This window comes from Streptomyces sp. NPDC060028 (assembly GCF_042736725.1).
Classification (GTDB): Bacteria; Actinomycetota; Actinomycetes; order Streptomycetales; family Streptomycetaceae; genus Streptomyces.
In genome coordinates, this window is sequence record NZ_JBHWVJ010000034.1 from 2,906 (window position 1) to 58,250 (window position 55,345).

At 69.6% G+C, this 55,345-nt stretch carries 56 protein-coding genes, 2 tRNA genes and 1 pseudogene (1 of these 59 only partly in view); 14 read left to right on the plus strand and 45 right to left on the minus strand.

Annotation, left to right across the window (positions count from 1 at the left end):
• Positions 1-113: 113 nt before the first annotated feature.
• The 10 genes from ACFWBF_RS18710 to ACFWBF_RS18755 all read right to left on the minus strand — a co-directional run bounded on the left by ACFWBF_RS18710 (position 114) and on the right by ACFWBF_RS18755 (position 12,755).
• Positions 114-2,036 (minus strand): TIGR03960 family B12-binding radical SAM protein, encoded by a 1,923-nt coding sequence (locus ACFWBF_RS18710; RefSeq protein WP_385602670.1) that lies wholly within the window; start codon positions 2,034-2,036, stop codon positions 114-116.
• A gap of 75 nt (positions 2,037-2,111) precedes the next feature.
• The gene (locus ACFWBF_RS18715) at positions 2,112-3,632 is read right to left on the minus strand and encodes a CHAD domain-containing protein (protein WP_385602673.1); all 1,521 of its coding nucleotides are present in this window, start codon (positions 3,630-3,632) and stop codon (positions 2,112-2,114) included.
• A 49-nt stretch (positions 3,633-3,681) separates the two neighbouring features.
• Positions 3,682-4,881 carry a rod shape-determining protein RodA gene (gene rodA / locus ACFWBF_RS18720; protein WP_385602676.1) on the minus strand — a complete coding sequence of 400 codons (1,200 nt, stop codon included), beginning with the start codon at positions 4,879-4,881 and terminating at the stop codon, positions 3,682-3,684.
• Positions 4,882-4,894: 13 nt separating this feature from the next.
• Positions 4,895-7,129: a penicillin-binding protein 2 gene (mrdA, locus tag ACFWBF_RS18725; RefSeq protein ID WP_385602679.1), complete on the minus strand. Its 2,235-nt coding sequence runs from the start codon at positions 7,127-7,129 to the stop codon at positions 4,895-4,897.
• A gap of 12 nt (positions 7,130-7,141) precedes the next feature.
• Positions 7,142-7,846, minus strand: a complete 705-nt coding sequence (mreD, locus tag ACFWBF_RS18730) for a rod shape-determining protein MreD (protein WP_385602682.1) — start codon at positions 7,844-7,846, stop codon at positions 7,142-7,144.
• A gap of 12 nt (positions 7,847-7,858) precedes the next feature.
• Positions 7,859-8,806: a rod shape-determining protein MreC gene (mreC, locus tag ACFWBF_RS18735; RefSeq protein ID WP_385602684.1), complete on the minus strand. Its 948-nt coding sequence runs from the start codon at positions 8,804-8,806 to the stop codon at positions 7,859-7,861.
• A gap of 130 nt (positions 8,807-8,936) precedes the next feature.
• The gene (locus ACFWBF_RS18740; RefSeq protein WP_069923827.1) at positions 8,937-9,956 is read right to left on the minus strand and encodes a rod shape-determining protein; all 1,020 of its coding nucleotides are present in this window, start codon (positions 9,954-9,956) and stop codon (positions 8,937-8,939) included.
• Positions 9,957-10,252: 296 nt separating this feature from the next.
• Positions 10,253-10,663: a nucleoside-diphosphate kinase gene (gene ndk / locus ACFWBF_RS18745; protein WP_385602687.1), complete on the minus strand. Its 411-nt coding sequence runs from the start codon at positions 10,661-10,663 to the stop codon at positions 10,253-10,255.
• Between the two features lie 209 nt (positions 10,664-10,872).
• Positions 10,873-11,220 (minus strand): DUF4233 domain-containing protein, encoded by a 348-nt coding sequence (locus tag ACFWBF_RS18750; RefSeq protein ID WP_385602690.1) that lies wholly within the window; start codon positions 11,218-11,220, stop codon positions 10,873-10,875.
• Positions 11,221-11,222: 2 nt separating this feature from the next.
• Positions 11,223-12,755: a bifunctional folylpolyglutamate synthase/dihydrofolate synthase gene (locus ACFWBF_RS18755; protein ID WP_385602692.1), complete on the minus strand. Its 1,533-nt coding sequence runs from the start codon at positions 12,753-12,755 to the stop codon at positions 11,223-11,225.
• A 118-nt stretch (positions 12,756-12,873) separates the two neighbouring features.
• Here ACFWBF_RS18755 and ACFWBF_RS18760 point away from each other — a divergent pair, with 118 nt between their 5' ends.
• Positions 12,874-13,923 (plus strand): rod shape-determining protein, encoded by a 1,050-nt coding sequence (locus ACFWBF_RS18760; protein WP_385602695.1) that lies wholly within the window; start codon positions 12,874-12,876, stop codon positions 13,921-13,923.
• Between the two features lie 14 nt (positions 13,924-13,937).
• Here ACFWBF_RS18760 and ACFWBF_RS18765 read toward each other — a convergent pair whose 3' ends face one another.
• Positions 13,938-15,086, minus strand: coding sequence for a sensor histidine kinase (locus ACFWBF_RS18765; RefSeq protein ID WP_385602698.1), 1,149 nt, complete (start codon positions 15,084-15,086; stop codon positions 13,938-13,940).
• 256 nt (positions 15,087-15,342) lie between these two features.
• Positions 15,343-17,964 (minus strand): valine--tRNA ligase, encoded by a 2,622-nt coding sequence (locus tag ACFWBF_RS18770; RefSeq protein ID WP_385602701.1) that lies wholly within the window; start codon positions 17,962-17,964, stop codon positions 15,343-15,345.
• A gap of 127 nt (positions 17,965-18,091) precedes the next feature.
• Here ACFWBF_RS18770 and ACFWBF_RS18775 point away from each other — a divergent pair, with 127 nt between their 5' ends.
• Positions 18,092-19,003 (plus strand): hypothetical protein, encoded by a 912-nt coding sequence (locus tag ACFWBF_RS18775; protein ID WP_385602704.1) that lies wholly within the window; start codon positions 18,092-18,094, stop codon positions 19,001-19,003.
• Between the two features lie 69 nt (positions 19,004-19,072).
• Here ACFWBF_RS18775 and clpX read toward each other — a convergent pair whose 3' ends face one another.
• The 5 genes from clpX to ACFWBF_RS18800 form a co-directional block, all read right to left on the minus strand.
• The gene (gene clpX, locus ACFWBF_RS18780) at positions 19,073-20,359 is read right to left on the minus strand and encodes an ATP-dependent Clp protease ATP-binding subunit ClpX (protein WP_385602707.1); all 1,287 of its coding nucleotides are present in this window, start codon (positions 20,357-20,359) and stop codon (positions 19,073-19,075) included.
• Between the two features lie 153 nt (positions 20,360-20,512).
• Positions 20,513-21,184 (minus strand): ATP-dependent Clp protease proteolytic subunit, encoded by a 672-nt coding sequence (locus ACFWBF_RS18785; protein ID WP_384538811.1) that lies wholly within the window; start codon positions 21,182-21,184, stop codon positions 20,513-20,515.
• Between the two features lie 55 nt (positions 21,185-21,239).
• On the minus strand, positions 21,240-21,857 hold the full coding sequence (locus ACFWBF_RS18790; protein WP_030026957.1) for an ATP-dependent Clp protease proteolytic subunit: 618 nt from the start codon (positions 21,855-21,857) through the stop codon (positions 21,240-21,242).
• 285 nt (positions 21,858-22,142) lie between these two features.
• Positions 22,143-23,537, minus strand: coding sequence for a trigger factor (gene tig, locus ACFWBF_RS18795; RefSeq protein ID WP_385602710.1), 1,395 nt, complete (start codon positions 23,535-23,537; stop codon positions 22,143-22,145).
• Positions 23,538-23,700: 163 nt separating this feature from the next.
• Positions 23,701-23,777: transfer RNA gene (locus tag ACFWBF_RS18800), tRNA-Pro, on the minus strand.
• Positions 23,778-23,946: 169 nt separating this feature from the next.
• Between ACFWBF_RS18800 and ACFWBF_RS18805 the strand changes: the two genes are divergently transcribed.
• A tRNA-Gly gene (locus ACFWBF_RS18805) sits at positions 23,947-24,017 on the plus strand.
• Between the two features lie 71 nt (positions 24,018-24,088).
• Here the strand turns inward: ACFWBF_RS18805 and ACFWBF_RS18810 are convergent.
• The 12 genes from ACFWBF_RS18810 to ACFWBF_RS18865 all read right to left on the minus strand — a co-directional run bounded on the left by ACFWBF_RS18810 (position 24,089) and on the right by ACFWBF_RS18865 (position 31,584).
• A complete protein-coding gene (locus tag ACFWBF_RS18810) occupies positions 24,089-25,252 on the minus strand; it encodes a tyrosine-type recombinase/integrase (protein ID WP_385602713.1) in 1,164 nt (387 codons plus the stop codon).
• Entirely contained in the window at positions 25,252-25,455 is a 204-nt protein-coding gene (locus ACFWBF_RS18815) for an excisionase family DNA-binding protein (RefSeq protein WP_385602716.1), read from the minus strand. Before ACFWBF_RS18815 ends, ACFWBF_RS18810 begins: the two co-directional genes overlap by 1 nt.
• The gene (locus ACFWBF_RS18820; RefSeq protein ID WP_385602856.1) at positions 25,448-26,863 is read right to left on the minus strand and encodes a replication initiator; all 1,416 of its coding nucleotides are present in this window, start codon (positions 26,861-26,863) and stop codon (positions 25,448-25,450) included. Before ACFWBF_RS18820 ends, ACFWBF_RS18815 begins: the two co-directional genes overlap by 8 nt.
• A gap of 47 nt (positions 26,864-26,910) precedes the next feature.
• Positions 26,911-27,234 (minus strand): hypothetical protein, encoded by a 324-nt coding sequence (locus tag ACFWBF_RS18825; RefSeq protein ID WP_385602719.1) that lies wholly within the window; start codon positions 27,232-27,234, stop codon positions 26,911-26,913.
• Positions 27,235-27,239: 5 nt separating this feature from the next.
• Positions 27,240-27,425 carry a hypothetical protein gene (locus ACFWBF_RS18830; protein WP_385602721.1) on the minus strand — a complete coding sequence of 62 codons (186 nt, stop codon included), beginning with the start codon at positions 27,423-27,425 and terminating at the stop codon, positions 27,240-27,242.
• 86 nt (positions 27,426-27,511) lie between these two features.
• A complete protein-coding gene (locus ACFWBF_RS18835) occupies positions 27,512-27,832 on the minus strand; it encodes a hypothetical protein (protein ID WP_385602722.1) in 321 nt (106 codons plus the stop codon).
• 23 nt (positions 27,833-27,855) lie between these two features.
• Positions 27,856-28,014, minus strand: a complete 159-nt coding sequence (locus ACFWBF_RS18840; protein WP_266908904.1) for a hypothetical protein — start codon at positions 28,012-28,014, stop codon at positions 27,856-27,858.
• A gap of 19 nt (positions 28,015-28,033) precedes the next feature.
• Positions 28,034-28,225 (minus strand): mobile element transfer protein, encoded by a 192-nt coding sequence (locus ACFWBF_RS18845; RefSeq protein ID WP_385602726.1) that lies wholly within the window; start codon positions 28,223-28,225, stop codon positions 28,034-28,036.
• A gap of 9 nt (positions 28,226-28,234) precedes the next feature.
• Entirely contained in the window at positions 28,235-28,882 is a 648-nt protein-coding gene (locus ACFWBF_RS18850) for a DUF2637 domain-containing protein (protein WP_385602729.1), read from the minus strand.
• A 77-nt stretch (positions 28,883-28,959) separates the two neighbouring features.
• Entirely contained in the window at positions 28,960-30,318 is a 1,359-nt protein-coding gene (locus ACFWBF_RS18855) for an FtsK/SpoIIIE domain-containing protein (RefSeq protein WP_385602732.1), read from the minus strand.
• A gap of 2 nt (positions 30,319-30,320) precedes the next feature.
• Positions 30,321-30,662 (minus strand): hypothetical protein, encoded by a 342-nt coding sequence (locus ACFWBF_RS18860; protein WP_385602735.1) that lies wholly within the window; start codon positions 30,660-30,662, stop codon positions 30,321-30,323.
• 139 nt (positions 30,663-30,801) lie between these two features.
• Positions 30,802-31,584 carry a GntR family transcriptional regulator gene (locus ACFWBF_RS18865; protein WP_385602738.1) on the minus strand — a complete coding sequence of 261 codons (783 nt, stop codon included), beginning with the start codon at positions 31,582-31,584 and terminating at the stop codon, positions 30,802-30,804.
• An 18-nt stretch (positions 31,585-31,602) separates the two neighbouring features.
• On the opposite strand from ACFWBF_RS18865, the gene ACFWBF_RS18870 reads away from it, so the two are divergent.
• From ACFWBF_RS18870 to ACFWBF_RS18885, 4 genes are all read left to right on the plus strand, one after another.
• Positions 31,603-32,067: an NUDIX hydrolase gene (locus ACFWBF_RS18870; protein ID WP_385602741.1), complete on the plus strand. Its 465-nt coding sequence runs from the start codon at positions 31,603-31,605 to the stop codon at positions 32,065-32,067.
• Positions 32,068-32,102: 35 nt separating this feature from the next.
• Complete coding sequence (locus tag ACFWBF_RS18875; protein ID WP_385602744.1) at positions 32,103-32,276, plus strand: e9imm peptide; 174 nt, start codon at positions 32,103-32,105, stop codon at positions 32,274-32,276.
• A gap of 470 nt (positions 32,277-32,746) precedes the next feature.
• Positions 32,747-33,085 (plus strand): hypothetical protein, encoded by a 339-nt coding sequence (locus ACFWBF_RS18880; protein WP_385602859.1) that lies wholly within the window; start codon positions 32,747-32,749, stop codon positions 33,083-33,085.
• Positions 33,086-33,093: 8 nt separating this feature from the next.
• On the plus strand, positions 33,094-34,815 hold the full coding sequence (locus ACFWBF_RS18885; protein WP_385602747.1) for a caspase family protein: 1,722 nt from the start codon (positions 33,094-33,096) through the stop codon (positions 34,813-34,815).
• A 156-nt stretch (positions 34,816-34,971) separates the two neighbouring features.
• Here the strand turns inward: ACFWBF_RS18885 and ACFWBF_RS18890 are convergent, their stop codons facing one another.
• The 4 genes from ACFWBF_RS18890 to ACFWBF_RS18905 all read right to left on the minus strand — a co-directional run bounded on the left by ACFWBF_RS18890 (position 34,972) and on the right by ACFWBF_RS18905 (position 36,771).
• Positions 34,972-35,298, minus strand: coding sequence for a hypothetical protein (locus ACFWBF_RS18890; RefSeq protein ID WP_385602749.1), 327 nt, complete (start codon positions 35,296-35,298; stop codon positions 34,972-34,974).
• Positions 35,295-36,020 carry a GntR family transcriptional regulator gene (locus ACFWBF_RS18895; RefSeq protein ID WP_385602752.1) on the minus strand — a complete coding sequence of 242 codons (726 nt, stop codon included), beginning with the start codon at positions 36,018-36,020 and terminating at the stop codon, positions 35,295-35,297. Before ACFWBF_RS18895 ends, ACFWBF_RS18890 begins: the two co-directional genes overlap by 4 nt.
• A complete protein-coding gene (locus tag ACFWBF_RS18900) occupies positions 36,017-36,241 on the minus strand; it encodes a hypothetical protein (protein ID WP_385602755.1) in 225 nt (74 codons plus the stop codon). Before ACFWBF_RS18900 ends, ACFWBF_RS18895 begins: the two co-directional genes overlap by 4 nt.
• A gap of 251 nt (positions 36,242-36,492) precedes the next feature.
• Positions 36,493-36,771, minus strand: coding sequence for a hypothetical protein (locus ACFWBF_RS18905; protein ID WP_385602758.1), 279 nt, complete (start codon positions 36,769-36,771; stop codon positions 36,493-36,495).
• Between the two features lie 78 nt (positions 36,772-36,849).
• Here ACFWBF_RS18905 and ACFWBF_RS18910 point away from each other — a divergent pair, with 78 nt between their 5' ends.
• Positions 36,850-37,605 carry a GntR family transcriptional regulator gene (locus tag ACFWBF_RS18910; protein ID WP_385602761.1) on the plus strand — a complete coding sequence of 252 codons (756 nt, stop codon included), beginning with the start codon at positions 36,850-36,852 and terminating at the stop codon, positions 37,603-37,605.
• A 50-nt stretch (positions 37,606-37,655) separates the two neighbouring features.
• Positions 37,656-37,925: a hypothetical protein gene (locus tag ACFWBF_RS18915; protein ID WP_385602764.1), complete on the plus strand. Its 270-nt coding sequence runs from the start codon at positions 37,656-37,658 to the stop codon at positions 37,923-37,925.
• Here ACFWBF_RS18915 and ACFWBF_RS18920 read toward each other — a convergent pair.
• From ACFWBF_RS18920 to ACFWBF_RS18935, 4 genes are all read right to left on the minus strand, one after another.
• Positions 37,910-38,296: a hypothetical protein gene (locus ACFWBF_RS18920; RefSeq protein WP_385602766.1), complete on the minus strand. Its 387-nt coding sequence runs from the start codon at positions 38,294-38,296 to the stop codon at positions 37,910-37,912. The genes ACFWBF_RS18915 and ACFWBF_RS18920 overlap by 16 nt on opposite strands.
• Positions 38,297-39,044: 748 nt before the next feature.
• Positions 39,045-39,239, minus strand: coding sequence for a hypothetical protein (locus ACFWBF_RS18925; RefSeq protein ID WP_030297273.1), 195 nt, complete (start codon positions 39,237-39,239; stop codon positions 39,045-39,047).
• Between the two features lie 157 nt (positions 39,240-39,396).
• Complete coding sequence (locus ACFWBF_RS18930) at positions 39,397-39,852, minus strand: HD domain-containing protein (RefSeq protein ID WP_385602769.1); 456 nt, start codon at positions 39,850-39,852, stop codon at positions 39,397-39,399.
• Positions 39,849-41,240: a pyridoxal phosphate-dependent decarboxylase family protein gene (locus ACFWBF_RS18935; RefSeq protein ID WP_385602772.1), complete on the minus strand. Its 1,392-nt coding sequence runs from the start codon at positions 41,238-41,240 to the stop codon at positions 39,849-39,851. Before ACFWBF_RS18935 ends, ACFWBF_RS18930 begins: the two co-directional genes overlap by 4 nt.
• A gap of 262 nt (positions 41,241-41,502) precedes the next feature.
• Here ACFWBF_RS18935 and ACFWBF_RS18940 point away from each other — a divergent pair, with 262 nt between their 5' ends.
• Complete coding sequence (locus ACFWBF_RS18940; RefSeq protein ID WP_385602775.1) at positions 41,503-42,123, plus strand: DUF4232 domain-containing protein; 621 nt, start codon at positions 41,503-41,505, stop codon at positions 42,121-42,123.
• A gap of 24 nt (positions 42,124-42,147) precedes the next feature.
• Here the strand turns inward: ACFWBF_RS18940 and ACFWBF_RS18945 are convergent, their stop codons facing one another.
• The 4 genes from ACFWBF_RS18945 to ACFWBF_RS18960 all read right to left on the minus strand — a co-directional run bounded on the left by ACFWBF_RS18945 (position 42,148) and on the right by ACFWBF_RS18960 (position 47,687).
• Positions 42,148-44,511, minus strand: a complete 2,364-nt coding sequence (locus ACFWBF_RS18945; protein WP_385602778.1) for an FtsX-like permease family protein — start codon at positions 44,509-44,511, stop codon at positions 42,148-42,150.
• Entirely contained in the window at positions 44,511-45,323 is an 813-nt protein-coding gene (locus ACFWBF_RS18950) for an ABC transporter ATP-binding protein (protein WP_385602781.1), read from the minus strand. The genes ACFWBF_RS18945 and ACFWBF_RS18950 overlap by 1 nt, the downstream gene beginning before the upstream one ends.
• Positions 45,324-45,480: 157 nt before the next feature.
• On the minus strand, positions 45,481-46,392 hold the full coding sequence (locus ACFWBF_RS18955; protein WP_385602783.1) for a hypothetical protein: 912 nt from the start codon (positions 46,390-46,392) through the stop codon (positions 45,481-45,483).
• Between the two features lie 152 nt (positions 46,393-46,544).
• Positions 46,545-47,687 carry a PP2C family protein-serine/threonine phosphatase gene (locus tag ACFWBF_RS18960; RefSeq protein WP_385602786.1) on the minus strand — a complete coding sequence of 381 codons (1,143 nt, stop codon included), beginning with the start codon at positions 47,685-47,687 and terminating at the stop codon, positions 46,545-46,547.
• Between the two features lie 116 nt (positions 47,688-47,803).
• On the opposite strand from ACFWBF_RS18960, the gene ACFWBF_RS18965 reads away from it, so the two are divergent.
• The gene (locus ACFWBF_RS18965) at positions 47,804-49,039 is read left to right on the plus strand and encodes a GNAT family N-acetyltransferase (protein ID WP_385602789.1); all 1,236 of its coding nucleotides are present in this window, start codon (positions 47,804-47,806) and stop codon (positions 49,037-49,039) included.
• 47 nt (positions 49,040-49,086) lie between these two features.
• Here the strand turns inward: ACFWBF_RS18965 and ACFWBF_RS18970 are convergent.
• Positions 49,087-49,998 (minus strand): annotated as a pseudogene (locus tag ACFWBF_RS18970) (IS982 family transposase).
• Positions 49,999-50,098: 100 nt separating this feature from the next.
• On the opposite strand from ACFWBF_RS18970, the gene ACFWBF_RS18975 reads away from it, so the two are divergent.
• The gene (locus tag ACFWBF_RS18975; RefSeq protein ID WP_385602792.1) at positions 50,099-50,641 is read left to right on the plus strand and encodes a DapH/DapD/GlmU-related protein; all 543 of its coding nucleotides are present in this window, start codon (positions 50,099-50,101) and stop codon (positions 50,639-50,641) included.
• Positions 50,642-50,722: 81 nt separating this feature from the next.
• Here ACFWBF_RS18975 and ACFWBF_RS18980 read toward each other — a convergent pair whose 3' ends face one another.
• Positions 50,723-51,532: an Fpg/Nei family DNA glycosylase gene (locus ACFWBF_RS18980; protein WP_385602795.1), complete on the minus strand. Its 810-nt coding sequence runs from the start codon at positions 51,530-51,532 to the stop codon at positions 50,723-50,725.
• Between the two features lie 66 nt (positions 51,533-51,598).
• Positions 51,599-52,084 (minus strand): ribose-5-phosphate isomerase, encoded by a 486-nt coding sequence (locus ACFWBF_RS18985; RefSeq protein ID WP_385602798.1) that lies wholly within the window; start codon positions 52,082-52,084, stop codon positions 51,599-51,601.
• Between the two features lie 218 nt (positions 52,085-52,302).
• Between ACFWBF_RS18985 and ACFWBF_RS18990 the strand changes: the two genes are divergently transcribed.
• Positions 52,303-53,736 carry an amino acid permease gene (locus ACFWBF_RS18990; protein WP_385602801.1) on the plus strand — a complete coding sequence of 478 codons (1,434 nt, stop codon included), beginning with the start codon at positions 52,303-52,305 and terminating at the stop codon, positions 53,734-53,736.
• An 82-nt stretch (positions 53,737-53,818) separates the two neighbouring features.
• Here ACFWBF_RS18990 and ACFWBF_RS18995 read toward each other — a convergent pair whose 3' ends face one another.
• The gene (locus ACFWBF_RS18995; protein ID WP_385602804.1) at positions 53,819-54,403 is read right to left on the minus strand and encodes a biotin transporter BioY; all 585 of its coding nucleotides are present in this window, start codon (positions 54,401-54,403) and stop codon (positions 53,819-53,821) included.
• 284 nt (positions 54,404-54,687) lie between these two features.
• Here ACFWBF_RS18995 and ACFWBF_RS19000 point away from each other — a divergent pair, with 284 nt between their 5' ends.
• On the plus strand, positions 54,688-55,345 hold the 5' portion of the coding sequence (locus tag ACFWBF_RS19000; RefSeq protein ID WP_385602806.1) for an amino acid permease. 752 nt of this gene lie beyond the right edge of the window; the window shows 658 of its 1,410 coding nt (coding positions 1-658); the start codon lies at positions 54,688-54,690; its stop codon lies off the right edge, out of view.

The following is a 55,345-nucleotide window of genomic DNA, read 5'->3' on the forward strand; positions in this document are numbered from 1 at the left end:
TTTTTGGGGGTGGTTTGGGGGGTTTTTTTTTTTTATAACTCCAGTTTACCTGGCCTTTCCCCCGGGGGGGGGGCCCCCGGGGGTGGGGGGGGGGGCCCCTCGATACCCAGGTGTTACTTGACGACCGTCAGCGGCAGCAGCTTCTTGCCCGTCGGGCCGATCTGGATGCTGGTGTCCATCTGCGGGCAGACGCCGCAGTCGAAGCACGGGGTCCAGCGGCAGTCGTCGACCTCGGTCTCGTCGAGGGCGTCCTGCCAGTCCTCCCAGAGCCAGTCCTTGTCGAGACCTGAGTCCAGGTGGTCCCAGGGCAGGACCTCTTCGTAGGTGCGCTCGCGCGTGGTGTACCAGGCCACGTCCACGCCGTGGGCGGGCAGCGTCTTCTCGGCCGCCTCCATCCAGCGGTCGTAGCTGAAGTGCTCGCGCCAGCCGTCGAAACGGCCGCCGGACTCGTACACGGCGCGGATGACGTCGCCGACGCGGCGGTCGCCGCGCGAGAGCAGGCCCTCGACGATGCCCGGCTTGCCGTCGTGGTAGCGGAAGCCGATGGAGCGGCCGTACTTCTTGTCCCCGCGGAGCTTGTCGCGGAGCTTGCCGAGGCGCGCGTCCGTCTCCTGCGCCGACAGCTGCGGCGCCCACTGGAAGGGGGTGTGCGGCTTCGGCACGAACCCGCCGATCGACACGGTGCAGCGGATGTCGTTCTGGCCGGAGACCTCGCGGCCCTTGGCGATGACGTTGACCGCCATGTCGGCGATCTGGAGCACGTCCTCGTCGGTCTCGGTCGGCAGGCCGACCATGAAGTACAGCTTCACCTGGCGCCAGCCGTTGCCGTACGCGGTGGAGACGGTCCGGATGAGGTCCTCTTCCGAGACCATCTTGTTGATGACCTTGCGCATGCGCTCGGAGCCGCCCTCGGGGGCGAAGGTCAGGCCCGACCGGCGCCCGTTGCGGGTCAGCTCGTTGGCCAGGTCGACGTTGAAGGCGTCCACGCGGGTCGACGGGAGGGACAGGCCCACCTTGTCGTCGGTGTAGCGGTCCGCGAGGCCCTTGGCGATCTCGGCGATCTCGGTGTGGTCCGCGGAGGACAGCGAGAGGAGGCCGACCTCCTCGAAGCCGGTCGCCTTCAGGCCGCGCTCCACCATCTCGCCGATGCCGGTGATGCTTCGCTCCCGCACGGGGCGCGTGATCATGCCGGCCTGGCAGAAACGGCAGCCGCGGGTGCAGCCGCGGAAGATCTCCACGGACATGCGCTCGTGGACGGTCTCGGCGAGCGGGACCAGGGGCTGCTTGGGGTAGGGCCACTCGTCGAGGTCCATGACGGTGTGCTTGGAGACGCGCCACGGCACGCCGGAGCGGTTCGGCACGACACGGCCGATGCGGCCGTCGCGCAGGTACTCGACGTCGTAGAAGCCCGGCACGTAGATGTTGCCGGTCTTGGCGAGGCGCAGCAGGACTTCCTCGCGCCCGCCCGGCCGCCCCTCGGCCTTCCAGGTGCGGATGATCTCGGTCATGTCGAGGACGGCCTGCTCGCCGTCGCCGATGACCGCGCAGTCGATGAACTCCGCGATCGGCTCGGGGTTGAAGGCCGCGTGGCCGCCCGCGAGGACGATGGGGTGGTCGACCGTACGGTTGCGGGCCTCCAGCGGGATGCCCGCGAGGTCCAGCGCCGTGAGCATGTTGGTGTAGCCCAGCTCCGTGGAGAAGGACAGGCCGAACACGTCGAAGGCCGAGACCGGGCGGTGGCTGTCGACGGTGAACTGCGGCACCTTGTGCTCGCGCATCAGCTCTTCGAGGTCGGGCCACACGCTGTAGGTGCGCTCCGCGAGCACGCCCTCGCGCTCGTTGAGCACCTCGTACAGGATCATGACGCCCTGGTTGGGCAGCCCGACTTCGTACGCGTCCGGGTACATCAGCGCCCAGCGGACGTCGCAGCTCTCCCACGGCTTCACCGTGGAGTTGAGTTCACCGCCGACGTACTGGATGGGCTTCTGCACGTGCGGAAGCAAGGCCTCAAGCTGAGGGAAGACCGACTCGGTCATCACGCGACTTTCATGAAGCGGGCAGGGGGCAGCTCTCAAGCGTACCCCCAGGCTCAGGCGCCCCCACCCACATGATCATCCCAGGGCGGCCCTGAGTCCCGGCTCGGAGGCCTTCGCCCAGATGTCCGGAAGCTCCCGTTCCCGCCGCGCGGCCAGGGCCTCCTCGTGGGCGTAGAGCACGCCCCAGGTGAAGGCGGACTCCCCGGCGCCCGCCGCCTGGACGGCGAGGCCGAGCAGGGCGTCGCGGGCGACCACGCCGTCCTGGTGGTCTCCGAGCAGGGACTGGACCTTTTTCATGGCCTTGGCCAGGTGTTTCGCCGGTTTGCCGAGTGCGGGCGTGGCCGCCTCCGCCGCGTACCGGGCCCGTTTGGCCGCCTTGCGGGCCTCGTGCAGGGCCAGGTCGCGCTCGTGGCCCTCGGCGAGGGCGAGCGCGGCGGCGACGCGGCCGGCGAGGCGCTCGTAGTCGCGCAGGACGGCCCGGGGCAGGACGCGCTCCGCCCGTCCGCGGGCGGCCTTGCGCAGCGGGGGCTCGTCCAGCAGGGCGTCGACGGAGTCCAGCAGGGCGAGGTGGCGCGCGCTGTCGAGCGCGGCCAGGACCCGGCGGCGCGATCCGGAGCGGCGGGTGGCGTTCCACGTGCGCAGCCGGCCGCGGACCGGGCCGAGCAGCAGGGTGCGCGGCAGTTCGTCGAGGCGGGTCTGGAGCCGCTCCAGCAGGACCTCCTGGTCGCGGTCGACGCCGAGTTCGGCGGCGAGCCAGCGCAGTTCCTCGCCGAGCGGGTCGGTGACGGTCCGGTCCAGCACCTTGCGGTACGTCTTGAGGGCGCTGCGCAGGCGGCGGCTGGCGACCCTCATCTGGTGCACGGAGTCCGGCAGGTCCCGCCGTACGGCGGGATCCTGGGCGATCAGGACGTCGCGCTGTTCGCGCAGGTACGCCAGGACGTACGCGCCCGCCGTGCCGTCGGAGCCGTCGTCCGCGGGCCGGATCGGCGGGGCGGTGCCGGTCTCGGCCAGTGCCCGGGCGAGCTTCGAGGGGGCGGCGGAGACTTTGAGCCCGGCCTTGCGGAAGGTCTTCTCGACGGCGTCGAGCAGTCCGGGGTCGACCCCGTCGGCGAGTTCCACCTCGACCTCGGTCCAGGCGGCGGTGGCCTCGCCCCGCTCGGCCCGGACCGCGTCGGTGCTCAGTTCCGCGAGCAGGGCTCCGTCGGCGTCGAGGAGGTGGCTGACCCTGCGCGAGGAGAGGAGCCTGACCTGGGGCTCCAGGGCGGCGCCCCGCACCCGGGAGCGGAGCAGGGCGGCCAGCGGGCGCGGGACGGTGTCGCTGAGCGCGGCCCCGATCTCGTCCCGCACGCCCGGGGAGACGGGCAGTTTCAGGTGCCAGCCGGCGTCGGCCCCGCCGGTTCTGCGCCGCAGGGTGAGACCGTCCGCCGCGAGCCGCTGGTCGGGGGTGTCGTAGTAGACGGCGTCGAGGTCGATGGTTCCCTGGTCGCGGACGGCCGCGATCGCGGCCGTGCCGGTCAGGTCCGGCACTCCCCGCCGGGCCGACTTCGCCTGGGAGAACTCGAATTTCCGCTCGATCTCGCGCTTCGTGTCCGCCATGGACCGAATTTAGTCCTGAACGGAGCACGGCGGCAGGGTGAACGGAGCATCAGGCCGACAATGGCCGTTGCACCTTGATCGACTGCAACAGCCCGATGGCCACCCACACCGCGAACATCGACGAGCCTCCGTACGAGACGAAGGGCAGCGGGAGCCCGGCCACCGGCATGATCCCGAGGGTCATTCCGATGTTCTCGAAGGCCTGGAAGGAGAACCAGGCGATGATCCCGGCGCAGACGATCGTCCCGTACAGCTCGGTCGTCTCGCGGGCGATCATGCAGGCCCGCCAGAGCACGATGCCCAGCAGCACCAGGATCAGCCCGGCCCCGATGAAGCCGAGCTCCTCCCCCGCGACCGTGAAGACGAAGTCGGTCTGCTGCTCCGGCACGAACTGGCCGGTGGTCTGGGAGCCCTTGAAGAGTCCGGAGCCGCTCAGTCCGCCGGAACCGATCGCGATGCGCGCCTGGTTGGTGTTGTAGCCGACGCCCGCGGGGTCGAGCTCGGGGTTGGCGAAGGCCGCGAAGCGGTTGATCTGGTACTCGTCGAGGACGCCGAGCTGCCAGATCAGGACGGCTCCGGCCGTGCCCGAGGCGAGCAGGCCCAGCACCCAGCGGTTGGAGGCGCCGGAGGCCAGCAGGACGCCGAGCACGATGACGACCATGACCATGACGGAGCCGAGGTCGGGCATCAGCATCACGATGCCCATGGGGGCGGCGGCCAGGCACAGCGCCTTGACGACCGTGCGGTGGTCCGGGTGGGTGAGGTCGCCCGCGTCCACCCGGGCGGCCAGCAGCATCGCCATGCCCAGGATGATCGTGATCTTCACGAACTCGGAGGGCTGGAGCGAGAAGCCGCCGCCGATCACGATCCAGGCGTGCGCGCCGTTGATGGTGGCGCCGAGCGGGGTGAGCACGGCGAGGATGAGCAGCAGCGACAGCCCGTACAGGACCGGCACCGCGCCGCGCAGGGTGCGGTGCCCCAGCCAGATGGTGCCGATCATCAGCACGAGGCCGATGCCGGCGTTCAGGGCGTGCCGGGCCAGGAAGTAGTACGGGTCCCCCTGGTTCAGCTGGGTCCGGTTGCGGGTCGCCGACCACACCAGCAGGGCGCCGATGAACGACAGCGCGAGCGCGGACAGGAGTATCGGCCAGTCGAGCCGGCGGATCACCGAGTCGCGGGCGGTGAGCTTGGCCATCGTCCCGCGCTCGGGCGCGTACCGGGAGACGGAGAACTTGTTGGCGGTCTGCATGTCGGTTCGGTCCTCAGTCGTGCTGCGCGGGGCGCTGGGCGGGCGGGCCGGCGAGCGCGGGCGGGCCGACGAGCGCAGGCGGGGCGACGAACGCGGGCGGGCCGGCGAGCGCGGGCGGCGCCAGATCCTCCGGGGACGGCGGCACGTACGGCCGGATCTCGGGCGAGTCGATGGAGCCGTCGGGGTAGATCTTGGGCAGTTTCGCCTCCGGCTCCAGCAGCAGGCCTTTCTTCGGGTCCTGCTTCCCGTCCATGGTCAGACCGTAGATGGCGTTGTAGAGGTTGCGGACGGCCGGCCCGCAGGCTCCGGAGCCGGTGCCGCCTTGGGAGATCGTCATGACGATCGTGAAGTCCTTGGTGTAGGTCGCCAGCCAGGACGTGGTCTGCTTGCCGTAGACCTGGGCGGTGCCCGTCTTCGCGTGCATCGGGATCTTGTCCATCGGCCAGCCGATGAACCGCCAGGCGGCGGTGCCTCCCGGCTCGGCGACCGAGCGCAGGCCCTTGTCGAGGTCGCCGATGGTCTTGGCATCGACCGGCAGTTTGCCGTGGGCCTGGGGCTTGATCATCTCGACGCTCTTGCCGTCAGGGCTGACCAGGGCCTTGCCGACCGTGGGGTTGTAGAGGGTGCCCCCGTTGCTGATGGCGGAGTACACGGTGGCCATCTGGATGGGGGTGACGAGGACGTCTCCCTGGCCGATGGCGAAGTTGATGCTGTCGTAGGCCTTCAGCTGATTGCCTTCGAGGCAGCTCTCGTAGGCGATCTGCTCGACGTAGGTGCCGCCCTTCTTGCCCTGCTTGCACCAGGCGTCCTTGTTGGCCTTCCAAAAGCTCTGCTTCCACCGGCGGTCGGGGATGCGTCCGGTGACCTCGTTCGGCAGGTCGATGTGGGTCTCTGCGCCGAGTCCGAAGTCGTGGGCGGTCCGGTAGAACCAGTCGTGGGCGTCCTTCTTGGGCTTGAGGCCGCCGTCGCGCTGCCACTCCTTGTGGCCGAGGGCGTAGAAGACGGTGTTGCAGGAGAACTTGAGGGCCTCTCCGAGGGTGATCGGGCCGTGTCCCTTGGACTCGAAGTTCGCGAAGCTCCGGCCGCCCATGTTGTAGGAAGAGCTGCAGTTGTACTTGTCGTCGAAGCCGTAGCCAGCCCGCACGGCCGCGCTCGCCGAGACCACCTTGAAGATGGAGCCTGCGGGGGCCTGGCCCTGGATGGCCCGGTTGAGCAGCGGGTAGTTGGAATTCTTGCTGGTGAGGTTGGCGTAGTCCTTGCCCGAAATGCCGCCGACCCAGGCGTTGGGGTCGTAGTCGGGCTGGGAGGCCATCGCGACGACGCGGCCGGTCTTGGCCTCCATGACGACGACGGCGCCCGAGTCGGCCTCGTACTTGCGGTTGGTGATGTTGTCGGTCTCCTGACGGACGACCTTCATCGCCTGCTGGAGCTCGTACTCGGCGACGGCCTGGACCCGGGCGTCGATGCTGGTGACGAGGGTGGACCCGGCCACGCCCGGGTCGGACTTGGTCTGGCCCATGACCCGGCCGAGATTGTCGACCTCGTACGAGGTGACTTCCGCCTTGCCGCGCAGCTCCCTGTCATAGGTGCGTTCGATTCCGGAGCGGCCGACCTGATCTGAGCGCAGATGCGGCGAGTCGGTGTCCTTCGCCTTTTGGATCTCGTCGTCGGTGACCGGCGAGAGGTAGCCGAGCACCTGCGCGGTGCGGGCTCCGCCGGGGGCCGGGTAGCGCCGGACGGCAGTGGGCTCCGCGGTGATGCCGGGGAACTCCTCGGGGCGTTCGCGCAGCTGCAGCGCCTGCTGCGTGGTGGCTTCGAGGGTGACCGGAATCGGCTGGTACGGGGAGCCGTTCCAGCAGGGCGCGGGGGTCTGGGAGTCGCAGAGCCGGACCTTCTCCATGACCTCCTTGGGGGTCATGTCCAGGACGTCGGCGAGGCGGGTCATGACGGCCTTGCCCCTGTCCTTCATCTTCATCAGCGCCGTGCGGCTGGCCGATACGACCAGACGGGTCTCGTTGTCGGCGAGCGGGACCCCGCGGGCGTCGAGGACCGAGCCGCGCACGGCGGGCTGGACGACCCGCTGGACGTGGTTGCTCTTCGCCTCGTGGTAGTACTCGTCGCCGTTGCGGATCTGGAGGTACCAGAGCCGGCCGCCGAGGGTGACGAGCATCGAGAAGACGAGCACCTGGATCATGATGAGCCTGATCTGCACCCGGGAGGTGCGGCCGGTCTCCGGAACGTTGGTCACGTCCGCTCCCTCTCAGAGTTTCTTGATGCTCTTCACGCCCTTGACACCCTTGACTCCCTTTATCCGGACGGCCCGGTTGGCGCGGCTGCGCGCGGTCTTCATGCGCAGGCCGCCGCGCTGGCTGCCGATCCGTAGGCCGGTGCCGCCGGTCAGCCAGCCGGAGGCGATGTCCTTGCCCGTCGGCGGGCCGCCGTTGGCCTCGACGGCCATGGGGTCGTTCTCGGCGCGCCGGGCGAGCGCCATGATGAACGGCACCGTGAAGGGGGCGAGCAGCAGGTCGTACAGGACGGCCGTGAACAGCAGTCCGGTCAGCCCCACATGGCGGGCGGCGGTGTCGCCGACGAGCGCGCCGACCCCGGCGTAGAGCAGCGTGGAGGCGAAGGCGGCGCCCACGACGGTGAGCATCGGACCCCAGGCGGAACGGAACCGTCCGCTGTCGGGGCGGATCAGCCCCGCGGCGTAGCCGATGACGCACAGGACGAGCGCGTACCGTCCGGCGGCGTGATCGGCGGGCGGGGCCAGGTCGGCGAGGAGTCCGGCGGCGAAGCCGATGAGGGCGCCGCTGACGTGCCCGTACACGAGTGCGAGGGCGACGACGGTGAGGAGGACCAGGTCGGGCACGGCCCCGGGCAGTTGGAGCCGGCCCAGGACGGTGACCTGGACGACGAGGGCGACCACGACGAGCGTGCCCGCGAGCAGGATCCGGTTGAAGCGCATGACGGTCGGCTCCTACTCGTCGGCCGGCTTGCCGGGCACGGACGCGGACGCGGACGGGGTGACCGTGACGGTGACCGTCGGAATGGGCTTGGGCGCCTCCGGCTTGGGGGGCAGGACCGCGTCGCGCGGGTCCTCGCGCGGCGGCATCACGACGACGCCGACGATGTCGAGGCGCGAGAAGGAGACGGCCGGCTTCACCCAGACGGTGCGGGTCAGGTCTCCGCGCGAGGGGTCGACCTTGACCACCTCGCCGATCGGGACGCCGGGCACGAAGGGCTTGTTGCCGCGCGAGCCGAAGGTGACGAGCCGGTCTCCGGGGTTGATCTTGGCCTTGCCGTTGAGCATCTGGACGGACATGGCGCGGTCGCCCTGGCCGGTGGCGAAGCCGAGTTCGCCGGTCTTCTCCAGGCGGGTGCCGACGGTGAAGTCCGGGTCGTTGGCGAGCACCACGGTCGCGGTGTCGGGGCCGACGGTGGAGACCCGGCCGACGAGGCCGTCCCCGTTGAGGACGGTCATGTCGCGCTCGATGCCGTCCTTGCTGCCGGCGTCGATGGTGACCGTCCAGGAGAAGCCCTGGGCCGCTCCTATGGCGATGACCTCGGCGCCCTTGATGCCGTACTGCCCGGCGCCCGCCCGCTTGAGCATCTCGTCCAGCTCGTGGATCCGGCTGCGGGTCTGGTCGTCGCTGCCCAGCTTGGCCTTCAGGACCGCGTTCTGGCGCTCCAGCGTGGCGATGCGGTTGTGCCGCTCGCCGGAGTCCCGTACCGCCCCTATGGCATTGGCGACGGGGTCGACCGCGGTCGACACGCCCTTCTCGACCGGGCCGAAGACCGCTGCCGCGGCCTGTCGGGCACCGTCGACCGGTGACTCCTCGCCCGCCCTGATGTCCACCGTGATCAATGCGAACGCGATGGCGATCAGAAGCACCAGGAGCAGCCGGCTCTCTCGTGTGTCCCTCACGTGCGGCGGCCGTGCCTTCCTCGTCGAAATGTTCTTGCCTGTATATCAACGATCCGCCGCACGGGCCCGGTAGCACCCGTACGGCGGATCATTGTGTTCCGCATGACCCCCCGGCAGCGAGGGGGCCGTCTCAACGCCGGGGCTGGGCGTCCAGGACCTGCTGGAGCGCCTCGAACTCCTCGACGCACTTGCCGGAGCCGAGCGCGACGGAGTCGAGCGGGTCCTCGGCGATGTGGATGGGCATGCCCGTCTCGCGACGCAGCCGCTCGTCGAGGCCGCGCAGCAGGGCGCCGCCGCCGGTCAGGACGATGCCGCGGTCCATGATGTCGCCGGAGAGCTCCGGCGGGCACTTGTCCAGGGTGGTCTTGACCGCGTCGACGATGGCGTTGACGGGCTCCTCGATGGCCTTGCGCACCTCGGCCGCCGAGATGACGACGGTCTTCGGCAGCCCGGACACCAGGTCACGGCCGCGGATCTCGGTGTGCTCGTCCTTGTCGAGGTCGTAGGCCGAACCGATGGTGATCTTGATCTGCTCGGCGGTGCGCTCGCCGAGGAGGAGCGAGTACTCCTTCTTGATGTGCTGGATGATCGCGTTGTCCAGCTCGTCACCGGCCACCCGGATGGACTGGGCCGTGACGATTCCGCCGAGGGAGATGACGGCGACCTCGGTGGTGCCGCCGCCGATGTCCACGACCATGTTGCCGGTGGCCTCGTGGACGGGCAGGCCCGCGCCGATGGCGGCGGCCATGGGCTCCTCGATGATGTGCACCTGGCGGGCGCCGGCCTGCGTGGACGCCTCGATGACGGCTCGGCGCTCCACTCCCGTGATGCCGGAGGGCACGCAGACCACGACACGCGGACGGGCCAGGTAGCGGCGCTTGTGGATCTTGAGGATGAAGTACCGGAGCATCCGCTCGGTGATCTCGAAGTCGGCGATCACGCCGTCCTTGAGGGGCCGTACGGCGACGATGTTGCCGGGCGTCCGGCCGATCATCTTCTTCGCCTCGGAGCCGACCGCCAGGATGCCACCGGTGTTCGTGTTGATGGCGACCACGGACGGCTCGTTCAGGACGATTCCCCGGCCCCTCACGTACACCAGCGTGTTGGCGGTCCCGAGGTCGATCGCCATGTCACGGCCGATGAACGACATGTTGTTCCCCTTGTTCCCCATGAGGAGCGTCTGGCCTTCCAGTTGATAGCGGCTGCTGTCAGGTCGGCGAGGTGGGTGTGTGGGTGGAGGCCCCATCGTAGTGCCGCAAGTACGGACACCGCGCGACGGGACTCCGGCAATCCCGCCGGAACGGATACCCGTCCCCTTAGTGGTGACGTCGGGTCCTGCACATGCGTTCCCGCTATTGCCCCTCAATACCGAAGGGCGACCGAAATTACTTCGGTCGCCCCAGGTCATGAGCGCTATTCGGCTGATGTTGCGTCAGAAAAGAGTGATCACAGCGCCGGGAAGAACAGCTTCAGCTCACGCTCTGCGGACTCCTCGGAATCCGAGGCGTGGATCAGGTTCTCCCGGGTGACGGTGCCGAAGTCGCCGCGGATCGAACCGGGCGCCGCCGCGATCGGGTCGGTGGGTCCGGCCAACTGGCGGACACCCTCGATCACGCGTTCCCCTTCGACGACCAGGGCGACGACGGGACCGCTGGACATGAAGCCCATGAGGGGCTCGTAGAACGGGCGCCCGACGTGCTCGGCGTAGTGCTGCTCCAGGATGCTCCGGTCGAGCGTGCGCAGCTCCAGGGCCGGAATGCTCCAGCCTGCCTTGCGCTCGATGCGGCCGACGATCTCGCCCACCAGGCCACGCCTGACCGCGTCCGGCTTGAGCAGGACGAGCGTGCGCTGGGTCATGTTGTAACTCCTTGCGGCAAACGGGTGCGGTTACCCGAGGCTACAGGGCGAGGTGAGGCCGGCGCCCAGACCCCGGATCCCAGCAGGGCGGGGAGCAGGAGGCTCATTACGGCGAGCACAAGGGCAAGCCCGGGTCATCCCAGCCGAGGCCGGGAGGGCAAGCGCCGACCAGGTGCCCGTCAAACACCCAGTCGGCCCACGAAGCGAGCTCAGGCCGACGCCTCACTCTGCACGGCCGCCCAGCGGGCCTTGATCGAGTCGATCTTGCGGCCGTAGTGCACCGAGCACCACCACAGCCCCGCGAACACCGCGCCGAGGAAGAACATCATCGGTACGACCAGTCCGCTCAGGATCAGCCCGATCTGGAGCGCCCAGCCGATCTGCACGGCCCCGGGCCGCGACAGCATCCCGCACAGCAGCACCGACAGCAGCATGGCGATCCCGCAGACCGTCCACACCGTCGCCTGCGTCAGATCCGGGTTCTTCATCGCCACGAGTCCCGCGAACCCGATCACGAAGAACTCACCGATCAGCGTGCTCGCACACAGCGTGCGCATCCTCAGCCCCTCCTCAGCAGCAGGCGGGCCTCGCCCACCGTGATCACGGACCCGGTCACCAGCACACCGGCCCCGCCGTACTCCGCCTCTTCCTCCGCCAGGGTGATCGCCGCCTCGATGGCGTCGTCCAGCCGCGGCTCCACCTGCACCCGGTCCGGCCCGAAGACCTCCACCGCGACGGCTGCCAGCTCGTCGGCCGTCATCGCCCGGTGGCTGGAGTTCTCCGTCACCACCACCTCCGCGAAGATCGGCTCGAAGGCCTCGAGGACCCCGCGCACGTCCTTGCCCTCGCTCGCGCCGACGACACCGATCAGCCGGCTGAAGCCGAAGGACTCGGTGACCGCCTCGGCCGTGGCCGCCGCGCCCGCCGGGTTGTGCGCCGCGTCCAGGACCACCGTCGGGCTGCGCCGCACGACCTCCATCCGGCCCGGCGAGGTCACCGAGGCGAAGGCCTTGCGCACCGTGTCGGCGTCCAGCACCCGCGCGTGGTCCGCGCCGATCCCGAAGAAGGCCTCGACCGCGGCCAGTGCCACCGCCGCGTTGTGCGCCATGTGGGCGCCGTACAGCGGCAGGAAGATCCCGTCGTACTCGCCGCCCAGCCCGCGCAGCGTCAGCTGCTGGCCGCCGACCGCGACCTCGCGGGTCACGACGCCGAACTCCATGCCCGCGCGGGCCACCGTCGCGTCGACATCGACGGCCTTCTTCAGCAGCACCTGCGCCGCGTCCACCGGCTGCTGCGCCAGGATCACGGTGGCGCCCTGCTTGATGACCCCGCCCTTCTCCTGGGCGATCTCGCCCGGCGTGGAGCCGAGCCGGTCGGTGTGGTCCAGGCTGATCGGGGTGACCACCGCGACCGAGCCGTCGATCACGTTGGTGGCGTCCCAGCTGCCGCCCATGCCGACCTCGACCACGGCGGCGTCCACCGGGGCATCCGCGAAGGCCGCGTACGCCATGCCGGTGAGCACCTCGAAGAAGGACAGCCGGTACTCCTCGGCCGCGTCGACCATCTCCACGTACGGCTTGATGTCGTGGTACGTCTCCACGAACCGCTCGGCCGTGATCGGCGCCCCGTCCAGGCTGATCCGCTCGGTGATCGACTGCACGTGCGGGCTGGTGTAGCGGCCCGTGCGCAGCTCGAAGGCGTTCAGCAGGGCCTCGATCATGCGGGCCGTGCTGGTCTTGCCGTTGGTGCCGGTGACGTGGATGGAGGGGTACGCGCGCTGCGGCTCGCCCAGTACGTCCATCAGCGCCGCGATCCGCGACACCGACGGCTCCAGCTTGGTCTCGCCCCAGCGGGTGGCCAGCTCCTGCTCCACCTCCTGCAGCGCCTTGGCCGCCTCGGAATCGACCGGCGGCGCCGGTACCGGGTCGCCCTGGGGCGGACCGGCCTGGGCGCGCAGGGTGCGGCTGCCCGCCTCGATCACCGCCAGGTCGGGGTCGCGGTCGGACTCTGCCGCCACGATCTGGTCGAACTCGTCGGACGCGTCGGATTCGCCGAAGGGGCCTTCGTGGCTGTCGGGCTGCTGCTCACTCACGGAACCCAGTCTACGGACGAGGACCCCGAGGACTTTCGGCCCGGCCGTTTCGGGACCTTCGGCGACGGATGCGACCGGATCGTTATGCAAACCTTGCGGGCAGGAGATTGGGGAACAAATGCCGCAGGCCAGCACCAACAAGACAGCTTCCAGCCGCGACATAGGGATAGACCTGGGGACGGCCAACACGCTCGTCTACGCGCGGGGGCACGGCATCGTCCTGAACGAGCCGTCCGTGGTCGCCGTCAAGGCGGGCACGAACACGGCCCTGGCCGTAGGCGCCGAGGCCAAGGAGACCATCGGCCGCACCCCCGGCTCCATCACCGCGATCCGCCCCCTCAAGGACGGCGTGATCTGCGACTACGAGGCCGCCGAGGAGATGATCCGGCACTTCGTCCGCAAGGCGGTCCCCGGCCGTCGCTCCCGCACCCGGATGGTGATCTGCGTACCGTCCGGGGTGACCCCGGTCGAGCGGCGGGCCATCGTGCAGGCCTCCACCCGCGCCGGCGCCAAGGCCGTGCACCTGATCGAGGAACCCATGGCGGCCGCGATCGGCGCCGGACTGCCGGTGTCCGAGCCGCGCGGTTCGATGGTCGTCGACATCGGCGGGGGCACCTCCGAGGTCGCCGTCATCTCGCTGGGCGGGATCGTCACCGCGCAGTCGCTGCGGGTCGGCGGGGACCGGCTGGACGCCGCGATCATGGACTACGTGCGCAAGGAGCACTCGCTGCTCATCGGCGAGCGCAGCGCCGAGGACATCAAGGTCGGCATCGGCTCGGCCTGGCCGGTGCCCGACCGGCCGGAGCTGGAGACCCGCTCCTTCACCGTGCGCGGCCGCGAGAAGGTCGGGGGCATGCCCAAGACGCTCCAGCTCACCGCCAGGGACGTACGGGCCGCGCTCGACGAGCCGATCGAGGCGATCATCGCCGCAGTGCGCACCACCCTGGAGGAGTGCCCGCCGGAGCTGTCCGGCGACGTGATGGAGCACGGCATCACGCTGACCGGCGGCGGCGCGCTGCTGCCCGGCCTGGACCTGCGCATGGCCTCCGCGACCGGCATCCCGGTCTTCGTGGCGGACGACCCGCTGGACTGCGTGGCCCTGGGCTCCGGCAGGTGCGTGGAGGACCTGGACACCCTGGGCAGCCTGCTGGCCCCGGCCAAGGCCTAGCCGCGGGTCAGGGTCTAGCCGCGCGGGAGGGTCGCCACGACCTCGTACGCGTCCTGCGTGCGCGTCGCCGTCAGGCTTCCGCCCAGGCTGCGCACGCGCTCGGACATGCTGGCGGTGCCCGATCCGGCCGAGACCGGGGCCCGGGTCGGGTTCCGGTCGGCCAGGCCGTTGCGCACGGCGATCCGCAGGTGCGGGCCGTCCGCCGTGATCGCCACCTCGATGGTCTCGCCGCGGGCGTGCTTGGCCGCGTTGGTCAGACACTCCTGCACCACCCGGTAGACCGCCGCCTGCCGCAGCGGCGACAGCCCGTGCACGTCTTGGTCCATGGCAAGCCGTACGGGCGAACCGGCCCGGCCGCTCTCCTCCGCGAGCGCCGCCAGCCCGTCCACACCCGGGGTCGAGGCCCGCTCCCCGCGCTGCACGATGATCTCGTTCAGCACCAGGTGGGCCCGGCGCGCGGTGTCGGCGAGCTCCTCGAAGTCCTTCGCGTACGCCGTCTCGCGCGCCCGCATCGACAGCACCTCCGAACGCACCGTGAGCAGGGTCAGCTCCCGGCCGACGAAATCGTGGACGTCGCGTGCGACCGAGGTGCGCTCCTGCTCGACCGCCTGGAAGACGGCCGACTCGGCCCGCCGCGCGGCGAGCTCGCGCACCAGGTCGTGCCGGTACGCGGCGATGCCCACGGCCGAGGCGAGCACCCCGATGGGCACGACGAGGCTGAGGAAGGCGCTGAGGGTCTCGGCCCGCGGCTCGGGCCAGCCCGGCACGCTGAACACCGTCAGCGCGAAGGCCACGTACCCGAGCGTGGCGAGGATCCCGGCCCGGCGTCCGCGGTAGCGGCCCACCGAGTAGAGGGCGAACTGGATCAGCGTGAGCTCGTGGAGCCAGCCGATGAAGAGCAGCGCGGCGAGGTACGAGATCCACGGCGTCCGGCGCCGGACCAGCAGGGTCGAACAGCCCGCGGCGAGCACCAGGGCGGCGGCGAGGCCGCTGAGGGAGTTGTCGGCGGCGGCCAGGCCCGGCAGGTCGAGCGCCATCAGGCCGAAGCAGCTCAGCGCCGTGAGCGCGTCCAGCGTCCCGGGCGACCCGGACCAGCTGTCGGTGAGCCGGCGGCCGGTGGCGACGGCCCGGTGGAGCGCCGAGGCGCCGGGCTTGGACTGCATGCCTTCCATCATCCGTGCTCCGTGCGGCGAATCAGATCCACAGGGGCCAGATAACGAGTGATATAGGGCACTTCGGACAGGCCGGAGGTCCTGGCCCTGTTACGCGGTGGCCGCCGGGCTGATCATCGGACAGTTCGGCACCCGGCTGTTGTGACGGCGACCCCCGGGCGGGGAAGACATACGGGGAAGGCCCCCACATCGACCGACGGTGTGGGGGCCTTCTCTCGTCCTGCGGCGGCTACGCGGCCGGCAGCGGCTACGCGGCCGGCAGCGCGTCCAGCTGGGCCCGCAGCCGCGCGATGTCGGCCTCGGCCTTGGCCAGACGGCCCTTGATCTTGTCCACGACATTGTCGGGGGCCTTGGCGATGAACGCCTCGTTCCCGAGCTTCGCCTCGGCCTGCTGCTTCTCCTTCTCGGCGGCGCCGAGGTCCTTGGTGAGGCGCGCCCGCTCGGCGGCCACGTCGATGGTGCCCGACAGGTCGAGCGCCACCGTCGCGCCGGCGACCGGAAGGGTGGCGGTGGCGCTGAAGGCATCGCCCTCCGGCTGCAGGCGCAGCAGCTGGCGGATGGCCGCCTCGTGCGCGGCCAGCGGCGTACCGGCCAGGTCCAGGCGGGCCGGGACCTTCTGGCCGTCCTGGAGGCCCTGCTCCTTGCGGAAGCGGCGGACCTCGGTGACGACCGACTGGACGCTCCCGATCTCGGCCTCGGCGGCGTCGTCGCGGAAGCCGCTGTCCTTCGGCCACTCGGCGATCACGAGGGACTCGCGCCCGGTCAGCGTGGTCCACAGCGTCTCGGTGACGAAGGGGACCACCGGGTGCAGCAGCCGCAGCATGACGTCGACGACCTCGCCCAGCACGCGGCCGGAGACCTTGGCCTGCTCGCCGCCCGCGAAGAAGGTCGTCTTCGACAGCTCGACGTACCAGTCGAAGACCTCGTCCCACGCGAAGTGGTACAGCGCCTCGCTGAGCTTGGAGAACTGGAAGTCGTCGTAGTACCCGTCCACCTGCGCGACGGTCTTGTTCAGCCGGGACAGGATCCAGCGGTCGGTCGCCGACATCTGCTCGACCGGCGGCAGGTCGCCCTCGATCGTCGCGCCGTTCATCAGCGCGAAGCGCGTGGCGTTCCAGATCTTGTTGGCGAACTTGCTGGAGGCCTGGACCCAGTCCTCGCCGATCGGCACGTCGGTGCCGGGGTTGGCGCCCTTGGCCAGGGTGAAGCGGACGGCGTCGGAGCCGTACTTGTCCATCCAGTCCAGCGGGTCGACGACGTTGCCGAAGGACTTCGACATCTTCTTGCCGCGCTCGTCACGGACCAGGCCGGTCAGCGCGATCGTCTTGAACGGCGGCTCGCCGTCCATGGCGTACAGGCCGAACATCATCATCCGGGCGACCCAGAAGAAGATGATGTCGTGGCCGGTGACCAGGACGTCGGTGGAGTAGAACTTCTCCAGGTCCGGGGTCTTCTCCGGCCAGCCGAGCGTCGAGAACGGCCACAGGCCGGACGAGAACCAGGTGTCGAGGACGTCGGTGTCCTGGACCCAGCCCTCACCCGTCGGCGCCTCGTCGTCGGGTCCGACGCAGACGACCTCGCCGTCCGGGCCGTACCAGACCGGGATCCGGTGGCCCCACCACAGCTGGCGCGAGATGCACCAGTCGTTGAGGTTGTCGACCCAGTCGAAGTAGCGCTTCGACATCTCCTCGGGGTGGATCGCGACCCGGCCGTCACGGACCGCGTCGCCCGCGGCCGTGGCCAGGGTCTCGACCTTGACCCACCACTGGAGGGACAGCCGCGGCTCGACGGTGGTGCGGCAGCGCGAGCAGTGCCCGACGGAGTGCAGGTACGGGCGCTTCTCCGCCACGATGCGGCCCTGCTCGCGCAGCGCGCCGACGACCGCGGAACGCGCCTCGTAGCGGTCCAGGCCGAGGAAGGGCCCGTGGACGGTGATGACGCCGTGCTCGTCCATGATCGTCATGTTGGGCAGGTTGTGGCGCTGCCCGATGGCGAAGTCGTTCGGGTCGTGCGCCGGGGTGACCTTGACGCAGCCGGTGCCGAACTCGGGGTCGACGTGCGTGTCCGCGACGACCGGGATCGAGCGGTCGGTGAGCGGCAGCTTGATGAGCTTGCCGACCAGGTGCTTGTAGCGCTCGTCGTCCGGGTGGACGGCGATGGCCGTGTCACCGAGCATCGTCTCGGCGCGGGTGGTGGCGACGACGAGCGTGTCCTCGCCCTCCCCGTACTTGATGGAGACGAGCTCGCCCGCGTCCTCCTGGTACTCCACCTCGATGTCGGAGATGGCCGTCAGACAGCGGGGGCACCAGTTGATGATGCGCTCGGCGCGGTAGATCAGCCCGTCGTCGAAGAGCTTCTTGAAGATCGTCTGGACGGCCTTGGAGAGGCCCTCGTCCATGGTGAACCGCTCGCGCGACCAGTCCACACCGTCGCCCAGCCGCCTCATCTGGCCGAGGATCTTGCCGCCGTACTCTTCCTTCCACTGCCAGACCCGCTCGACGAACTCCTCGCGGCCCAGGTCGTGGCGGGACTTGCCCTCCTCGGCGAGCTGCTGCTCGACCTTGTTCTGGGTGGCGATGCCGGCGTGGTCCATGCCGGGCAGCCACAGCGACTCGTACCCCTGCATCCGCTTGCGGCGGGTCAGGGCGTCCATGAGCGTGTGCTGGAAGGCGTGCCCCAGGTGCAGGGAGCCGGTGACGTTCGGCGGCGGGATGACGATGGTGTACGCGGGCTTCTCGCTCGCGGGGTCGGCCGTGAAGTATCCACGCTCTACCCAGCGCTCGTAGAGCTTCCCCTCTACCTCGGCCGGCGCGTACTGGGTCGGCAGTTCGGAGTTGGGGCTGCTGGGTGTCTGCGTGTTCTCGGTCACGAGGCACAGTTTAGGGCCGTAACAGTCCAGTCATGAAACCGGTAATCAGGGGGCCCGGCGCCGTAGCCGGCCGTGACGTCCGCCAGGATGTGAGGAACGGATAAGCAACCTCACAGGGGGACGCGGGATGAGTTACAACCAGCCGGGACCGTACGGGCAACAGCCTCAGCAGCCGGGACCGTACGGGCACCAGCCCCCGCCGCCGGGGCCGTACGGGCAGCCCGCGCCCCAGCCCGGATACGGATACCCGCAGCAGCAGCCGGGCGTCCCGCCGCAGGGGTACCCCCAGCAGCCGCAGCCCGGTTACGGCTACCCGCAGCAGCCCCCGTACGGCGGCATGCCCCCGCAGCAGCCGAAGAAGTCGAAGGCGGGCGTCGTCATCGCGGTGGTCGTCGCGGTCGCGGTGATCGCGGGCGGCGGCTGGTACTTCCTCAAGGGCGGTGCGGTGGGCGCCGACACCAAGGGCTACAAGCTGGCCTTCCCCGCCGCGGTCGACAGCTACCACAAGCAGCCGCCGGCCGCCGGCACCGAGTCCACGGACGGCGCCCCGGTCACCGGGGAGCAGAAGGCCAAGACCGACGCGCTCGGCGTCCAGAACGCGCACAACTCGTCCGCCCAGTACCAGGTCGGCCCGGACAACAAGAGCAAGCAGTTCAATGCCAACGGCCTGTGGGGTGACATCGCCGACCCGGAGAAGGCGGTCGACACCTACTACGCCAACATCGGCAAGAACAAGGAAACCGAGGCCATGGGCCTCAAGTACGAGGTGATCGGCTCCCCCAAGGAGTTCACCCCGTCCGGCTTCAAGGGCGCCGTGATGAAGTGCGCCAACATCAAGATGAGCAGCACCAAGCCCAGCACGAGCAAGGCACCGAAGGACATCACGATCCCGTCCTGCGCCTGGGGCGACCACTCGACCCTGGTCGGGATCAACGCCGTCGACCCGGCCGCGACCCTCATCGGCGGCAGCAGCGGCACGCTCGAAGACATCGCCGCGCTGGCGGCGAAGGTGTACAACACCTCGCGTACCAAGGCCTGATCGGATCCGGTACCACGCGAAGGGGGCGCTCCCGACCGGGAGCGCCCCCTTCGCGTACAACCTCGCCGGCTACGCCGACTTCTCGTGCGGGCCCTGGTCCTTCGGGACGATCCGGGGCACCAGCGTCGGGTTGACGTTGGAGCGGACCACGTCCGCGGTGATGACCACGCGGGCCACGTCCTTGCGGGACGGGACCTCGTACATCACCGACATCAGGACCTCTTCCATGATGGCGCGCAGGCCGCGCGCGCCGGTCTGGCGCAGGATCGCCTGGTCGGCGATGGCTTCGAGGGCCCCGCGCTCGAAGTCCAGCTCCACGCCGTCGAGTTCGAAGAGCCGCTGGTACTGCTTGACCAGCGCGTTGCGCGGCTCGATCAGGATCTGGAGCAGGGCCTCGCGGTCCAGGTTGTGCACGGAGGTCAGCACGGGGAGGCGGCCGATGAACTCGGGGATCATCCCGAACTTCACCAGGTCCTCCGGCATGACCTCGTGGAACTGGTCGCTGGCCTCGATCTCGCGCTTCGAGCGGATCGTCGCCCCGAAGCCGATGCCCTTGGCGCCCGCACGCGACTCGATGATCTTCTCCAGGCCGGCGAAGGCGCCGCCCACGATGAAGAGCACGTTCGTCGTGTCGATCTGGATGAACTCCTGGTGCGGGTGCTTGCGTCCGCCCTGCGGCGGGACGGAGGCGGTCGTGCCCTCCAGGATTTTCAGGAGGGCCTGCTGAACGCCCTCGCCGCTCACATCGCGGGTGATCGACGGGTTCTCGCTCTTGCGGGCGACCTTGTCGATCTCGTCGATGTAGATGATCCCGGTCTCGGCCTTCTTGACGTCGTAGTCGGCCGCCTGGATCAGCTTGAGCAGGATGTTCTCGACGTCCTCGCCGACATACCCGGCCTCCGTCAGCGCCGTCGCGTCGGCGATGGCGAACGGGACGTTGAGCATGCGCGCGAGCGTCTGGGCCAGCAGGGTCTTGCCCGAGCCCGTGGGGCCCAGCAGCAGGATGTTGGACTTCGCGAGCTCGATCGCGTCGTCACGGCCCTGCGCGCCGCCGTTCTCGCCGGCCTGGACCCGCTTGTAGTGGTTGTACACCGCTACCGAGAGCGCCTTCTTCGCCGGCTCCTGGCCGACGACGTAGCTCTCCAGGAACTCGTAGATCTCACGGGGCTTGGGAAGTTCCTCCCACCGGACCTCGGAAGTCTCCGCGAGTTCCTCTTCGATGATCTCGTTGCAGAGGTCGATGCACTCGTCGCAGATGTACACACCGGGTCCTGCGATGAGCTTCTTCACCTGCTTCTGGCTCTTTCCGCAGAACGAGCACTTGAGCAGGTCGCCGCCGTCACCGATGCGTGCCACGAGGTGCTTCCCCTTCGCCTGGGAGACGCCTGGTTCAGCGCTCCTGGTGCCTCATATCCGACGGTACCTTGCCGGGGGCCCCGTGCGGGGCCCCCTTGACGTGGTTCACATCGCCGAATGCGGCAGCGTGCCCACGCCAACTGGCGGCAAGGATCAGGCCGAGCTCTTGCGGGTGGAGATGATCTGGTCGATCAGGCCGTAGGCCAGAGCGTCCTCGGCCGTGAGGATCTTGTCGCGCTCGATGTCCTCGCGGATCTTCTCCAGCGGGGTCGTCGAGTGCTTGGCCAGCATGGACTCCAGCTGGTCGCGCATGCGCAGGATCTCATTGGCCGCGATCTCCAGGTCGGAGAGCTGCTCACGGCCGGTGCCGCCGGAGGGCTGGTGGATCAGCACTCGGGCGTTCGGCAGGGCCATGCGCTTGCCGGGGGTGCCGGCGGCGAGCAGGACCGCGGCGGCGGAGGCCGCCTGGCCCATGCAGACCGTCTGGATGTCCGGCTTCACGAACTGCATCGTGTCGTAGATCGCGGTCAGCGCGGTGAAGGAGCCGCCGGGGCTGTTGATGTAGATCGAGATGTCGCGGTCGGGGTCCATCGACTCCAGGCACAGCAGCTGCGCCATGACGTCGTTGGCGGACGCGTCGTCGATCTGCACGCCGAGGAAGATCACGCGCTCCTCGAAGAGCTTCGCGTACGGGTCGTACTCGCGCACGCCCTGCGAGGTGCGCTCGACGAAGCGCGGGATGACGTAGCGGTTGTCCACCTGAGCGCCGGTGTGGAGGCCGCTCGCGGGAGAGAGGTTGTTCATGTACATCTGGGTGTTCACCATCCTGGTGGCGTTCTGCGGGCTGTCGGCTGCTGGGTACTGACGGTGTGCGCCGGGATCAGGCCCCGGTGCCGCCGCCGCCCGGAACGTTCGACGCGGCCGAGATGATCTCGTCGATGAGGCCGTAGTCCTTGGCTTCCTCGGAGGTGAACCAGCGGTCGCGGTCGCCGTCGCGGATGATCGCCTCGACGGTCTGGCCCGAGTGGAACGCGGTGATCTCGGCCATGCGCTGCTTGGTGCGCAGCAGGTACTGGGCCTGGATCTTGATGTCCGACGCGGTGCCACCGATGCCGGCGGAGCCCTGGTGCATCAGGATGTCGGTGTTCGGCAGGGCGAAGCGCTTGCCCTTGGCGCCGCCGGTCAGCAGGAACTGGCCCATCGAGGCCGCCATTCCCATGCCGATGGTGACGACGTCGTTCGGGATGTACTGCATGGTGTCGTAGACCGCCATGCCGGCCGTCACCGAGCCACCGGGGCTGTTGATGTACAGGTAGATGTCCTTCTCCGGCTCGGCGGCCAGGAGGAGGAGCTGTGCGGTGATCTTGTTGGCGATGTCGTCGTCGACCTGCTGGCCGAGGAAGATGATGCGCTCGCCGAGCAGCCGGTTGTAGACATGGTCGCCGAGGCCGCCACCGATGGACGGCTCACCCGCGGCGTAAGGCTTCAGATTCGTCACGTATCCACCTGCTCGTCTCCGACGGCCACATGCCGTCTCAGCGTCTCGTTCTGGGGCGCGGACCAGCCGTGCGGACGATGTCCACCGGCTTCGGGTACTCCCGTGCCCTCGTATTCATGGACCCTAACGCGCAGGTCGGACAACGCCATCCCGCTTCCCGAACTGTTCGCTCGGAGCGCAAGGTCCCGGGGCCCCTCCAGAGGTGTGCCGAAGGGCCCGGACACGACTGTGTCCGGGCCCTTCGGGCACTGCTCAGCGGGTCTCGCGCAGGGCGTGACCGGGGTGTTACTTGGCCTCGTCGGCCGCGGTCTCGTCGTCACCGTCGACGGTGTTCTCGACGGTCTCGGCGGCCTGCTCGGCCTCGTCCTCGTCGTCGGAGAGGTCGACGACCTCACCGTTGGTGTCGACGACCTTGGAGGCCTCGACGACGACCGCGAGGGCCTTGCCGCGGGCGACCTCGCCGACGAGCATCGGAACCTGGCCACCCTCGACGACGGCCTGGGCGAACTGGTCGGGGGACATGCCGGAGGAGGCGGCGCGGCGCATGAGGTGCTCGGTGAGCTCCTCCTGGTTGACGCCCAGCTTCTCCTTGTTGACCAGCGCGTCGAGGACGAACTGCGTCTTGATGCCCTTGACGGCCTGCTCGGAGGTCTCGGCGTCGAACTCCTCGCGGGTCTTGCCCTGGATCTCGAGGTACTTGTCGATGTCGAGGCCCATCTGGCCCAGCTGGTGGTGCTCGAGGTTGTGCGTACGGGTCTGGACCTCGTCCGCGAGGAGCTTCTCGGGGATCGGGACCTCGACGAGCTCCAGCAGCTTCTCCAGGACGCGCTCCTGGGCCTGCGTGGCCTGGTCGTACTGCTTCATGTTCTCGAGGCGCGTGCGGCTGTCCGCCTTGAGGGCCTCGATGGTGTCGAACTCGCTCGCCATCTGCGCGAACTCGTCGTCCAGCTCCGGCAGCTCGCGGGCGGAGACCTTGGTGACCTTGACGGTGACCTCGGAGTCCTTGCCCTCGGCGGAGCCGCCCTTCAGCTGGGAGGTGAAGGTGGCCTCGCCACCGGCCTCCAGGCCCTTGACGGCCTCGTCGATGCCCTCGAGGAGCTCGCCCGAGCCGATGGTGTAGGAGACGTCGGTGGCGACACCGTCCTCCAGCACCTCGCCGTCGACCTTGGCCTCGAGGTCGATCGTCACGACGTCGCCCTCTTCGGCGGCGCGCTCGACGTCCTTGGTGGACGCGAAGCGGGCGCGCAGCTGCTCGACCGACTTCTCGACGTCCTCGTCGGAGACCTCGATGGCGTCGACCTCGACCTCGATGCCGGAGTAGTCCGGGATCTCGATCTCGGGGCGGATGTCGACCTCGGCGGTGAAGGCCAGCAGCTCGCCGTCCTTCAGCTCCGTGATGTCCACCTCGGGCTGGCCCAGCGGGTTCAGGTCCGCCTCGTTGACGGCCTCGGTGTAGAACTTCGGGAGGGCGTCGTTGACGGCCTCCTCCAGCACCGCACCGCGGCCGAAGCGCTGGTCGATGACGCGGGCCGGGATCTTGCCCTTGCGGAAGCCCTTCACCGTGACCTGCTGGTTGATCTTCTTGTAGGCCGCGTCGAGGCTGTCCTTGAGCTCCTCGAAGGGCACCTCAACAGTGAGCCGAACCCGAGTCGGGTTCAGGGTCTCCACGGCGCTCTTCACGGTTCGGTCTCCTTGTGGCTGACTGCTGGGGATTCTGCCGTCACGCTGAGATCCAGCGGTCCGGCGGACTTCGGCCCGGTACATCAGACACACGGGCACGCAGCTTGCATAGTAACCGCTAGCGGCAATCAGCCCACAACGCGATCATCGTGAGCGGTGGTGGTGGTCGGGGTGGCCGGATTCGAACCGACGACCTTCCGCTCCCAAAGCGGACGCGCTACCAAGCTGCGCCACACCCCGTCGGTGCGACACGTAGGGTACATGCCCGGAGACGCTCCGACGCCCCCGGTTTCCGGGAACGTCTCACGCGGGCCATGCGAAGACCCGCAAATGCGGTGTGCGATCCCCCGCCCCGACCCGCTAGGATGCTGTCCGTGCCGCGGTCCTCGGACCTGGCGGCGCGCGCATTGCGGGTGTAGCTCAATGGTAGAGCACTAGTCTTCCAAACTAGCTACGCGGGTTCGATTCCCGTCACCCGCTCAAAAGTACTGAAGGGCCAGGTCAGAGGACGTTTCCTCCGCCTGGCCCTCAGTCGTTCCCAGGGGCTTCGATCAGCTCTCCGTGCCCCCTGCGTGCCCCTTCCGCTGTGGATCTTCCTTCGTGCCCTTGGGTGCCTTGCGCCCCTTCTTCACGAGCCCGCTCAGCGCGTCCGCGATCAGCCGGTCCCGGTCGGCGCTGGCGTGTTGGTAGATGAGCGCGGCGCGAGCGGTGCTGTGGCCCATGCGCGTCATCAACTCCCGTGTGCTGGCACCCGTTGACGCGGCCAGCGTATTGCCCGTGTGCCGCAGATCATGGAAGTGCAGTCCCTTGATTCCCGCCTCCCGACACGCCTTGTGCCACAGCCGGTTGAAGTGATTCCGGCGCGGAGTCGCCCCCTTGGCCCCGACGAAGACACGCCCATCGGCGCCGGCCTCGGCATGCCGCTTCAGGTGTTCGTGGATGTCCGCGAGGATCACGCCAGGAATGGAGACGGTCCTCTTGCCCGCGGCACTCTTGGGCGCTTTGATCTCCCGCTGTCCGTTGCTCAGCTCGGCGACGGACCGCCGAACACGCACGGTCCTCTGCTCAAGGTCCACATCCCGCCGCTGGAGGCCGATCAGCTCGCCCCAGCGCAGCCCGAGAAACCCGGCCATGAGCACGAGAGTTCGATAGCGCGGCTGAATCGCCTCGGCCAGCGCGTAGACCTCTTTGACCGTGGCGATCGGACGTTCCGGTGTGTGTACGGAGCTGGCGCCCTTGACCTGGCAGGGATTCCGCCGGATCAGCTCGTCGGACACGGCCGTACCCAGGATGGCGCGGAGCAGGGCGTAGGCCTTGGCCACGGTGGTGGGCCCGGTGCCGGCGGTGAGCTTGTCGGCCCGCCAGCGCCGTACGAGGGGCGGCGAGATCTCCGCCAGGTTGACGGTGCCAAAAACCGGCTCCAGGTGGTGCTTGAGGAGCGAGGAGTAAAGCTGCCGCGTGGTGCTGGTCAGCTCGCGCTCTTTGACCCAGGCAACGGCGAACGGACCGAAGGCGACCTTCCCGGCGTCGGGATCGCGCCAGTCCCCCCGCCGCATCTCGGTCTGCTTGTCGGCGAGCCAGTCGTCCGCGTCCTTCTTGGTACGGAAGGTCTCGGGCGCGGGGCGGAGCTGTCCGTCCGGTCCGAGGTACCGGGCCTGATACCGGCCGGAGGGCAGCTTGCGGACCCTGCCGAAAGGTCGGCGCTTTCCGGCCATCAGGCAGCCACCCCCAGACGGCGGCGACGCGGCTCGACGGTGTGCGCGCTGATGTAGGCGTGGACGGCACTCTCCGGGATGCGCACGTGTCGCCCGACCTTCACATAGGTGATCCGCCGCTCCTCGACGAGGCGCCGGGGGAACCTCACCGTGGTGCCGAGCAGTTCGGCGACCTGGACGACGCTGAGGTAGCGCTCATTCATGCGGCTCTCCTTGCAGGGCTTCGCGGGCGGTCTGGCGGTTCAGCTGGATATCGCGCGCGATGGTCGCGGCGAGGACGGACTCCCCCGGGCTGTGTCCGTGCCCGGCGTACTCCCAGGAGGCGAGGACGAGCACGGTGTCCGGCTCGAAGTCGTCGAGGCCGCGTGCTTCGCGTTCCTGGGCGGCGCGGTAGTCGGCGCGGGTCTGGCGGAGGGCGCCGAGGGTGGTGGAGTACTGGCGGGACTTGGTGGAGAAGTGACCGCGGAAGCCGAGCATGTGGGCCCAGCGGGTGAGCGCGCGGTCCGGATAGAGGGGGTGCAGGGCGGCGCAGGCCTCCATGAGGCGGCGGGCGTGTTCGGACACGGGCAACCGGGCGAGGTCCTCGCCGAGGCCGGTTCCGTGGCAGCGGGAGCAGCGGCTCAGTGCGGAGCCGGGGCGGTTGTAGCGGTCGGAGAGGCCGGTCCCCCGGCACTTGCGGCAGTGCACGGCCGTGTCGGTGACTCCGGTGGATTCGGCTGCCTTGGTCGCATACTTCGCGACGTACGAGGCGACGGCCTGTTCGGTGATGTCGGAGCCGTCCCCGAAGGCCTTGATGGGGCGTACGTCGAGCTGCGTGCCCCAGCGGAGGGTGCGGGCGGGCTGGTCCTCGGCGGGAGGGACCCCTACCGACGTGTAGGAGTGGGCTACGGCGGAGCGGATCGATCGTTCGAGGAGTTCCGTGCTGGCCCAGTACGGCGGCGGGCTGGAGGGGCCGGCCGGTCCGTCGATGCGGATGACGGCGTGGAAGTGGATGGCGCCGCGCTTCTGGAACTCGGCGACCTTGCCGTAGGAGATCCGGGCTTCCTCCGTCAGTTCGCGTTGGGTCAGGCCGGCGGAGGCGGCGATCTCGCGGCGCAGGCGGGTCGTGAAGCGCTGCCAGAGCTGTCCAGCGTGGTTGTTGAAGAGGACGGCTGCGGCGTAGTCGTAGGTGTTCGGGTCGAAGGCGGTGCCGAGTTCGGGCGCGTCCTCCAGGTGGTGCTTGCCGCAGCGGCAGGGACGGCCGGCGGGGCGGTTGTGGACCGGGCCGAAGGACGGGGCGGTAAGGGTGGCGAAGACCCGGGGGTGTGCGCGGACGGTGGCGGGGATGTCGCGGCGGTCGTCGCCTGCCAGTCCGGCCCGGATGAGGTGGTAGGTGTCTCCTGCGTACGTCCAGGCGCATGCGGGGCAGCGGGAGGCGCGGCGGTTCCCACAGGCGATGCGGAGGCGGGCACCGGGCTCGTCCGCGGTGGAGTAGCGGTGCAGGATCTCGCCGGAGGTCTTGTCCTTGGCGACGGTCCAGCCGGTGATGTGGATCGGGTCGGAGCAGCCGCCGGTGCGGCGGATCTGGTCCTCCCAGCGTGCGTACCCGGGGGCCCCGGCCACCTTCAGCATCTCGCCGAGGATGGCCGGGTCCAGGTCCGCGGAGGTCGCGGTGTTGGTCACTCCGTCACCGCCGCCGGGGCAGGGGTGATGTACGCATAGATCTTGAGGGTGATCCGGCCGAGCGGCGTGGTGAAGAGAAGCCGCCGGTCCCCCTCGGAGCTGGCGAGCTCCACATCGAGAGCGTCGGTGTGGGTGGCCAGGCGCCAGGCTTCCAGGTCGGCCGGGCCGTCGAGGAGGACGTGTGCCTCCGTGGGTGTGATCTGGCTGGTGGTGATGTAGGCGCCGGGCAGGTCGGGGTGGAGTTCGGCCAGCTGGGCGAGGGCCGCGAGCACTGCGGACTGCGCGGCGAGCGGGTTGGTCAGGTCGGTATCCGTCAGCACTGCGGTCACCTGCCGGCCGAAGCGACGACGACACGGCGGACGAAGGGCTTGCCGATGCCGTGGCAGGCCGGGCAGTGGGCGGTGATCGTACGGAGGTGGCCGGAGCGGTCCCGGCCGCCGAGGGTGACGGCGACGGAGGCGTGCCCGTCGCAGTTCGGGCAGAGCTCTCCCCGGGCGTTGTGGTTCATCATGGTGCTGCCTTCCGGTTCATTGGATCGGGCAGGTGCACGGCGCCGGGACGGCGGAGACTTGGCGGTTGAGGCCGTCCCGGGGCCGGTCAACGGCTCCTGAATTCCTGGCGCAGGGCGCGGACGAGGAACAGCAGGACGACGGCGCTGACGGACAGGGCGACGGCGGTGACCGCGACGGCCAGGAGCAGCGACACGGCGACGGACGCCAGCGCGAGGACTCCGGCGACTCCGCCGGCGGCGAGGGCGAGCGCGGTACCGGGCGAGCTCTGGACCAGGCCGCCGAAGGCGCTCGGGGACTTCGCCGGGACGGGGGCCGGGCCGGACTCCGCGTACTCGGCGGGGACCGGGGTCGGTCGGATGGTTGCCGGGGTGTAGGTGTCGGGGCTGGGGTACTTGGGCTTGAACATGTCCGTTGCCCTTCCGGGGCGGGTTACTTGTTGATCGCGGTGTCGATGGCCGGGGCGAGGAAGCTGTCCGCCAGGAGGAAGCCGCCGACGAGGATCACAGCGACGAGCCAGAGCGGCGGGCGGACGAGCTTGTAGCCGAGGACACCGACGACCAGCAGGGCGAACCAAAGCGGGACGTCCATGGCGGTTGTCCTTCCGGGGTCAGCTGACGCGGCAGCGGTGGGAGCGGGCGGCGAGCTGGGCGGCGGTCGAGGAGCTGTAGTCCGCGGACCAGCCGCAGCCGTCGGTGGTGCAGACGGCGGTGTCCTTGTTGCGGCCGCGGCGGTCGCGGTAGGTGCCTATCTGGACGGGGCCGATCTTCATGAGCGAGCGGAAGTTGATCCGGGCGGGCATGGGATCTCCTCAGGCGAGCTGGGCGGCGATGGCTTCGGCCATCGGGGACGGGACGCCGAGGCGGGCGCGCAGGGTCTCGGCGTCGATGTCCGAGCCGGTACGGGTGCGGTGGTCGGCGGCGATCTTCCGGGCGTGGGCGACGAGGGCGGGCGGAGCGGTGACCGCCGGCGCGAGGGCGGGCAGGTCGGGAGGCGTGTCGGTCTGTACGCCGGGTTCTGTCTCCCGCTCGACCACCGGCATGGGCGCCGGGTCGGGGCCGGGTTCCGGCGCACTGGGCGACGTAGGCCGCTGTCGGTGGACCAGGAGCGTGCCGCCGAGGAAGGCGAGTGCAGGCCATCCGGCGACGAGGATGCGGAGCCAGTCCGGGACGTCGCGGAGGTCGAGGAGTCCGGCGGTCGCGACGTTCGCGCCGAGCGAGGCCGCCAGGGCGACGGCGAACCAGGACCAGGCCGACCGCGAGGGCTCCCCCGCATCCCGGAGGGAGCGGAGGCGGTGCCAGGCGGCGACGAGGAGCAGGTCCACGCTGACCGGGTAGGCCCAGGCCTTCCAGCCGTCCTGGCCGGCGGCTTCCGCGAGGTCGTGGAGGTGGGCGAAGGAGAGGGCTCCGGCGATGACGGCCTGGACGAGGACGGCGTCCGGGCGGACCAGGCGGGTCATGGTCTTCACCTCGTTTCGGGCATGGGTGGGGTAGGGACTTGGCGCGAGAGGCCGCGCCGACCGGGTGGGGCGAGTGATCAGAAGGCAGGTGCCGAGGCGGTCTTCGGCTGGACCTTGCCGACGAGGACGCGTACCGGGAGCGCGGGCCGGAAGGGCTCCAGCTCGGGGATGCTCGGAGTGCGGTGCGCCTGGGCGTTGCAGGTGTTGACGGCCTGGCGGAGCGTGGTGTGCGGGGCTCGGATACGGGACCAGCCGCCGGAGGAGTCACCGACCACGGCGGTACCGGGACGGTCCTTGTCGATCTGGACGGCGGCGAGGACAGCGTCCGGGGAGATGTCCCCGAAGGCCATGTTCGCCGAGGTCTCGTCGTTGACGCGGTGGGCGGTACGGCCGGTGAGCTGGGCGCGGAGCATGGTGATGCCCTTGCCGAGCTCGGAACCGAAGCGCTGGCCGCAGATCTCCAGATGGATGCCGGCGGCGCGGCCGAGCTGGGCGAGGCGTACGAGGTCGGTGACGATCTGGTCCCGCCGGGCCTCTTCGGCCTTGCCCGCCGCGAGGGCGAGCTCCGCGACCTCATCGACGAGGACCACGACCGGTACGGGTCGAAGGTGCGCGGGCAGGTCCCAGATATCGGCGGTGATCTCCGCATCCGGCAGGTCGATGCTGATCCGCTGCTCGGCCCGGATGACCTCGTAGACGCGGCCCATGTACTGGATGAGCGCGGCCAGCAGCTCCGCCGCATCGTCCGGGTTGTCGGCCAGGGCAGTGAAGCGCCGTGCCATCGGCGCGAGTTCCACGCCGTTCTTGCAGTCAATGCCGACGAGGGCGACGTTCTGCGCCGCGAGCCCCGAGACGAGCGTGCGCTGATAGACGGACTTCCCGGACTTGGTCGCGCCGACGTTCAAGGCGTGCGGGACCTGCCGGTAGTCCCGGTGATGGACCTGCCCGTCTTCCCGCAGGGCCACCGGAACCCGGAGCGGTTCACCGGGCATGGCCGCCGGCATGCGCACCCGCTTGAGTACGTCGTACCCGGTCATCCGCAGCTCGACGACGCCGGAGCGAATCTCGCGCGAGACGACGTTGTGGAGGGCGAAGGAGTGCCGAAGCCGATCGGACGAGGCGGAGAAGTCGAACGCGTCCTGTCCGGGCCGGAGTTTCAGCCGTAGGACCAGTCCGGTCAAGGTGGGGCGAAGCCGCAGGATGCGCGGCGAACGGGCTTCAGGAACGGGGCGGTTGGCGACCCGGGCGAGGGCCAGTCGCCAGCGGGAGGGCGGGACGGTCAGCCCGCAGGCGTCCATCACCGAGCGGTAGCGGATCAAGACGCGGATGGTCGCGAAGGTGACCCCGAAGGTCATCCAGTACCAGGTGGGCCGCTGCCAGCGCAGTACGAGCGCGAGGGCGAGGACCACCAGCAGCGTGACCCATAAGGCGTTCACGCTCAGCCCGCCTTTGCGGCGAGCGAGGTGACGGCGACGGCGCGGAAGCTGATGCCGTGGCGCTTCTGGCCGTTGAACTCGTTCTCCCAGGGGCGGGCTACGAGGCCGGTCAGCGCGACCGGGGTGCCCATGACCAGCTCACCCGAGATTCCGGGCGCCGGTACGACCACCGAGAGGACCTCGGCCTCGCCGTACGCGGCGAACAGCACGTCCACGGTCATCATCTGGGACCCGGTCTCGGGGTCCGTGGCGATCTCACCGGTCCGACGGTCCTTGATCTTCACGGCCGGGGGCTGGGCCACCATCACCAGGGCGGCTGAGCTGTCTACGGGAATCTGACGCACAGCAGAACACTCCTCTATAGATGCTGAACTCCGTCACTCATGTATAGGAGTGACATGAAGAAGAGTGCCTGACTCCTGTACATGAGTCAACCCGCTACGAAGAGAAACTCGCAGCGGGCTGTGGGCAGTTGAGCGAGCGTCAGTCGCGCGCCGGGATCCGGTACTCGAAGACGAACTGATCAGCGGCCATGAGGGTGTCGCAGACCTCGACGACGCGACCTTCCTCCGTGACCGCGTCCCGGAGCAGGTGCACCACCGGGGCGCCAGGGGTCAGCGACAGCTCGGTCGCCTCAGCCTTGGCGGCCGGCCGGGCCTGGAGCGTCTCGACGTACTCGGCGAAGACGTGCCCGTGATCCTCGAGTCGCGCGTAGATGCCGCCGGGCCCCGGATTCTCGGCGAACAACTCCGGGATGTCCTTCACGACGTCCCACGGCAGGTACGAGGTAGCCGTCTCCACAGGCGTCCCGTTCCGGAAGTACAGCCGACGCCGGGCCAGCACCTGAGTCCCCGCGGTGACCCCGAGCCGCGACGCAATCTCCTCCGGCGCCTCCATTGGCCCGATGAACAGCACACTCACCTTGGCTTCAGCCCCAGACTGCGCAGACTCGGCGAGGTACGCCGCCCGACCCTCCTGCCGATGCGTACGCCGGAAGCGATCGGAAGACCGGTGCCGCACGGGCGGCCGAGCCTTCACCAGCGAGCCCTTGCCGTGCCGGGTCTCCACGAGCCCACTGGCCCGCACCTCGACCATGGCCTTGCGGATCGTCCCGCCCGCGACGCCGTAGCGCTCCACGAGCTCCGACTCACTCGGCACCATGTCGCCGGCCTTCAGCACGCCGGCCCGGATCTGCTGGACGATGTCGTCAGCGATCTGCACATAGCGCGGCACAGCCCCTCGGCCCCCTCCTACTGCGGTTCCCATAGTCCTTCTCTTCCTCCTATGCTCCTGTACATGAGTACGGGTTCCCCGCAGGCCAAGTCAACGCCACTGCACTCCGTGTCCGTAGCCGGGGCAGTGCTGCGCGAGGACGGCCGCCTCCTGGCGATCCGTCGCGCGGACAACGGGACTTGGGAACTGCCGGGCGGAGTACTCGAACTCACCGAGTCCCCGGAGGCCGGCGTCCGCCGCGAGGTCCTCGAGGAAACAGGCATCGAGGTCGAGGTCAACGACCTGACCGGGGTCTACAAGAACACCGCCCGAGGCATCGTCGCCATGGTCTTCCGCTGCAAGCCGTCAGGCGGCACCGAGCGCACCTCGGAGGAATCGACCGCGGTCGCCTGGCTCACCCCAGAAGAGGTCACTGCTCAGATGTCCGAGGTCTACGCGATCCGCCTCCTAGACGCCCTCGACGACGCAGGCCCCCACGTCCGCAGCCACGACGGCCGCCAGCTCGTCACGTCATGACCCACGAGGACGCTGTGCGCCTGGTCCAGCAACTCATGGATGGCGACACAGCGACCGAGGGCGAGGGCAGCACGATCATCGAAGCCCTGGAACTGGGCCTACGGTGTCCGCACGTCAGCGACTACATCTTCTACCCGGGCCCCGGACAGCACCCTTCCGCCGAGCAGGTCGTCGAACGAGCCTTGGCCTACCGCCCGATCGCGCTCTGATCCCGAAGCCATGCGGTAAGAGTTTCCCTACTTCATCAAGGGCGCTTCCGCCGCCAAGGCGGCGTCGCGCGCCCGTCGCCCGGACCTGCGCTCCTGTCTGCGCCCCGCTCCAGCCCGGCCGCCGGCCGCACGCCTACGGCTCGGGTAGATGGTGGGAGAAACCCGCTGTGGCTGGGGCGGTCGGCTCCACGGCTTTACCCACCTCCCCGGTTCGGGTCCCGCGTCGGGCAAGACCAGGGGGCCACTCGACCACATTGCGGTCAGGCCCAAAGCCTGCCCGAGTTGCCAACCAGCGTACGGCCCCCTGGTCATGCCCGACCCCAAACCGGGCAGGACACCGGCCAAAGCCGCTCCGCCGCCCGAGTTGCTTGGCTCAACGTAGAAACCGAGGAGAAGGCTCTCTTCCCCGATGACACCTCAACTAGGCTGTGCCAAGGCGCTAGATGCAGGGGCGAGGGGGACGTTACGTGATGCGCATCGGCATGATCGGCCACGGATCCGAAGAAGAGTTGCGATCACTTCGCGAATGGCTGCTGGAGAGCCCTGAAATCCGCAGGCACACAAGAATCGCCTGGGACTTCGAAGAGCCGCAGCCGGGTGAGATGAGCGGAGGCACCGTAGCGGCCATTCAGCTCATTACCGATAACCTTTGGCAGATTGCTACCTTCGCACTTTCATACGCCACATGGCGGAAGACTCGCAGCCGGAACACCTCGGTAACAATCGAGCACAATGGTCGGCGCTTGGGCATCGAGAGTAATGAAGAAGACACGGTAAATCGCATTATCAGGGAACTCGGCGACGAATAGGAAGTGCGGTGACACTTCCAAATCCTCAAGCGTCTCGCGCAGTCCTTATCGGCGTAGGAGATTACACCCACCTGCCGAAGCTCACGACGGTGCGGCAAAACATCGCCGCTCTTGCGCAGATCCTCACGAGCAAAACGTCATGGAACCTTCCGCCGGAAAATTGCATCACTGTGCATGATCCCAAGACGCCAGAAGATTTGGTCGACCCTGTTCACCAGGGTGCCCAAGAAGCTACGGATGCCCTGCTGGTTTATTATGCAGGCCACGGCCTTCGAGGCGATAGCCGCGGTGAATTTCGACTCACTCGATCAACTTCTCGATCGGGGGCTCCGCACACTTCAACAGATTACAACGACGTGCGAGAGACACTCCTCAATTCATCAGCTGCCACGCGCATTGTGATTCTTGACTGCTGCTACGCCGCGACAGCCCTCGGAGTCATGTCAGACCCCACCTCATTGGCCGAAGAGGCGTCCATTGAGGGAACATATTTGATTGCTGCCGCCGGGGAAACGCAAGCAGCCATGGCGGATAACGGTCACGGATTTACTGTATTCACGGGTGAACTGGTAGGCCTACTTCGGAATGGCGTACCGGACAAAACCAGGCGTTTCATTGACCTGGATTCTACCTACTCTCATTTGCTTCAATCGCTTCGCTCCAAGGCTCGCCCACTTCCCCATAGAAGGGTGCGGGATTCCCCAGGGCGCCTTGCTCTTTCATTGAATAAGCAATGGAGTGATAAGGAATCATTCCCAAATGCGACCAGCGCCGACACCGCTTTAGAGATCCGACTAGAGGCGACCTCAGCACCTCTCGAGGACGGCCAGTCCCCTACTGCCCCGCCTGCTGTGCGCGCCTCACCGTCAACTGGCCAGCCACAGGCGGAACCTCTCCCCAGCAGCATCACGCGTGACTCAGGTGCAGCAATAGCAACCGTCGGCACCTGCCTAGAAGCCGGGGCCCAAAGCGAAGCGCCTAGCGAGGCTCCACCCGCAACGTGGGCATCGCCAGGGGCGCAGCAAACGCTCGGCAACGTCGCTCAAGTTCACCCCGGCAGGAGGGTGCCCCGCACTCTCTCGGAGCTCAGCGAATTCTGGCCCGAGATCTTGGAGGCAGTGAAGGGCCACCGACGCTTCGCATGGATCGCACTTAGCCACTATGCCAAGGTAACGGAATTTGACGGAACTCGTGTAGTTCTCGAATTCGACACGAAAGCCCACTCGGATAGTTACCTTGAAGCAAAGGCGGATAAATCCCTGGAGCACGTCGTGCGTGAGGTTCTCACGCTCCCGTGGGTAATCGAGATGCGAACTAAAAGTGCGGCTAGCCCTACAGTGCCGAGACCTCAATGGTCACACAACGCCGGCGAATGGCCCACCAGTCGGAAATTCGCAGATATACACGATGTCGCCCCGCTCGGCTCGAACCTTACGCGAGAATTAGCTGAGCACCGACTCGCCGACCCATCGGTAGTCGATAGAAGCTGGGCCGCCGTCCTTGTTGAGGTTGAGAAGCGCCGACGTTTCGCTTTTATTCTCCTGAACAGTTACGCGAAACTCGAATATTTCGGGGAATATACCGTGCTCTTGATGTTCGCAAACGAATCGGCTTTCCGCAACTACAATTCATCAGGCGTCCATCAGTTGCTTGAAGCGACTCTTTTGGAGATATTTCAGCGCCCATATCATGTCGAAGCATGCACTAGTTCCGGGTGTGTGAACTTTTAATTCTGAGCACACGTCACATCCGAAAGTGTCAATTTACGAAAGATTTCCTTCGGAACTAGGTCTGCCGGGAAACCTACCCTCTCTTCGGAGATGCTTTCACAGGCAAAGCCCCCAGAGGTCATCTGAGGGATTCGCTGACCTTCGGATTCGATGGCACTAGTCTAAAGTCGCTGACGGCTGTGAGGCGGCACCGTGCAAAGTAAGTAGGCGGTGACCTCGGCTGTTTGCCACGCGGACTGCGTCTCTAAGGGCGCGCGTCAGGTCTTGGGTCAAGAGGCGGAGTTCAGCCGGATCTAGATCATCGTCAGCGAGGACTTCGAGGGCGTGGCCCAGGAGGTCTGTACCGATGCCGAGTTGGGCGGCCTCAGCGTTGTCGGCGAGGCGGGACAGGTAGCCGGTGTTGTCGTCGGTGCTCAGGAAGCAGGGTTTACCGTCAGGGCCCGACCAGGGCAAGAGGCGCAGCTCGTTGTGGGGCGTCGTCATTCCGCCCTCCTGACCTCGGCCGTGTGGTGCGTGGTGAAGACTGCGTCGGCGCGGTCGCCCGGGAGCGCCAGGAGGGCTGCCTCGACCACTCGGCCCGTGGTGTCGGTCGCCACGCGTGTGATCGAGAGGATGGCTAGCGTCGCGCTGATGCGAAGGGTCGTCGCTTCGTCGGGAGTGGGGAGGCGGGTGCTGACCGTTTCCTGGACCACGGACAGCGGTGGGCGCAGGTCTGGCACTCGTGCGGTTAGCAGTCCTTCTGGGACGTTGGCCGGCGCCAGGTCTCGGGGGACGTAGATGCGGGCCAGGCTGTGCGGTGTTTTGCCCTCGTGGCTGAGGCAGAGGAATTCTGTCAGGGGGCTGCGGGGCGAGACCCTCAGGAGAGCGGTCAGATGGCCGTGCGCTCCGAGGTTGGTGGCGCGGATGGTGGTGTGGAGGGCCCCCTCAGCCGGGAGCGGTGTGCTCGGGGTGTGCCAGCCGCCGACGTACGTGATCCTGCGGAGGGGGTGGCGGACGAAGTTGCCGCTGCCGTGGATCTTCTCCACGAGGCCTTCGCCCTGGAGGAGCGCGAGGGCGTTCCGGAGGGTGGGTGTGCTGACCGCGTAGCGGGCGGCCAGTTGGGCTTCCGAGGGGAGGCGCTCGCCGGCCTTCAAGAGACCCTTCGAGATCTGGGCCCGGAGGTCCTCGGCGATGGCGTGGCGGCGGGACGGTGCGGGTTGGGTCACCAGTTCCTCCGCATCCGGAGGGCGATGAAGCGGGTTCGGGCGTGCATGGTCAGCAGTTCGCCCGACTCGAAGCAGAGTCGCTTAGCGCTAGCGGGGAGTTGGATCAGGTCGATAACGCGGCACGGTTGGCCGCCGATCTGGATTACGTCGCCGCGTTGGACGGTGGTCGAGGTGATCTCGACGTTCTTGGCGAGGGCGCCGCTTGGGGTCCATCGACTCACTGGGCCACCTGCCGCGGTTCGGGCCGGTCGCTGGGGGTGTGGCAGGGGCAGTCGCAGGCCTCGTAGATCACGGGTACGCCGACCGGGGCCGTGGCGGGGGACGACTGGGCGCACTCGTGGTGGGTGCCGATCGTGCACGAGCTCGACCGGTAGGGGGCGGGGGCTGGGCCGGGCGGTAATGCCTGCCGGAGGGGGCGCCCACTGGTGCGGGCGGGGATGGGGATCGTACGGTTCGACATGCTGATCAGCTCCTATTGCTGTCGGCCAGGTCCCCGGACGTCGCCCGTCGCGGGGACCGCTTTGCGTACGGCGGCCCAGAGGGTGCGGCCGGTCAAGCTGCTGGCTAGGAGCCCGAATCGGTCGGCCTCCGCCACCACTTCCAAGACCTCCCGCCATGTGGAGGCGGGCAGTGCTTCCGGTACCTCCGCTTCGATCGACGTGTAGCGGGCGTGCTCCCCTACTCGCGTGGTCAGACCCAGGGCGGACAGTCGGGCGGCGATGCTCTCGGCGCTTGATTCCGAAGCCAGCACCGAGGACCTCCGTCGCCGAGCGAACACTTTGAGTAAAGCTAGTTAACTAGATTAGAGCTAGTGGACTAGATTTTCTACATGCCTGAGCAGCCGCCTTATCTCCGTATCGCCGACGTACTTCGGCAGCGGATCGCGGAGCACGACTGGAACGTTGGCGACCGGCTGCCCTCGCGGGCGCAGATCGCCGAGGAGTGCGGCGTTGGCGAGAACGTCGTTCGTCGCGCGCAGGAGCTCTTGATCTCCCAGGGCGTGTTGGAAGGTCGCACGGGTTCGGGCACGTACGTCGCGGAGCCCCGGCGGAGGGTGCGGGTCGTTCGTTCGTCGGCTCGTGAGCAGCCGGGCGGTTCTCCCTTCCGCGCGGACATGCAGGCCTTGGGCAGGCAGGGGAACTGGGAGAGCCGGACCGAGGCCAAGGTGCCCGCGCCGGCTGAGATCGCCACGCGTCTCGGGATCGCCGTTGACGAGCTGTGCGTGCGCACGGTGTACGAGTTCCTTGCCGATGGCAGGCCAGTGCAGCTGTCGACGAGTTGGGAGCCGTACGAGCTCACCGCAGGCACACTCGTTGTCCTGCCGGAGGGTGGGCCGCACGCCGGCGTTGGTGTCGTGAACCGGATGGCCGTCATTGGGATCACGGTCAGCCACGCCGTGGAGCAGCCGGAGCCGCGGCAGGCGACCGCCGAGGAGGCGTCGCTTCTCGGTATTCAGAAGGCCGCCCTGGTCACGCACATCCGGCGGACTTACTACAGCGACCAGGGGCAGCCCGTGGAGACGGCGGACATCGTCATCCCTGCCGCACTGTGCGAGATCGTCTACGAGATCCCTGTCGGTCGCTAGCGTGCCCAGCACCACTCCGATCACTGGCGAACGCGAGAAAGGGCACTCCATTGGACGCGGAACGACTGGCCCGGATAGCCGACCTGGCCGCGACGGCACAACCCGACTGGGACGCGAGCCACAACGGCGAAGCCCTACAGGAGTACCTGAAGGGAATCGGGTGCGATGGCGTGGACGCGGTCATGGTGACCATGCGGGTCGCCGGATGCGACCTCGGCGAGGCTCAGAGGATGTTCTTCAGCGCACCCTCCCGGGCCGCGGAGCGGGACTTCCACAATGCATTCATGGACGGCCTTGAGCGGGCTCAGAGCGACGTCTGACTCCGCCGATCGGACTCCTGCGATAGGTGCCTATCGGGCATCCGTTTGCCGATGCAGGCCACCAGTGCGCCACCGTCTTCGGTGAGGAAGAACCTGAAGCCCCACGACCCATCGGGGGCTCTGACCAATCCACTGAGAATCGGCTGGGCGTGCTCGCCGAGAATCTGCACCGCACGCTCCATCCCCACGGTTTCGATGCCCCTCCACCGCAAGCTCCGAAGTCGGGTCGTAAGGACTCGGGCATGGACCTCAGAGGACACGATCCAGTCCTCCAGAACGCTGTACTCGCCGCCGCCAACGAGGGCCGCCAGAGCAGCCTTGGATGCCGCGTCGTCACCGGCCAGCAGCCGCATCAATTGTTGCCGTTCCATAGCCCCTCCCTGGCTGGCATCCTGCGATGGGGCAGCGATGTGCCGCAACCGCGTATGCCGCTCGCCGCTACTACTCCCCAGGGCCCTGGCGCCGTGTCCCCCGCGTGCCCGATCGGGCGGGCTTCGGCGGGGAGGCCCGGGGAACGTCGGGGAGACGAGCGGGAACGGGCTGGTCAGTGGGTTGGCTGGTCGGGGCGGGGGTGGGTACGCGATCTTCCAAACTAGCTACGCGGGTTCGATTCCCGTCACCCGCTCTCAAGCACTAAGGGCCAGGTCAGAGGAGTTCTCCTCGACCTGGCCCTTAGTCGTTCCCGGGCCGCCGATCAGCTCGGAGCGGGAAACCCGGAGTCTCCAGACCGCTCGCGCGCTAGGGTCCGGTTGGGAGGTGGGATGGCAGGCAAGAGCGACTGGCGGAACCACCCGCGTTGGCACCTGGTGTTCTTGGCCCCGCTGCTGATCCTCGTGATCACGGAGAAGGACCCGATCTCGCGAGCCTTTCTGGCTGCCGCACTCCTCGTGGGGGCGGTTCGCTACGGGCGCGAGTCGGTGAAGTGGGCAGACAGCAGCCAGGCACAGCCCCAACCACAGCCACAGCGGTCCGAGGGCTATCTATAACCCACGCGGGCACCCTCCGTGACCGGTCTCTGTGGGCCAGAAGGCGCCATAGAGGTGGATGGAGTTGGGGCTGGGCTACACGACATCGCGGAGCCGTCAGAAGATGTTTCCTCGACCTGGCCCTGATGCGTTTCTAGAGCTTGATGCCCGCGATGGTGTCCGCGAGGGAGTTCAGGAAACGGTTGACGTCCGGGGCGATCGAGCTGGACGCGAGGAAGAAGCCGAAGAGGACCGCGACGATCGCGGGGCCGGCCTTGATGTGGTTGCCGCGGACGAGCACCACGAGGATGACCGCCAACAGAACCACGACTGACAGCGAAATGGCCACTACTGATCACACCTTCGGTCGTCCCCTGGTCGGCCTGGGGCGCACGGCCACGCACACCCCCACATGGACCATCCTCCCACCAACGGGCCCCGGCTATCCGCCCCGTGGCGAATCGTCGTCGACACATTTCCGCCAACAACACGTGCACCGGGCATAGTCAGGGCGCGGTGAGGCCGAGCAGCGAGCGGACATAGGCGTACTTCGCGGACAGGCGCTCGCGCGTGGGGGCGTCCAGTACGGAAAGGCGCGCCGGGTTCGCGTTGTGCGCGAGGTCGGCCTCCTTGACGAGGAGGGCGCCCGGGGTGGCGAGGATGCGGGCCGCGTACTGCTCGAGCGGTTCGCCCGGGTGCTTGGTGAGGGCCAGGACCATGTCCTTGACCCCTTGCGGGACGTTCATTCCGGCGAGTCGTTCCGCGCTCAGGGCGTCGTCCTCGACGGAGTCGTGGAGCCAGGCCGCCGCCTGCTGTTCGGCGCTGCCGCCGCGGGCGCGGACGCCTTCGGCCACGGCCGCGAGGTGCTCGGCGTAGGGGCGGCCGGCCTTGTCCGTCTGGCCTTCGTGCGCGGCGCGGGCCAGGCTTTCCACCTCGGCGAGGGTGAGGGGTGGGGCCGTCACGTGAGCTCCCTTGCTGCCGTACGGAGGGCCTGCGCGGCCCGGTGTACATCCGCTTGCGTGGTACGCCAGTTGGAGAACGCGGCGCGCAGGGCGGGGGTTCCCGCGTGGACGGTGGGGGTGACGAAGACCTCCCCGGCGGCGGCTTCCCGCAGGGCCGTGAGGCGGGCCGGGGTGGGGGCCTGGGCCAGGGTGAAGCAGACGACGTTGAGGCGGACCGGGGCCAGGACGGTGAACTGCGGGTCGCCCGCGAGCTCTTCGCCGAGTGCACGGGCGCAGGCGATGTCGCGCTCGACGATCTCGCGGTGGCCTGCGCGGCCGTACGCGCGGAGCGTGAACCAGGCGGCGAGGGCGCGCAGCCGGTGGGAGTTCTCCGGGGTGAGGTGGACCAGGTCGGGGTGGTCGCCGAGGGGGCCGAGGTAGGCGGCGGAGTTCTGGAAGACGCGGGTCTGGAGGTCTCGGCGGCGGGTGAACTGCACGGCGCTGTCGTAGGGGACGTTGAGCCACTTGTGCAGGTCGACGCAGAGGGAATCGGAGGCGTCGAGTCCGGCGGTGAGGTGGGCGTGGTCCGGGGAGAGCGCGGCGAAGGCGCCGAAGGCGGCGTCCGTGTGCAGCCAGAAGTCGTGGCGGTCCTTGAGGGCGGCGACGGCGCGCAGGTCGTCGAAGTCGACGGTGTTGACGGTGCCGGCGTTGGCGACGACCACGGCCGGTCCTCGGGTGTCGGCGAGGGCCCGGTCCAGGGCGGCGGGGTCGACGGCCTCGCGGCCGGGCAGGGTCGGGACGGGTACCAGGGACTTTCGGCCGAGGCCGAGGACGGACAGGGCCTTGGCGATGGAGGAGTGGGGGGCGCCGGACAGGACGCGGACCGGGCCGAGCGCGGCCGCGCCGTCCTCGGCGGGCGAGACCCCCGCGCGTTCGCCGAGCCACTCCCTGGCGATGGCCAGGCCGGCGGTGTTGGACATGGTCGCGCCGCTGACGAAGGTGCCGGTGTGGGCGGCGGAGAGGCCGAAGAGCTCGCGGAGCCAGCCCACCGTCTCGCGTTCGAGGTCCTGGCCGGCGCCGTCGAAGGCGGAGTTGCTGTTCTGGTCGTGGGCGGCGGTCAGCCAGTCCCCGGCGAGGGCGGCGGGGGTGGCGCCGCCGGTGACGAAGCCGAGGTATCGGGGCCCGGCGGAGGCCGACAGGCGGGGCGCCCAGCGCCGCTGGAAGGCGGCCAGGGCCGCGTCGGTGCCGGCGCCGTGCTCCGGGAGGGGTTCGGGGGCCTGCGTCTGCGCCGGGGGCGGCGGTACGACGGGACGTGCGTCCAGCGTCGCGAGGGCGTCGGCGGCGGCGCGGCGGGTGGCCTCGAGGAGTTCGGGGAGGCGGGCGAGGTCGGCGGCGAGCGTGCGGTCCATGGGGGCACGGTAGATCGCCCCCCGGCGGGGTGGGCGGGCCAATCACCGCGGAGTGGCCCACGGGCGAGCCGGCGGCACGGCGGGCCCGCGAGCCAGCGGCACGCCGGGCGACCGCCCAGCGGGGCGGCGGGGGCGGCCCCCGGGCCCGGCACGCCGGTGAGCCGTGGCCCGCACGCGCCCGGTGGCGGGACGGGGCCTCGCGCCCCGCAGTCGGGCTCCGGGGCGGCCGGCCGGCCGGGGGGCGGGGTCGTAGGGTCGGGGGATGGTGACGAGGGTGTGGCTGCGGGGAGTTGGCGGGGCGTTGGTGTGGGCGGGGGTGCTGGCGGGGGTGCTGGCGGGGTGTGATGTGCCGCCCGCGCCGCGGGCCGTGTCGGAGGCGACGGCGGACGCGTCCGCGAAGGCGTCGGGGAAGCCGGGTGCCGGGGTGAGCGGGGCGGGTGAGGAGGAGTGTCCCGAGGGCGGGGTGCGGGTCCTCGAAGGGAGCGGGAACGCGGCGATGGGGCTGCGGGTGGCGGACATCCAGCTGGTCAACTGCGGTGCGCAGCCCTACGTACTGGAGGGCTACCCGGACCTCCGCGTGCTCGACGAGCAGCGCCGGCCGGTGGAAGTCGCCGTCGGGCACGGGTCGAACGGCATCTCCACCGGCAGCGGCCTCGACACGGCTCCGGAGCAGGTGACGCTCCAGCCCGGGCAGGCCGCGTCGGTGGGGCTGCTGTGGCGCAACCTCGTCACCGACTCGGCCGTGCCGGCCGCGGAGGGCTGGGTGCTGGACATCGGGCCCCGGCCCGGCGCGCCCCGGCAGACCCTGGTGCTCACGCACTCGATCGACCTCGGGAACACCGGGAAGCTCGGGGTCGGCCCCTGGGTGGCCGTCCGCCGCTGACCCGGGGCGCAGCGGTACCGCGCCCTATCCCCGCATCCGCAGGGCCCGGCGGGCCGGGAGGGTCGTGGCCGTCAGGGCCAGGGTCAGCGCGGCGGCCGCGAAGGAGCCGTACACGAGGGGCGGGACGTACGGGGAGGTGCCCGTGACCGCGTTGGTCAGCGGGATCAGTGTCGCCAGGGCGATCGCCGAGCCCAGGCCGATGCCCGCGCAGCCGACCAGCAGGGCCTCCCAGCGGAGCATGCGCAGCACCTGGCGGCGGGTGGAGCCGACGAGGCGCAGCATGCGCAGCTCGCGGCGGCGATCCAGGACGGTCATGACCAGGGTGTTGGCGGCGGCGACGGCCGCGAAGCCGCCGAGGACGGCCGCCATCGTGGTGTTGGCCCAGGCGTTGAGGTCCCGGTCCAGGCTCCGCTCCGCGGTCCAGGCCGAGGCGGACACCGCGGGGCCGAGGCCGGCCGGCAGCGGGCCGCGGACCAGGAGTTCGGTGGCCCGGCCCGCGGTGGTGTGGGGGTTCAGGTCGGCCGCCGGGAAGGTGATCTCGCCGAGGCCGAGGCCCCGGGTGTAGACCGCCACGATCTCGGGGGTGGCCCGGGTGCCGTCGGGCATGCGCAGGTCCATGTGGTCGCCGACCGAGGCGTGCGAGGTGTCGGCGAGGGTGCGGTCGACGGCCACGGTTCCGGGGGCGAGGCGTGCGAGCGAGCCCTCGCGGACGCCCAGGTCCTGGACGGCGGCGAGGTCGCCGGCCACGCCTTGGGCCGAGGCCGACCGGAGCGAGCGGCCGCCGCCCGAGCCGGCCACCACGAGGACGGAGCTGCGGGTGACGGCGACTCCGGCGCCGCTCGCCACCGCCTGCGAAGACGGGTCCGCGATGACGTGGTCGGCGAGCAGGCCCGCCTCCTGCTGCTGGCGTACGGCCCGGTCCTCGCTGGTGTGCAGGAAGACCAGGGTCGAGGAGAAGGCCATGGCGAGGACGATCGGGGTGATGGCGGAGGCCAGCCGGCGGGCGTGGGTGCGGGAGTTGGCGGCGGCCAGCGAGCCGGAGGCGCCGCCGGCGCGCAGCGGGAGTCCGATCACGGCGGCGCAGGCGCGGGCGATCAGCGGGCCGAGCAGGGCCACGGCCAGCATGAAGAGCATGACGACGCCGAGCGCGGCATTGGCGGCGTCCTCGCCGGTGGCGGTGGCGGCCAGGCCCGCGCAGGTGGCGCCGCCGGCCAGGGCGGCGAGCCCCAGCGGGGTACGGATCCAGCCCGGACGCAGGCGTTCCACGGCGGCCGCGGTGAGGGCCAGGCCGGGGCGGATGCGGGCGGGCCGGCGGGCGGCGGCCCAGCCGGCGAGCAGGGCGGCGGCGAGGCCGATGCCGGCGGCGCTGACCAGGGGGATCCAGGAGACGGACAGTTCGACCCCGTCCGGGATCGCGCCCTTGGCCTGGAGCCGTCCGAACCACCAGGAGGCGAGGGCGATGCCGGGTACGCAGCCCAGCGCGCCCGCGACCGGCGCGACGAGCAGGGCTTCGGTGGCGACCGTACGACGGATCTGGCGCGGGGTGGCGCCGATCGCGCGCAGCAGTGCGTACTCGCGGGAGCGCTGCCCGACGGAGAGGGCCACGGTCCCGGCGGCGGTGAACACGGCGACGAGGGTGGCGATGCCGCCGAAGGAGCCGCCGAGGCCGGCCAGCAGCTCCTTGGCGCCGTCCAGTCGGGGATCCACGTTGCGGGCGGCGCCGGTCAGCACCCGGGCCCGGCCGTCCAGGGCCTCCCGCGCCTTCGCGGGGTCGGCGCCGAACAGCACGATGGCGTCGAGGGCGTCGGGGTGCCCCGACAGGGCGCGGGCCTCGGCGTCGGAGAACCAGACGCCGGCCCCGGCCGTGTGGCCCACGACCCGGAACTCCCGCTTCCCGACCGGGGTGTCCAGCCGTACCTGCCGGGTGCCCGGGTCCCCGCCCAGGACGATTTCGCCCGGGGCGGCCGGCGCCCGGCCGGCGCTGAGCTTCGTACCGCTGAAGGCGGTGGAGCCCCAGCCGTACGCGTCGAGGGTGCGGCCGTCGCCCTCCCGTACGGGGAACACCACGTCCGGCACCGCCCGCCCGAGCGGGGCCAGCCGGTCCAGCAGCGCGGCGTCGACCAGGGCCCGCTCCGGGACCCGCGCATAGGTCTCGTACTCGCCCTCGCCGCTGCCCACCCGCAGGCGGGCCTGCTGGTCGGCGGCGACGACGACGGGGGCATCGGCGTACCGCGTCGGCGGGGCGCTCGCCCGCACTCCGCTCTCGAGCAGGATTCCGCAGGCGCAGACGATGGCGACGGTCATGAGCAGGGCGACGAAGGTGCCGACGAACGCGGCGGGGCGAAAGCGCACCGCCGCGCGCGCCAGGCCGTTGGGGCGCGGGAACATCAGGCGGCCACTCCCGCGCAGGAGGCGGCCGGGCGGGCGGTGAGCGTCGTCATCCGGGCGGCGATGGCCGTGGCGGGGCTGCGCGGCAGCCGGTCCGCGATCAGGCCGTCGGCGAGGAAGAGCACCTGGTCGGCGTGGGCGGCGGCGACCGGGTCGTGGGTGACCATGACGACGGTGGCGTGCAGCGAGTCGACGGCGTCCCGGAGCAGGCCGAGGACCTCCGCGGCGGTGGTGGTGTCGAGGGCGCCGGTGGGCTCGTCGGCGAAGACGACGTCGGGCCGGGTGACGAGGGCGCGGGCGATGGCGACGCGCTGCTGCTGGCCGCCGGAGAGTTCGGCGGGGCGGCGCCGGCCCTTGCCGGCCAGGCCGACGCGGGCGAGCAGGTCGGCCGCCCGGTCCCGGTCCTGGCGGCCGCCCGCGAGGCGCATCGGGAGCAGCACGTTCTGTTCGACGGTGAGCGAGGGCAGCAGGTTGAAGGCCTGGAAGACGAAGCCGAGGCGGCTGCGGCGCAGTTCGGTGAGCTGGTTCTCGTTCATGCCGGTGATCTCGGTGCCGCCGAGGCGGACGGAGCCGCCGGTGGGCAGGTCGAGTCCGGCGGCGCACTGCAGGAAGGTGGACTTGCCGGAGCCGGAGGGGCCCATCACGGCGGTGAAGCTGCCGCGCGGCAGGCTGAGGTCGATCCCGCGCAGCGCGTGCACGGCTCCGGCCCCCCGCCCGTACTGCCGCCGGACACCGCGCAGCTCGACGGCGGCGGCGGAGCCGTACGGCTCCCCCGTTCCATCGCCGCGCCGCTTGCTCCGCAGGAACCCCATGATGTGCCGCCTTCCGCTCTGCGCCATTGCCTTGGTGATGGCTTCGACGCTACGGAGGCGCGGGTGGCCGGGGCCATGGCGGAACCCGGTCGGCCCGGGGTGGGGAAAACCCCACCCCGGGCCGGGGGCACGCAGTGGAACGGTGAAGGTCCGGGCGTCAGGCGGTCTGCTCGTTGTCACCGCTCTTGAAGCGGCCGAGCACCGTGCCGTCGGCCGCGTGCAGCACCAGGGTGGAGTCCAGGCCGTAGGCGAGGTAGGCGCCCGGGTTGCCCCACGACTCGGTGCTCCAGACGGCGTGGCCGTCCTTCGAGTAGATGACGAAGTTGCCGTCGGTCTGCATCCGGGCGTACGCGCCGGGGCTGTAGGCGCCGGCCGCGGCGCGGACCTTGAACGTGTTGCGCTCGAAGACGACGAGGTAGCCGCGGTTGTCCATGGCGAGGACGCTGTTGCTCGCCGCCATCCAGGTGCCGCTCTGCAGGGTCTCGCCGGCGTTCAGCGTGGTGTCCGTCACCTGCCAGGTGTGGGTCGACCAGGTGGCGGACTCGTTCTGGCGGTAGATGACGAGGTTGGCGTCGTCCTGGAGGTCGAGGTGGCCCTTCGGGTTGCCCCAGGTGTTGGTGCTCCAGACGGCCGCGCCCTTTACCCCGTTGACGTCCTTCTTGTAGATGACGAAGTTGCCGTCGGCCTGGAACTGGGCGTAGGCGCCGTCGTTGCCGTACGTGGCGGAGGCCCACAGCTCGGCGCCGGCCGTGTGGTCCAGGACCAGGTTGCCGTCGGGCTGCATGTACAGAGCGCCGTTCGCGGTCTCGATGTACTCGTTGGACGCGATCACGTCGCCGGGCTTGAGCGAGACGGTGCCCGCCGCCGAGAAGGCGGACGCGCTGTTCGACGCCTTGGACGTGGCCTTGGCCTTGGCCTTCGCGGGCAGCTTCTTGGCCGGGATCTTGTCGGTGACCGGCTTGATGGTCTTGCCCTCGGCAGCCTGGGCCGGGGCCGCGACGATGCCGGCCGTGACGACGGCGGCGACGAGCGCGCCGGTCCATACGGCGTGCTTGCGGTTGAGAATCATGCTTCCCCCCACGGAAAGTCGTAAGAATTGAACCTGTTCGATTCAACGGTGATCAGTGTGCACAGGCCTGAGTTGAAACGCAAAGGAAATACGGCCGGCGACCGGAACGACTCTGCCATCCGCCACTGACAGTTGGTCCGCGGACCGGCCTCTCAGGCCGAGCGGCGGATGAGGAGGAGGGCGCGGTCGTCGTTGACGTCCTTGGCGACCTTTTCGATCAGGTGCCAGGCGGCGCCGTCCCAGCTGGCTGAGACGTAGCGGTCGGCTTCGCCGGTGAGGCGGTCGATGCCCTCGCTGATGTCGCGGTCCGCCGTCTCGACGAGGCCGTCCGTGAAGAGCATCAGGACGTCGCCCCGCCGCAGGTTTCCGCGGGCGGGTTCGAACTCGGCGCCGTCGTAGACGCCGAGCAGCGGGCCCTCGCCCGACTTCTCCTGCCAGCGGCCGGTTCCGGCCGAGAGCTGGAGGGCGGGGAGGTGGCCGGCGGAGAGGAGTTCGTAGTCGCCGGTCTCCAGGTCCAGGACGAGGTGGATGGAGGTGGCGAAGCCCTCGTCCCAGTCCTGGCGGAGCAGGTAGCCGTTGGCGGCGGGCAGGAAGCCGTGCGGGGGCAGTGCGCCGAGCAGGCCGCCGAAGGCGCCCGAGAGCAGCAGGGCCCGGGAGCCCGCTTCCATGCCCTTGCCGGAGACGTCGGTCAGCACGATCTCCAGGGTCCGGCCGCCGTTGGTACGGGCCGCCACCACGAAGTCGCCGGAGAAGGACTGGCCGCCGGCCGGGCGCAGGGCCATCTCGCGGTGCCAGCCGCGCGGCAGGGCGGGCAGCTTGCTCTGCACCCGGATCCGTTCGCGCAGGTCGAAGAGCATGGTTCCGCCGCGTCGCCACGGCACGCCGACGCGGCTGCGGAACTGTGCGATGACCAGTCCGAAGAACCCGCAGGCCGCGACGACCAGCACGGTGCCGGGCGTGACCCGGGCGGGCCCCTGGGTGTACGGGCCGAGGACGAGGGCCTCGACGATGAGGGCCGCGGCGGAGGCCGCGTACAGGGCGAGCAGGCTGGCGGGCCGCAGCAGCAGGCCGCCGGCGACGATCGGCAGGACGAGCGCGGCGGGTGAGAACCAGACGGGCAGCATCAGCGTGCCGAAGGCGATGGCCGGGATGGTCAGCAACAGGCCGGCGAAGGCGAGCCAGTCGGAGGCGTCCCCGCGGAAGTAGTCGACGGCGGATTTGCGCAGGGCGGTGCGGGCCCGGTGCGACAGCATGCGCGCCCGGGCCAGAAGGGGTTCCACACGTGCTCCGGCCATTGTCCGGGACCCTATCCATCCTCGCTGTGAGCGCGCAGGGGTACCCCCGCACCTGGGGTCCGTCTGCGGCGGAAAAGGCTTCGACCGGGACGGAATGCCCTGATAGGGATGGCCGTATGGCTCTTGAGATGCGCGAATTGCAAGCTGATGAGTGGGATGTCTGGTACGACCACCTGGAACTGGCGTTCGGCGGCGTGCCCGAGTCTCCCGCGGAGCGGAAACTCTACAAGTCGCTGACGGAGACGGAACGTTCTCTCGGGGTCTGGGACGGCGAAAACTGTGTGGGCTCGGCCGGCGCGTTCTCCTTCCGCCTCTCGGTGCCGGGCGGCGCGCTGGTCCCGGCCGCCGGGGTCACGATGGTGGGCGTCTCCCCCACCCACCGCCGGCGCGGGGTGCTGACCTCGTTGATGCGCCGCCAATTGGACGACGTCCGGGCGGGTGGCGAACCGATCGCCGTGCTGACGGCCTCGGATCCGGCGATCTACGGGCGTTTCGGCTACGGCACCGCGGCGTACGCCATGACCGTCGACATCGACACCACCCGGGTGGCGCTCTCCGTGCCGCCGGGGACCGACGACGTACGGCTGCGGCTCGTCGATCCGCTGAAGGCGCTGGCCGACTGCGAGCGGGTGTACGCCGAGCTCGTCACCCGGCGCCCCGGGATGCCGGCCCGGCAGCCGGGCTGGGAGCGGCTGGGTCTGCTGGACCCGGCGGCCATGCGGGAGGGCGCCTCCCCGCTGAAGTGCGTGGTGGCCGAGGGGCCGGACGGCGAGGTCGTCGGGTACGCCCGCTACCGGGTCAAGGCCGACTGGGAGCAGAGCGGTTCGGACGGCAAGGTCCGGGTCCAGCAGGTGGAGGCGCTGGATCCGGCGGCGTACGCGGCGCTGTGGCGGTACTTCTTCGACATCGACCTGACCTGGCGGGTGCAGGCGTACGGGCGGCCCGTGGACGATCCGGTGCTGCACCTGGTCAGCGACATCCGGCGGACCCAGGCCCGGCAGCGGGACGCGCTGCACGTGCGGCTGGTGGACCTGCCCGCGGCGCTGGAGGCCCGGGCGTACGGGACCCCGCTGGACGTGGTCATCCAGGTCGAGGACGCCTTCTGCCCGTGGAACGAGGGCCGCTGGCGGCTCGCTGCCGACGCCGGGGGCCGGGTCGCCTGTACGCGTACGGACGCGCCGGCGGAGCTGGAGCTGCCGGTGCGCGAACTCGGCTCCGCGTACCTGGGCGGGGTCACCCTCACCTCCCTGGCGGCGGCCGGCCGCGTACGCGAGCTGCGCCCGGCTGCGGTGGCGGAGGTCTCCCGCGCCTTCGCGGGCGACGTGTCGCCCTGGCTCCCGCACGGCTTCTAGTGCTGTGAACCTTCCGGTCACAGCACTAGATGATCAATTCCAAGGGGCTAGTGGTCGTAGTCGATCAGTGAGCGGAGGACGGGCTGGCCGGTGTGGTCGTTGTGCCAGATCGCGGCGGCCAGTGCGAGGACGCGCTGCAGGACGCGGGTGATCACGCCGGCGGGTGTGCGGCCTCGGTGCTGTTCGAGGTTGAGTTGCCCCTTGAAGGTCTCGTTGACCGACTCGATGACCTGTCGTAACGGCTTGAACAGCTGAGCGCCGGGCCGTTCCGGCTCGCCCTTGCGGGCCGGTCGCAGCAGCCGGATGTCCTGTTCGGCCAGCTGGTGCTCAAAGCGCGGCCGAAGTAGTTCTTGTCGCCGATCAGTGTCTGTCCAGGGCGGGTGGCGGTCAGGTCCGGTTCGGCGGCGAGCAGGTCCAGCAGGGTTTCGCGTTCGTCGGCCTTGGCGCCGGTCAGGGCGAACGCGACAGGCAGGCCCTGGAGGGTGCAGACCAGGTGCAGGCGCAGGCCCCAGAAGAAGCGGCTGTGGCTGGCGCAGTATCCGTACTCGGCCCATCCGGCCAGGTCTGAGCGTTTGACGGTCTTGCGGGAACGGCCGCATTCCACCGGCGTGGAGTCCACGATCCACACGTCGTCGCTCCACACGGAGGTGTCGGCGGCCAGCAGCCGGGTGACCTGCCGCAGCAGCCCGGCGGCCTTGCGCAGCGCTTGTTGTAGCCGGGCTGCTGGGGCAGGTACGGGAAGAGGTGCCGCAGGTTTACGCGGGCGTGCCGGAGCCACCTGGCCTCGGAGGTGAAGCCGAGCATGGCCTGCATCATCGCCAGCGTGACGAGTTCGGCGTCGGTGAGCTGCGGGCGATCCCCACCGCCGGACGCCATGGCGTCAGTTGCGGGCACGCTTTCAGCAGGTCATCTGTCTTCACATAGAGTGCCGTCGCGAGGGTGTCCAGGTTGTTCGTCACAAAACGATCTTGGGCGCCCTCGTTTTCATTCCCGACGGCACCCTTGACTTTGATCACCCGGGGAGTTGCCCCGTCACCGCTGCACAGAAGGGATCGCGGCATGTCCAGCGACCGTCTCATGCGCATCCACAGCGCCGAGTTCCAGGCCATGTCCGCGAGGGTCCTGCGGGTCACCGAGCTCACCTCCCGCCTGAACGTCCTGCCTTTCGAAGACGAAGCGGGCAAGGCGGAGCTGTTCGAGCAGATCCTCGGCAAGCCGCTGCCGCCGAGAGCCACGATCTATCCGCCCTTCTACACGGACCACGGCCTGAACCTCGACCTCGCCGACCGCGTCTTCATCAACCAGAACTGCACCTTCCTGGACTACGCCGGCATCCGTATCGGCGAGCGCGTGATGATCGGACCGAAGGTCACGTTCATCACCAGCGGCCACCCCGTTGATCCCGAGGAGCGGCGGCTGTACCTCACCGGCGCACCCATCGACGTCGCGGAGAACGTGTGGATCGGTGCCGGTGCCACGATCCTGCCCGGCGTCAGCATCGGCCGTGACGCCGTGGTCGCCGCGGGCGCGGTCGTGGCCGATGACGTTCCACCCGCAAGCCTGGTGACCGGCAGCAAGGCAACCGTGCACCGAAATTGGTGACCGCCCCTCGGAACCACACCAAGCCCGACTGCGGGCAGCCAGACGACCCCTTGGAATTGATCATCTAGGCGGCGGCCGGCGCTAGCGCTTCTGGCACCCCGGGCACCAGAAGAGGTTGCGGGCGGCGAGACCGGCGGTGCGGATCTCGCCCCCGCAGATGTGGCAGGGCATGTTCGCCCGTCGGTAGACGTACACCTCGCCGCCGTGGTCGTCCACCCGCGGCGGGCGGCCCATGGTCTCGGGGAGGTGCTCGTCGCGGACCGTGTCGATGCGGTTGTTCCGTACGCCCTCGCGCATCAGCGCGGCCAGGTCCGCCCACATCGCGTCCCATTCGCCGCGCGCGAGGTCCTTGCCGAGCCGGTACGGGTCGATGCCGTGGCGGAAGAGGACCTCGGCGCGGTAGACGTTGCCGACGCCCGCGACGATCTTCTGGTCCATGAGCAGCGCGGCGATGGTGGTCCGCGAGCGGGAGATCCGGGCCCAGGCGCGCTCCGGGTCGTCGCCGCCCCGCAGCGGGTCCGGGCCGAGCCGGTCGCTCACGGCCCGCTTCTCCTCGTCCGTGATCCACGCGCAGGTGGTCGGGCCGCGCAGGTCCGCATACCAGTCGTCGTTGGCCAGGCGCAGCCGGACGGTGTCGGTGGCCGGCGGGGCCGGCGCGGGGCCGAGGGCGTACTTGCCGAAGAGCCCGAGGTGGATGTGGATCCAGCCGCTGCCCTGGAAGCCCAGGAAGAGGTGCTTGCCGTGGGCGTCGACCCCGTCCAGGATCCGCCCGTCGAGCAGGGCGGCGCTCTCGGCGAACCGGCCCTGGGGGCTGCTGACGGCGACCTCCCGGCCGGCGAACCGGTGCAGGTGGTCCTCGGCGAGGCGGTGGATCGTATGCCCCTCGGGCACGGCTGTACTCCTTGAACACGAAAACGGCCGTGCCCCCGGGGATCCCGGAGGCACGGCCCGGCGGAATCAGCCCTGCGGGTGGTGGGCCGGGATCGGGGGGAGCTCGCCGGTCTGCTCGTACGCCGAGAGCATGTCGATGCGGCGGGTGTGGCGCTCCTCGTCGGAGTACGGGGTCTTCAGGAAGGCGTCGACGAAGCTGACGACCTCGTCCTCGGTGTGCATGCGGCCGCCGACGGAGATGACGTTGGCGTTGTTGTGCTCGCGGCCCAGCTCGGCGGTCTGGACGCTCCACGCGAGGATGGCGCGGATGCCCTTGACCTTGTTCGCGGCGATCTGCTCGCCGTTGCCGGAGCCGCCGATCACGATGCCGAGGCTGCCGGCGTCGGCGGCGGTCTTCTCCGCGGCGCGCAGGCAGAACGGCGGGTAGTCGTCCACCGCGTCGTAGATGTGGGGCCCGCAGTCGACGGGCTCGTGGCCGTTGTTCTTGAGCCAGTCCACCAGGTGGTTCTTGAGCTCAAAGCCGGCATGGTCGGATCCGAGGTACACGCGCATGGGTCGAGTGTGGCACGAGCGGGCCCGGCGGCCCGCAGCGGGTGTCGCGTAAGTCACTTCTAAAGCTCAAGTAAACCCAAAGAACGCAGATGGGACACCGCGGACCAAGATCCTGGACGTTCGTCCCTACGCAACGATCCGGATTGGGGTCTTCCGCCCTGCGTTCATCTCAGGTTTGAATGCCGGGGCTCGCAATCCGAGAACCTAAGGATCCGTCCATGAGCTCCACGACGACCCTTCAGAAGGCAGGCGACCCGACCGGTGAACCCGGTTCGTCCCAGCCCTCCGACGGTTTGAAGGCCGGTCTCAAGAACCGCCACCTGTCCATGATCGCCATCGGCGGCGTCATCGGCGCCGGCCTGTTCGTCGGCTCCGGTGGCGGTATAGCCAAGACCGGCCCCGCCATCCTGATCTCCTACGCGCTGGTCGGCGCGATGGTCGTCTTCGTGATGCGGATGCTCGGCGAGATGGCCGCCGCCAGCCCGAACTCGGGCTCCTTCTCCGCCTACGCCGACCGTGCGCTCGGCCGCTGGGCCGGCTTCTCCATCGGCTGGCTGTACTGGTTCTTCTGGGTCGTCGTCCTGGCCGTGGAGGCCACCGCGGGCGCCGTGATCCTCGAAGGCTGGGTTCCGGCCGTCCCGCAGTGGGCCTGGGCACTGATCGTGATGGCCGTGCTGACCGTCACGAACCTCGGCTCCGTCGCCTCCTACGGCGAGTTCGAGTTCTGGTTCGCGGGCATCAAGGTCGTCGCCATCGGCGCGTTCGTGATCATCGGCATGCTCGCCGTCTTCGGCGTGCTGCCGGGCTCGGACAACCCGGGCGCGGGCTTCGCGCACCTCACCGACGCCGGCGGGTTCATGCCGAACGGCTGGGGCTCGGTCCTGACCGGTGTGCTGATGGTCGTCTTCTCCTTCATGGGCAGCGAGATCGTCACCCTGGCCGCCGGCGAGTCCGAGGACCCGCGCCGCGCGGTCACCAAGGCCACCAACTCGGTGATCTGGCGCATCGGCGTCTTCTACCTGGGCTCGATCTTCATCGTGCTCACCCTGCTGCCGTGGAACGACAAGTCGATCGTCGAGAAGGGCTCGTACGTCGCCGCCCTGGACTCGATCGGCATCGCGCACGCCGGACAGATCATGAACGTGATCGTCCTGACGGCCGTGCTGTCCTGCCTGAACTCGGGCCTCTACACCGCCTCCCGCATGGCGTTCTCGCTGGGTGAGCGCGGTGACGCCCCGAAGGTCTTCGCCAAGGTGAGCAAGCGGGGCGTGCCGACGGCCGCCATCCTGGGCTCCGTGGTCTTCGGCTTCGTCGCCGTCTACTTCAACTACGCCTACAAGGACACCGTCTTCAACTTCCTGCTGAACTCGTCGGGCGCCATCGCGCTCTTCGTGTGGCTGGTCATCTGCCTGACCCAGCTGCGGATGCGCAAGATCCTGGTGCGCGAGTCGCCGGAGAAGCTGACCGTCAAGATGTGGCTCTTCCCGTACCTGACCTGGGCCACCGCCGCGATGATCACCTTCGTCCTGGCCTACATGGTCTACGACAAGGACAACCGCGAGACGGTCATGCTCTCCCTGCTGGTGGCGGCCGTCGTGCTGGTCATCGGCGTGGTGCGCGACGTCCGCCGCAAGGCCGCGGCGCGCGCCTAGTCCCGTAACGCCAGTCCCGTACGAACGACAGCAGCCCCGGACCGCCGCTCGCGGTCCGGGGCTGCTGCACGAGCGGGGCGCGTCAGCCGCGGCGGCCCACCAGCTTCCAGGCGGCCGGCAGCACACCCATCGCCAGCGCGGCCTTGAGCGCGTCGCCGATCAGGAACGGGGTCAGGCCGGCCGCGACGGCCGCACTCGCCGACATCCCGGTGGCGGCCATCAGGTAGGGCACGCCCACCGCGTAGATGACGGCCGAGCCGAGCACCATCGTGGCCGCCGTACGCGGCACCGAGCGGTCGGCGCCGCGCCGCGCGAGGGCGCCGACGAGGGTGGCGGCGAGCAGCATGCCGAGCACGTAGCCGAAGGAGGCGCCGCCCGCGCCGGAGGTGCCGCCCGCGAACCACGGCACGCCGGCCATGCCGACGAGGGCGTACAGGGCGAGCGAGAGGAAGCCGCGCCGGGCGCCGAAGGCGGTGCCCACCAGCAGGGCGGCGAAGGTCTGCCCGGTGACGGGGACCGGCGAGCCGGGGACGGGCACGGCGATCTGCGCGGCCAGGCCGGTGAGTGCGGCTCCGCCGGCGACGAGCGCGATGTCGCGGACGCGGCTCGCGGGCAGCAGGTCGGCGAGGACGGCGCCGGGCCGGAAGGAGACGGAAGCAGTGCTCATCGGGACTCCGCGAGGTGGTGGGTGACGGGACGATCACCGACGTTAGTGCGGGACGCGCCGCCGCCCCACCGTCGCCCGGGACAAAGCCGTACTCCCCGGTTTCGTGGGGACCGGACAAAGACCCGGACTTACACCCGAGTTGAAGTGATCCGTGTCACGGGCCACATTCGAAGACACGTCCTTTTTGCTCCTGCGGGCGTCCTCCAGGGAGACTGTAGGTTCCCGCCAATCCCTTGTGCAGCCCCCAGCGCCGCTTGGCCGACCGAGAGTACGAGCATCCCCTCATGCGCGACCACCTGCCCGACCCGAACGTCACCGCGGGCGGCCTGCCCGCGGGTTCCCCGGAGCCCCTGAGCCACAGCCTCAAGCAGCGTCACCTGACCATGCTGGGCCTCGGCGGCGTGATCGGCGCCGGGCTCTTCGTCGGCTCCGGCGCCGGCATCGGCATCGCCGGTCCCGCGATCATCTGCTCGTACCTCCTCGCGGGCGTGCTCGCAATGCTCGTGATGCGGATGCTCGGCGAGATGTCGGCCGCGATGCCCGCCTCCGGCTCCTTCTCGGTCTACGCGGAGAAGGCCCTGGGGCGCTGGGCCGGTTTCTCGGCGGGCTGGCTGTACTGGTTCCTGCTGGTCGTGGTGCTCGCCGTGGAGGCGACCGGCGCGGCGAAGATCGCGAACGGCTGGCTGCCCGCGGTCGACCAGTGGGTGTGGGTGCTGATCTTCATGGTGGTCTTCACCGTGACCAACCTGGCCGCGGTGCGCAATTTCGGCGAGTTCGAGTTCTGGTTCGCCGCCCTCAAGGTCGGCGCGATCGTGCTGTTCCTCATCCTGGGGACCCTGGCGATCTTCGGCCTGCTGCCCGACACGGATCCGATCGGCACGGCCAACCTGAGCGGCCACGGGGGCTTCTTCCCGCAGGGCATGGGCGGCGTGGTCGCCGGCA

Coding starts and splice junctions, on each gene's coding strand:
- ACFWBF_RS18870 (WP_385602741.1), top strand. CDS start 31,603: ATGCTCCTGTACATGAGTACGGGTTCCCCGCAGGCCAAGTCAACGCCA.
- ACFWBF_RS18920 (WP_385602766.1), bottom strand. CDS start 38,296: ATGGAACGGCAACAATTGATGCGGCTGCTGGCCGGTGACGACGCGGCA.
- ACFWBF_RS18740 (WP_069923827.1), bottom strand. CDS start 9,956: ATGTCGTTCATCGGCCGTGACATGGCGATCGACCTCGGGACCGCCAAC.
- ACFWBF_RS18765 (WP_385602698.1), bottom strand. CDS start 15,086: ATGCAGTCCAAGCCCGGCGCCTCGGCGCTCCACCGGGCCGTCGCCACC.
- ACFWBF_RS18840 (WP_266908904.1), bottom strand. CDS start 28,014: ATGGACGTCCCGCTTTGGTTCGCCCTGCTGGTCGTCGGTGTCCTCGGC.
- ACFWBF_RS18955 (WP_385602783.1), bottom strand. CDS start 46,392: ATGATTCTCAACCGCAAGCACGCCGTATGGACCGGCGCGCTCGTCGCC.
- ACFWBF_RS18835 (WP_385602722.1), bottom strand. CDS start 27,832: ATGTTCAAGCCCAAGTACCCCAGCCCCGACACCTACACCCCGGCAACC.
- ACFWBF_RS18995 (WP_385602804.1), bottom strand. CDS start 54,403: ATGAGCACTGCTTCCGTCTCCTTCCGGCCCGGCGCCGTCCTCGCCGAC.
- ACFWBF_RS18845 (WP_385602726.1), bottom strand. CDS start 28,225: ATGCCCGCCCGGATCAACTTCCGCTCGCTCATGAAGATCGGCCCCGTC.
- ACFWBF_RS18775 (WP_385602704.1), top strand. CDS start 18,092: ATGAGTTACAACCAGCCGGGACCGTACGGGCAACAGCCTCAGCAGCCG.
- ACFWBF_RS18910 (WP_385602761.1), top strand. CDS start 36,850: ATGCCTGAGCAGCCGCCTTATCTCCGTATCGCCGACGTACTTCGGCAG.
- ACFWBF_RS18875 (WP_385602744.1), top strand. CDS start 32,103: ATGGATGGCGACACAGCGACCGAGGGCGAGGGCAGCACGATCATCGAA.
- ACFWBF_RS18850 (WP_385602729.1), bottom strand. CDS start 28,882: ATGACCCGCCTGGTCCGCCCGGACGCCGTCCTCGTCCAGGCCGTCATC.
- ACFWBF_RS18880 (WP_385602859.1), top strand. CDS start 32,747: ATGCGCATCGGCATGATCGGCCACGGATCCGAAGAAGAGTTGCGATCA.
- ACFWBF_RS18785 (WP_384538811.1), bottom strand. CDS start 21,184: ATGGTGAACACCCAGATGTACATGAACAACCTCTCTCCCGCGAGCGGC.
- ACFWBF_RS18985 (WP_385602798.1), bottom strand. CDS start 52,084: ATGCGCGTGTACCTCGGATCCGACCATGCCGGCTTTGAGCTCAAGAAC.
- ACFWBF_RS18715 (WP_385602673.1), bottom strand. CDS start 3,632: ATGGCGGACACGAAGCGCGAGATCGAGCGGAAATTCGAGTTCTCCCAG.
- ACFWBF_RS18760 (WP_385602695.1), top strand. CDS start 12,874: ATGCCGCAGGCCAGCACCAACAAGACAGCTTCCAGCCGCGACATAGGG.
- ACFWBF_RS18960 (WP_385602786.1), bottom strand. CDS start 47,687: ATGGCCGGAGCACGTGTGGAACCCCTTCTGGCCCGGGCGCGCATGCTG.
- ACFWBF_RS18865 (WP_385602738.1), bottom strand. CDS start 31,584: ATGGGAACCGCAGTAGGAGGGGGCCGAGGGGCTGTGCCGCGCTATGTG.
- ACFWBF_RS18815 (WP_385602716.1), bottom strand. CDS start 25,455: ATGAATGAGCGCTACCTCAGCGTCGTCCAGGTCGCCGAACTGCTCGGC.
- rodA (WP_385602676.1), bottom strand. CDS start 4,881: ATGCAGACCGCCAACAAGTTCTCCGTCTCCCGGTACGCGCCCGAGCGC.
- ACFWBF_RS18890 (WP_385602749.1), bottom strand. CDS start 35,298: ATGACGACGCCCCACAACGAGCTGCGCCTCTTGCCCTGGTCGGGCCCT.
- ACFWBF_RS18750 (WP_385602690.1), bottom strand. CDS start 11,220: ATGCGCACGCTGTGTGCGAGCACGCTGATCGGTGAGTTCTTCGTGATC.
- ACFWBF_RS18710 (WP_385602670.1), bottom strand. CDS start 2,036: ATGACCGAGTCGGTCTTCCCTCAGCTTGAGGCCTTGCTTCCGCACGTG.
- ACFWBF_RS18950 (WP_385602781.1), bottom strand. CDS start 45,323: ATGGGGTTCCTGCGGAGCAAGCGGCGCGGCGATGGAACGGGGGAGCCG.
- ndk (WP_385602687.1), bottom strand. CDS start 10,663: ATGACCCAGCGCACGCTCGTCCTGCTCAAGCCGGACGCGGTCAGGCGT.
- ACFWBF_RS18990 (WP_385602801.1), top strand. CDS start 52,303: ATGAGCTCCACGACGACCCTTCAGAAGGCAGGCGACCCGACCGGTGAA.
- ACFWBF_RS18945 (WP_385602778.1), bottom strand. CDS start 44,511: ATGTTCCCGCGCCCCAACGGCCTGGCGCGCGCGGCGGTGCGCTTTCGC.
- ACFWBF_RS18810 (WP_385602713.1), bottom strand. CDS start 25,252: ATGGCCGGAAAGCGCCGACCTTTCGGCAGGGTCCGCAAGCTGCCCTCC.
- ACFWBF_RS18830 (WP_385602721.1), bottom strand. CDS start 27,425: ATGATGAACCACAACGCCCGGGGAGAGCTCTGCCCGAACTGCGACGGG.
- mreD (WP_385602682.1), bottom strand. CDS start 7,846: ATGCGCTTCAACCGGATCCTGCTCGCGGGCACGCTCGTCGTGGTCGCC.
- ACFWBF_RS18975 (WP_385602792.1), top strand. CDS start 50,099: ATGTCCAGCGACCGTCTCATGCGCATCCACAGCGCCGAGTTCCAGGCC.
- ACFWBF_RS18940 (WP_385602775.1), top strand. CDS start 41,503: ATGGTGACGAGGGTGTGGCTGCGGGGAGTTGGCGGGGCGTTGGTGTGG.
- ACFWBF_RS18965 (WP_385602789.1), top strand. CDS start 47,804: ATGGCTCTTGAGATGCGCGAATTGCAAGCTGATGAGTGGGATGTCTGG.
- ACFWBF_RS18935 (WP_385602772.1), bottom strand. CDS start 41,240: ATGGACCGCACGCTCGCCGCCGACCTCGCCCGCCTCCCCGAACTCCTC.
- ACFWBF_RS18820 (WP_385602856.1), bottom strand. CDS start 26,863: ATGCTGAAGGTGGCCGGGGCCCCCGGGTACGCACGCTGGGAGGACCAG.